54 protein-coding genes (1 of these 54 only partly in view) are annotated in these 57671 nt (G+C 41.6%); 41 read left to right on the plus strand and 13 right to left on the minus strand.

Annotated features, from left to right (window positions below; genetic code table 11):
- Window positions 1–606 carry the 3' portion of a uridine kinase gene (gene udk, locus DVW06_RS06065; protein ID WP_003128539.1) on the plus strand. The gene continues 24 nt to the left of window position 1, outside the view, so the window shows 606 of its 630 coding nt (coding positions 25–630); its start codon lies beyond the left edge, outside the window; the stop codon is at window positions 604–606.
- 270 nt (window positions 607–876) lie between these two features.
- Here the strand turns inward: udk and DVW06_RS06070 are convergent, their stop codons facing one another.
- Genes DVW06_RS06070 through DVW06_RS06080 form a run of 3 tightly spaced genes read right to left on the minus strand, consistent with a single transcriptional unit; the run spans window position 877 to window position 3338 of the window.
- Window positions 877–1347 (minus strand): GNAT family N-acetyltransferase, encoded by a 471-nt coding sequence (locus DVW06_RS06070; protein ID WP_003128541.1) that lies wholly within the window; start codon window positions 1345–1347, stop codon window positions 877–879.
- 2 nt (window positions 1348–1349) lie between these two features.
- On the minus strand, window positions 1350–2660 hold the full coding sequence (locus DVW06_RS06075; RefSeq protein WP_137264504.1) for a sensor histidine kinase: 1311 nt from the start codon (window positions 2658–2660) through the stop codon (window positions 1350–1352).
- A gap of 3 nt (window positions 2661–2663) precedes the next feature.
- On the minus strand, window positions 2664–3338 hold the full coding sequence (locus tag DVW06_RS06080; RefSeq protein ID WP_003128546.1) for a response regulator transcription factor: 675 nt from the start codon (window positions 3336–3338) through the stop codon (window positions 2664–2666).
- A 132-nt stretch (window positions 3339–3470) separates the two neighbouring features.
- Between DVW06_RS06080 and DVW06_RS06085 the strand changes: the two genes are divergently transcribed.
- From DVW06_RS06085 to DVW06_RS06110, 6 genes are all read left to right on the plus strand, one after another.
- Window positions 3471–4193 (plus strand): polyphosphate polymerase domain-containing protein, encoded by a 723-nt coding sequence (locus DVW06_RS06085; RefSeq protein WP_003128547.1) that lies wholly within the window; start codon window positions 3471–3473, stop codon window positions 4191–4193.
- On the plus strand, window positions 4183–4857 hold the full coding sequence (locus tag DVW06_RS06090) for a DUF4956 domain-containing protein (RefSeq protein WP_003128549.1): 675 nt from the start codon (window positions 4183–4185) through the stop codon (window positions 4855–4857). Before DVW06_RS06085 ends, DVW06_RS06090 begins: the two co-directional genes overlap by 11 nt.
- Before the next feature lie 12 nt (window positions 4858–4869).
- A complete protein-coding gene (locus tag DVW06_RS06095) occupies window positions 4870–6699 on the plus strand; it encodes a carbohydrate-binding domain-containing protein (RefSeq protein ID WP_029487300.1) in 1830 nt (609 codons plus the stop codon).
- Window positions 6700–6959: 260 nt separating this feature from the next.
- Window positions 6960–8456 (plus strand): ABC transporter permease, encoded by a 1497-nt coding sequence (locus DVW06_RS06100; RefSeq protein ID WP_137264505.1) that lies wholly within the window; start codon window positions 6960–6962, stop codon window positions 8454–8456.
- Between the two features lie 10 nt (window positions 8457–8466).
- Window positions 8467–9132 (plus strand): ABC transporter ATP-binding protein, encoded by a 666-nt coding sequence (locus DVW06_RS06105; RefSeq protein WP_003128554.1) that lies wholly within the window; start codon window positions 8467–8469, stop codon window positions 9130–9132.
- A gap of 115 nt (window positions 9133–9247) precedes the next feature.
- Window positions 9248–9700, plus strand: a complete 453-nt coding sequence (locus DVW06_RS06110) for a YaiI/YqxD family protein (protein WP_003128555.1) — start codon at window positions 9248–9250, stop codon at window positions 9698–9700.
- Window positions 9701–9727: 27 nt separating this feature from the next.
- Here the strand turns inward: DVW06_RS06110 and DVW06_RS06115 are convergent, their stop codons facing one another.
- Entirely contained in the window at window positions 9728–11461 is a 1734-nt protein-coding gene (locus DVW06_RS06115) for an ABC1 kinase family protein (protein WP_137264506.1), read from the minus strand.
- 180 nt (window positions 11462–11641) lie between these two features.
- Here DVW06_RS06115 and DVW06_RS06120 point away from each other — a divergent pair, with 180 nt between their 5' ends.
- The 8 genes from DVW06_RS06120 to rlmN all read left to right on the plus strand — a co-directional run bounded on the left by DVW06_RS06120 (window position 11642) and on the right by rlmN (window position 19812).
- The gene (locus tag DVW06_RS06120; RefSeq protein WP_003128558.1) at window positions 11642–12697 is read left to right on the plus strand and encodes a D-alanine--D-alanine ligase; all 1056 of its coding nucleotides are present in this window, start codon (window positions 11642–11644) and stop codon (window positions 12695–12697) included.
- Window positions 12698–12783: 86 nt separating this feature from the next.
- Window positions 12784–14133 carry a UDP-N-acetylmuramoyl-tripeptide--D-alanyl-D-alanine ligase gene (locus tag DVW06_RS06125; RefSeq protein ID WP_003128559.1) on the plus strand — a complete coding sequence of 450 codons (1350 nt, stop codon included), beginning with the start codon at window positions 12784–12786 and terminating at the stop codon, window positions 14131–14133.
- A 282-nt stretch (window positions 14134–14415) separates the two neighbouring features.
- Window positions 14416–15924, plus strand: a complete 1509-nt coding sequence (gene cshA / locus DVW06_RS06130) for a degradosome RNA helicase CshA (protein WP_003128560.1) — start codon at window positions 14416–14418, stop codon at window positions 15922–15924.
- A gap of 353 nt (window positions 15925–16277) precedes the next feature.
- Window positions 16278–16634: a holo-ACP synthase gene (acpS, locus tag DVW06_RS06135; RefSeq protein ID WP_003128562.1), complete on the plus strand. Its 357-nt coding sequence runs from the start codon at window positions 16278–16280 to the stop codon at window positions 16632–16634.
- Between the two features lie 53 nt (window positions 16635–16687).
- Entirely contained in the window at window positions 16688–17809 is a 1122-nt protein-coding gene (gene alr, locus DVW06_RS06140) for an alanine racemase (protein WP_003128563.1), read from the plus strand.
- 9 nt (window positions 17810–17818) lie between these two features.
- Window positions 17819–18190 carry a type II toxin-antitoxin system PemK/MazF family toxin gene (locus tag DVW06_RS06145; protein ID WP_003128565.1) on the plus strand — a complete coding sequence of 124 codons (372 nt, stop codon included), beginning with the start codon at window positions 17819–17821 and terminating at the stop codon, window positions 18188–18190.
- Window positions 18187–18486: a hypothetical protein gene (locus DVW06_RS06150; RefSeq protein ID WP_003128567.1), complete on the plus strand. Its 300-nt coding sequence runs from the start codon at window positions 18187–18189 to the stop codon at window positions 18484–18486. Before DVW06_RS06145 ends, DVW06_RS06150 begins: the two co-directional genes overlap by 4 nt.
- Before the next feature lie 261 nt (window positions 18487–18747).
- On the plus strand, window positions 18748–19812 hold the full coding sequence (rlmN, locus tag DVW06_RS06155) for a 23S rRNA (adenine(2503)-C(2))-methyltransferase RlmN (protein WP_005472777.1): 1065 nt from the start codon (window positions 18748–18750) through the stop codon (window positions 19810–19812).
- A gap of 89 nt (window positions 19813–19901) precedes the next feature.
- Here the strand turns inward: rlmN and DVW06_RS17435 are convergent, their stop codons facing one another.
- The gene (locus DVW06_RS17435; protein WP_021149086.1) at window positions 19902–20078 is read right to left on the minus strand and encodes a hypothetical protein; all 177 of its coding nucleotides are present in this window, start codon (window positions 20076–20078) and stop codon (window positions 19902–19904) included.
- Window positions 20079–20150: 72 nt separating this feature from the next.
- Between DVW06_RS17435 and DVW06_RS06160 the strand changes: the two genes are divergently transcribed.
- The 5 genes from DVW06_RS06160 to DVW06_RS06180 all read left to right on the plus strand — a co-directional run bounded on the left by DVW06_RS06160 (window position 20151) and on the right by DVW06_RS06180 (window position 25138).
- Window positions 20151–20834 carry a DUF969 domain-containing protein gene (locus DVW06_RS06160; RefSeq protein WP_003128572.1) on the plus strand — a complete coding sequence of 228 codons (684 nt, stop codon included), beginning with the start codon at window positions 20151–20153 and terminating at the stop codon, window positions 20832–20834.
- Window positions 20835–21755 (plus strand): DUF979 domain-containing protein, encoded by a 921-nt coding sequence (locus DVW06_RS06165; RefSeq protein WP_137264507.1) that lies wholly within the window; start codon window positions 20835–20837, stop codon window positions 21753–21755.
- A 30-nt stretch (window positions 21756–21785) separates the two neighbouring features.
- Window positions 21786–22433: a pyroglutamyl-peptidase I gene (pcp, locus tag DVW06_RS06170; protein WP_003128574.1), complete on the plus strand. Its 648-nt coding sequence runs from the start codon at window positions 21786–21788 to the stop codon at window positions 22431–22433.
- Between the two features lie 237 nt (window positions 22434–22670).
- The gene (locus DVW06_RS06175; protein WP_005472773.1) at window positions 22671–22994 is read left to right on the plus strand and encodes a hypothetical protein; all 324 of its coding nucleotides are present in this window, start codon (window positions 22671–22673) and stop codon (window positions 22992–22994) included.
- Between the two features lie 482 nt (window positions 22995–23476).
- Window positions 23477–25138, plus strand: coding sequence for a peptide ABC transporter substrate-binding protein (locus tag DVW06_RS06180; RefSeq protein WP_003128576.1), 1662 nt, complete (start codon window positions 23477–23479; stop codon window positions 25136–25138).
- Between the two features lie 232 nt (window positions 25139–25370).
- Here DVW06_RS06180 and DVW06_RS06185 read toward each other — a convergent pair whose 3' ends face one another.
- Entirely contained in the window at window positions 25371–25706 is a 336-nt protein-coding gene (locus DVW06_RS06185) for a DUF3899 domain-containing protein (protein WP_003128577.1), read from the minus strand.
- 82 nt (window positions 25707–25788) lie between these two features.
- Here DVW06_RS06185 and opp3b point away from each other — a divergent pair, with 82 nt between their 5' ends.
- The 5 genes from opp3b to DVW06_RS06210 are packed head-to-tail and all read left to right on the plus strand — an operon-like array spanning window position 25789 to window position 30823.
- Window positions 25789–26730, plus strand: coding sequence for an oligopeptide ABC transporter permease (gene opp3b / locus DVW06_RS06190; RefSeq protein ID WP_003128578.1), 942 nt, complete (start codon window positions 25789–25791; stop codon window positions 26728–26730).
- A complete protein-coding gene (gene opp3C, locus DVW06_RS06195) occupies window positions 26730–27767 on the plus strand; it encodes an oligopeptide ABC transporter permease (RefSeq protein ID WP_003128579.1) in 1038 nt (345 codons plus the stop codon). The genes opp3b and opp3C overlap by 1 nt, the downstream gene beginning before the upstream one ends.
- Window positions 27767–28819 (plus strand): ABC transporter ATP-binding protein, encoded by a 1053-nt coding sequence (locus DVW06_RS06200; protein WP_029487296.1) that lies wholly within the window; start codon window positions 27767–27769, stop codon window positions 28817–28819. Before opp3C ends, DVW06_RS06200 begins: the two co-directional genes overlap by 1 nt.
- Before the next feature lie 14 nt (window positions 28820–28833).
- A complete protein-coding gene (locus DVW06_RS06205) occupies window positions 28834–29769 on the plus strand; it encodes an ABC transporter ATP-binding protein (protein ID WP_003128581.1) in 936 nt (311 codons plus the stop codon).
- Between the two features lie 16 nt (window positions 29770–29785).
- Entirely contained in the window at window positions 29786–30823 is a 1038-nt protein-coding gene (locus tag DVW06_RS06210) for an RNA-guided endonuclease TnpB family protein (RefSeq protein WP_003128583.1), read from the plus strand.
- A 198-nt stretch (window positions 30824–31021) separates the two neighbouring features.
- Here the strand turns inward: DVW06_RS06210 and DVW06_RS06215 are convergent, their stop codons facing one another.
- Together DVW06_RS06215 and DVW06_RS06220 are read right to left on the minus strand one after the other, a co-directional pair.
- On the minus strand, window positions 31022–31852 hold the full coding sequence (locus DVW06_RS06215) for an NUDIX domain-containing protein (RefSeq protein ID WP_003128584.1): 831 nt from the start codon (window positions 31850–31852) through the stop codon (window positions 31022–31024).
- Window positions 31853–31897: 45 nt separating this feature from the next.
- A complete protein-coding gene (locus tag DVW06_RS06220) occupies window positions 31898–32188 on the minus strand; it encodes a hypothetical protein (protein ID WP_003128585.1) in 291 nt (96 codons plus the stop codon).
- 163 nt (window positions 32189–32351) lie between these two features.
- Between DVW06_RS06220 and metG the strand changes: the two genes are divergently transcribed.
- The 10 genes from metG (at window position 32352) to DVW06_RS06270 (ending at window position 47405) form a co-directional block, all read left to right on the plus strand.
- Window positions 32352–34358 carry a methionine--tRNA ligase gene (metG, locus tag DVW06_RS06225; RefSeq protein ID WP_003128586.1) on the plus strand — a complete coding sequence of 669 codons (2007 nt, stop codon included), beginning with the start codon at window positions 32352–32354 and terminating at the stop codon, window positions 34356–34358.
- 264 nt (window positions 34359–34622) lie between these two features.
- A complete protein-coding gene (locus DVW06_RS06230) occupies window positions 34623–37301 on the plus strand; it encodes a cation-translocating P-type ATPase (RefSeq protein WP_005472760.1) in 2679 nt (892 codons plus the stop codon).
- A 174-nt stretch (window positions 37302–37475) separates the two neighbouring features.
- Window positions 37476–37904: a hypothetical protein gene (locus DVW06_RS06235; protein ID WP_003128588.1), complete on the plus strand. Its 429-nt coding sequence runs from the start codon at window positions 37476–37478 to the stop codon at window positions 37902–37904.
- A gap of 516 nt (window positions 37905–38420) precedes the next feature.
- Window positions 38421–39929 (plus strand): ribosomal protection-like ABC-F family protein, encoded by a 1509-nt coding sequence (abc-f, locus tag DVW06_RS06240; protein WP_005472757.1) that lies wholly within the window; start codon window positions 38421–38423, stop codon window positions 39927–39929.
- A 469-nt stretch (window positions 39930–40398) separates the two neighbouring features.
- Entirely contained in the window at window positions 40399–41472 is a 1074-nt protein-coding gene (locus DVW06_RS06245; protein ID WP_029487292.1) for an ABC transporter ATP-binding protein, read from the plus strand.
- Window positions 41472–42353: a carbohydrate ABC transporter permease gene (locus tag DVW06_RS06250; RefSeq protein WP_029487291.1), complete on the plus strand. Its 882-nt coding sequence runs from the start codon at window positions 41472–41474 to the stop codon at window positions 42351–42353. The genes DVW06_RS06245 and DVW06_RS06250 overlap by 1 nt, the downstream gene beginning before the upstream one ends.
- 1 nt (window position 42354) lies before the next feature.
- A complete protein-coding gene (locus DVW06_RS06255; protein WP_041119808.1) occupies window positions 42355–43173 on the plus strand; it encodes a carbohydrate ABC transporter permease in 819 nt (272 codons plus the stop codon).
- On the plus strand, window positions 43157–44449 hold the full coding sequence (locus tag DVW06_RS06260) for an MBL fold metallo-hydrolase (protein WP_003128593.1): 1293 nt from the start codon (window positions 43157–43159) through the stop codon (window positions 44447–44449). The genes DVW06_RS06255 and DVW06_RS06260 overlap by 17 nt, the downstream gene beginning before the upstream one ends.
- A 21-nt stretch (window positions 44450–44470) precedes the next feature.
- Window positions 44471–45754, plus strand: a complete 1284-nt coding sequence (locus tag DVW06_RS06265) for an ABC transporter substrate-binding protein (RefSeq protein ID WP_003128595.1) — start codon at window positions 44471–44473, stop codon at window positions 45752–45754.
- Window positions 45755–45857: 103 nt separating this feature from the next.
- The gene (locus DVW06_RS06270) at window positions 45858–47405 is read left to right on the plus strand and encodes a bifunctional metallophosphatase/5'-nucleotidase (RefSeq protein ID WP_003128596.1); all 1548 of its coding nucleotides are present in this window, start codon (window positions 45858–45860) and stop codon (window positions 47403–47405) included.
- A gap of 192 nt (window positions 47406–47597) precedes the next feature.
- Here DVW06_RS06270 and DVW06_RS06275 read toward each other — a convergent pair whose 3' ends face one another.
- Genes DVW06_RS06275 through DVW06_RS06285 form a run of 3 tightly spaced genes read right to left on the minus strand, consistent with a single transcriptional unit; the run spans window position 47598 to window position 49183 of the window.
- Entirely contained in the window at window positions 47598–47759 is a 162-nt protein-coding gene (locus tag DVW06_RS06275; RefSeq protein WP_021149110.1) for a hypothetical protein, read from the minus strand.
- 29 nt (window positions 47760–47788) lie between these two features.
- The gene (locus tag DVW06_RS06280) at window positions 47789–48139 is read right to left on the minus strand and encodes a hypothetical protein (RefSeq protein WP_003128598.1); all 351 of its coding nucleotides are present in this window, start codon (window positions 48137–48139) and stop codon (window positions 47789–47791) included.
- A 21-nt stretch (window positions 48140–48160) separates the two neighbouring features.
- The gene (locus DVW06_RS06285; protein WP_137264508.1) at window positions 48161–49183 is read right to left on the minus strand and encodes a lactonase family protein; all 1023 of its coding nucleotides are present in this window, start codon (window positions 49181–49183) and stop codon (window positions 48161–48163) included.
- Window positions 49184–49301: 118 nt separating this feature from the next.
- Between DVW06_RS06285 and DVW06_RS06290 the strand changes: the two genes are divergently transcribed.
- The 6 genes from DVW06_RS06290 (at window position 49302) to DVW06_RS06310 (ending at window position 55635) form a co-directional block, all read left to right on the plus strand.
- Window positions 49302–49652 carry a PTS glucitol/sorbitol transporter subunit IIA gene (locus tag DVW06_RS06290; protein ID WP_003128600.1) on the plus strand — a complete coding sequence of 117 codons (351 nt, stop codon included), beginning with the start codon at window positions 49302–49304 and terminating at the stop codon, window positions 49650–49652.
- An 11-nt stretch (window positions 49653–49663) separates the two neighbouring features.
- Window positions 49664–50827 (plus strand): AI-2E family transporter, encoded by a 1164-nt coding sequence (locus tag DVW06_RS06295; RefSeq protein WP_003128601.1) that lies wholly within the window; start codon window positions 49664–49666, stop codon window positions 50825–50827.
- A 228-nt stretch (window positions 50828–51055) separates the two neighbouring features.
- Window positions 51056–51481, plus strand: coding sequence for an ROK family protein (locus DVW06_RS17650; protein WP_274543589.1), 426 nt, complete (start codon window positions 51056–51058; stop codon window positions 51479–51481).
- Window positions 51482–51552: 71 nt separating this feature from the next.
- Window positions 51553–51954 carry an ROK family protein gene (locus DVW06_RS17655; protein WP_274543590.1) on the plus strand — a complete coding sequence of 134 codons (402 nt, stop codon included), beginning with the start codon at window positions 51553–51555 and terminating at the stop codon, window positions 51952–51954.
- A gap of 100 nt (window positions 51955–52054) precedes the next feature.
- Entirely contained in the window at window positions 52055–54313 is a 2259-nt protein-coding gene (locus DVW06_RS06305; RefSeq protein WP_029487288.1) for a helix-turn-helix domain-containing protein, read from the plus strand.
- A 29-nt stretch (window positions 54314–54342) separates the two neighbouring features.
- Complete coding sequence (locus DVW06_RS06310) at window positions 54343–55635, plus strand: family 20 glycosylhydrolase (RefSeq protein ID WP_005472742.1); 1293 nt, start codon at window positions 54343–54345, stop codon at window positions 55633–55635.
- Between the two features lie 233 nt (window positions 55636–55868).
- Here DVW06_RS06310 and DVW06_RS06315 read toward each other — a convergent pair whose 3' ends face one another.
- Window positions 55869–57167, minus strand: coding sequence for an alpha-L-fucosidase (locus DVW06_RS06315; RefSeq protein ID WP_003128606.1), 1299 nt, complete (start codon window positions 57165–57167; stop codon window positions 55869–55871).
- Between the two features lie 11 nt (window positions 57168–57178).
- Window positions 57179–57664 carry a hypothetical protein gene (locus tag DVW06_RS06320; RefSeq protein WP_034705265.1) on the minus strand — a complete coding sequence of 162 codons (486 nt, stop codon included), beginning with the start codon at window positions 57662–57664 and terminating at the stop codon, window positions 57179–57181.
- Window positions 57665–57671: the final 7 nt, after the last annotated feature.

The following is a 57671-nucleotide window of genomic DNA, read 5'->3' on the forward strand; positions in this document are numbered from 1 at the left end:
ATTGGTGTGACTGGTGGTTCTGGTAGTGGAAAAACAAGTGTGAGCCGAGCGATTTTCAATCACTTTCCCAATCATTCCATTATGATGCTTGAACAAGACTCTTATTATAAAGATCAAAGCAACTTGAGCTTTGAAGAACGGTTGAACACAAACTATGATCATCCGTTTGCCTTTGATACTGATCTATTGATCGAACATCTGCAGAAACTCCTTGCCTACGAAACGATCGAAAAACCGGTCTATGATTATGTGGCACATACTCGCAGTGAAGCAACGATCATTCAGGAACCAAAAGAAGTGATCATCCTTGAAGGAATCTTGATTTTGGAAGACGAACGTTTGCGAGACTTGATGGATATCAAACTGTATGTAGATACGGATGATGATATTCGAATCATTCGTCGGATCAAACGAGATATGGAAGAACGCGGACGAACGCTGGATTCCGTTATTGAACAATATTTGACAGTAGTCAAGCCTATGTATCATCAATTTATCGAACCTACGAAGCGCTATGCAGATGTCATCGTTCCAGAAGGCGGCGAGAACCACGTAGCGATTGATTTGATCACAACGAAAGTTGCAACATTCTTAACCGAAAGCTGAGCATCTTTTCTTTCGAAAACACTTATTAAAGAATTTTTTTGATAAAGCAGTAGTTTTTCTTTATCAATTATGGTAAAGTATACCTCATGCGACGAGTCGAGATGGTCTAGCTTTGACTGACCAGATTGATAACAGAGGCACAAGGAGCGATCCACCTGCCGGATGCAGGGTGTCGGAATATTCCTTTTGTGGAGATAGGGTATTCTACTAGTAATAGTACTGTGAATAAAAAACAGCTTTGAACATTCATGTTCAAGGCTGTTTTTTTGTCTATTTCTGTAGGGGATAGCGATAGATCATCGATTCTTCTCCCCAAGGATGATAGCCTGTACCCATCAGCTCAAAACCAAATTTTTCATAAAACGAAACAAGATCTGTACATAAATAAAGGGTCGAGAAACCAGCAGTAGCGGCAGATTGCTTGATAGTATCGATCAAAAGCCGAGCACCACCTTGTCTGCGATAGTGAGGATCGACATAGAGGGCGCGCAGCCAAGGCATCAAATCCATTCGGCTGATAAAATCATTCGTGATCAGTCCACCACAGCCAATGATCGAGGGGACAGCAGCGGCTTGGTTATCCACGAGTAGGAACCATTGCGGTAGATCGGTATCAGCAAAACTGTGGGTCAAGCTATCTTCATACACTTTCATGGATGCGGGACTCGCCCATTTTGATTGAAAATAAGCGATCGCTTCCTGTAAATATTCAGGATGTTCTCTTAAATGAATGACTTTCATTTTTATCCCACCTTTGGCAAACGGATTTGAAAAATAACGCCTTTAGGTTGTAGATCACGTACACTGATTTGCCCTTTGTGTTCCTCCACGATTTGTTTGGCGATGGCCAAACCGAGACCATAGCCGCCGGTTTCTTTTGAACGGGAGCGATCTTCCCGATAAAAGCGTTCAAAAATATGTTTCTTGTCTTCATCGCTAATAGATGGACCTGTGTTTCTAACTTCGAGCAGCCAATACTTGTTGGAAATTTCTGACAGCAGTGTGATATTATCTCCTTGACTTGTATATTTCAGGGCATTATCCAATAAAATTACTAATACTTGATGTATTTTTTGGGGGTCGAAGACAGCAGTTGTCGTAGCTAGGTTTTCCAAGACAAATTGTTTATTATTCATTTTGGCAATCTCTTGAAACGGTTTTGCCAGTTCTTGAATGAAAGGAGCGATGGCAATGGTTTCTTTGGCTAACATCTGCTGGTTGGAATCGCTGCGGGCAATCGTCAATAAATCCGCTGTCAATCCAGTCAACCTCCGGGTCTCTGCTAATGCTTGAGCAATACTTTCTGATTCCTCAATGATCGTATGATTGGGCTTAGTGAAGGTGCGCTCTAAACTGTTTTGGATGATCGTCAAAGGCGTCCGTAATTCATGAGAAGCATTTTCGACAAATTCTTGCTGTTTTTTCCACGAAGCGAGGATCGGCCGCATTGTCAATGAAGAAAGGTAGTAGCTGATACCGATTGACAAGATCCAAAAGAAAATCATCGATAAAATCAAAATTGTTTGAAAGTTGTTCATTGCATTATTGATTTGGTTGGTATTGGCCAACACTTGAACATAGGCTACCCCTGATTGGTTCGTAGGCGCGGCAACCGTGATCGAGTGAAACAGCAAAGTCTCCGCTTCATTTTGATCGCTTACGGTCAGTGATTGAATCGTATTTAAATGTTCCGTATCTAATTTGAGTGAAGCTAGCTGAGAGAAACGTCCGCCTAATGATTGTTTGTTTACTATCGTACCGTCTTCTGACCAAAGAATAAATTGGGTGTTGAAACGATTGGTTCCAGGAATCTTTGGCATTGCTGTATTGGGCGGTAAGGCAATGGCTTCGTTTTGATTAGCGTTGTTGATCTCTGCTTGGACCAGACGTGTATCTTGGACGGCTTGTTCAAGGGCAATATCGGTTTCTTGATATGCAGATTGATCAAATAATTCTAGTACAATGATTCCGAGCAATGTAAAGATCAATGCAAAAGCGCTGATATTGATCAAGAACAATTTAAGTCGCTGTTTCTTAGAGAGTTCTTTGTTCATTCGCTAATCTCCTTGCATAATATAGCCTACATTGCGCAGTGTCCGGATCTCTTTATCAATACCAGTATCCCGAAGATGTTTGCGTAAATTGCTGATGTAGACCTCGACTACTGTGATCGTTGTTTCTGAATCAAATCCCCAAATACGGTCAAAAATTTGCTCTTTCGTCAAAATAATGCCTCGGTTTTGCAAAAAATAAACGAGTAATGCAAATTCTTTTCCTTGGATAGGTAATAGCTTTTCGTCAATCGTTACCTCATTAGTAGAGAGATTGCAGGTCAATCCTTTATAGACCACTTGGTTTTCATTAAATAAACCCAATGAACGTTTTAACAAGGCTTTGCAACGCATCAATAATTCTTCCCGATAAAAAGGTTTTGTCAAATAGTCATCGGCGCCTTTTTGAAAGCCAGCGACCTTATCTTCTAATCCATCTTTGGCGGTTAAGATCAAGACTGGTGTCTGAACAGTGTGCTGTCGTAATTTTGCCAATACTTCATAGCCATTCATTTCTGGAAGCATCAAATCTAGAATGATCAAATCATAAATCCCACTTTGGGCTTCATACAGACCTTCACTCCCATCAAAAGCTTGGCTGATTTCACCAATTTCTGCAACGATTTCTTTAATATTTTCTGATAACGTTCTGTCGTCTTCGATCAGTAATAACTTGATCATTCCGTCACCTCTTTCATTATAAGCATAGCATGAGTAACATAAAAAAAACTTAAAAAAGTGATTTTTGCTTAAGCTGTCTTTAAGTTTCAGCGTCTTAAATAGGGACTATAGCAATCAAAGGAGGAAAATACCATGAAATTAAAAAAGGTATTTCAACGAAAAGAAACCAAGTATCTTTTATCGTCTGAGCAGTTTCAGCCGTTTCTGGGTGCGTTGCAGCAGAGGATGAAGATTGATGAATATGGCCAACACACGATTCTATCTCTTTACTATGACACGGATGATTTTCGTTTCATCCGTCATTCGATGGATAAGCCAAAGTATAAAGAGAAATTTCGCATCCGGAGTTATGGTGTTCCATCTCAGGACAGTTTGGTGTTCCTAGAAATCAAGAAGAAAGTCAATGGCATTGTATATAAGCGGCGTGTTCCTCTAAGCTATTCAGATTATCAATCATGGATACGAAGCGGGGAATTTCCTACCACTATTCAACCACTTCAAATTGCCGCCGAAATTCGTTGGCTATTTAAACAAAACCATGACTTAAGTCCGCGCGTTTTGATTGCCTATGACCGCCTTTCGCTTTTTGCATCAGAAGACAGTGAATTTAGAGTGACCTTTGATCAAAACATTCGTTATCGGGAAAACAATCTGACATTGTCTGAAGGGAGTTATGGACAATTGATAGCGCCAGAGATTGGTGTGTTGATGGAAGTCAAAGCAATGGGGGCCTATCCCCTTTGGTTTGTTGAACAATTGAATCAGTATGGTGTGCGCAAAGCTAGTTTTTCCAAGTATACTCAAACCTACCAACGTCATTTGTTTAAAAAGGAGGATATTCAGAATGTTATCTAGTTTGTTAAGTGATACCGCTACTCTTGAATGGGATGGCTTGATTATTTGTATTAGTGCCTCACTGATTCTGGGTCTCTTAGTTGCCGGAGTGCATATGGTAAAGAATGTTTATACAAAAAATTTTGTCATTACGTTGGCAGTACTGCCGGTTCTAGTACAATCAGTGATTATGCTGGTCAATGGGAATTTAGGAACTGGGGTAGCGATTTTGGGCGCATTCAGCTTGATCCGCTTCCGTTCCGTTCCAGGAGGTTCTCGCGAAATCACCAGTGTGTTTTGGTCCATGGGGATCGGCTTAGCTACCGGTATGGGTTATGTCGGTTATGTGGTGGTTTTTTCATTCGTGGTAGCTGCCTTTTTATTGATGCTGTATACCGTACCCTTTGGCGAACGACGTAAGACGAGCGAACGGGAATTGAAAATAACTATTCCAGAAGACTTAGATTATCCCCAACTGTTTGATGACATTTTTGAGAAATTTACTCATACAGCCAAGTTGGATTCGGTACGCACAACAACCATGGGTAGTCTCTACGAGTTACGCTATCACTTAGTATTGAAGGATCAAACACAAGAAAAGGCTTTGATCGATGATGTACGGACGCGTAATGGCAATTTACCTGTTGTACTCGGTAAAGTTGCGGCTAATCGTGATGAATTATAAGGAGGAAGACCAATGAAAAAAATCTACCCATTGTTTTTGGCACTGTTACTGGTAGCTTGTGCGCAGCAATCTGAAACAAATTCTTCAAGTTCTGCCACTGGAACTTCGGAAGCAACGGTTACGAATGGATCTACTTCTTTGGAAGATACAGATTATTATGGAAAGTATGAAGAAGAGGATTTGGATGCTTCTTATGAGTCATCTTCAGCCATAGCGATAAAACTGGCGGGTTCACAAACGGAAGCTGGAGAAGGATTTACAGTTGATGATCAAACAGTAACGATTACTTCGGCAGGGACATATATGGTCAGCGGTTCTTTGACAGATGGTCAGTTGAAAATCAACGTCGACAAAGAAGCCAAAGTTCATTTGATTTTTGCTGGAGTAAGTATCACGAATGCTAACAGTTCAGCAGTTGTTATCGAGCAGGCAGAGAAAGTCATTACGACATTAGCTGCGGATACAACAAATACGTTAACGGATGGAACGAGTTATACCTTTGCAGAAGGAGAAACCGAACCGGATGCTGCTTTTTATAGCAAAGACGATTTGTCGATCAATGGAGAAGGGAAATTGGTCATTGAAGGCAATTATAGCAACGGTATCCGCAGCAAAGACGATTTAGTCTTGGCAAGCGGCACCTATGAAATCACAGCAAAAAACAATGCGATCAAAGGAAAAGATTCGGTGTCGATTCGAGATGGGAATTATACTCTGACGACTTCTGAAGGAGATGGTATCCAAGCCAACAATACCGAAGATGCTACAAAAGGCTATATTGGGATTGATGGGGGTATATTTACGATCCAAAGTGGTCGGGATGGTATCCAAGCTGAGACAAATCTTAGTATTCAATCAGCAGAAATGACCGTTAAGACAGCTGATGGTGCAGATAGTCAAGCGGTCGTCGCTGATGAAAGTTATAAAGGAATGAAAGCAGGTGGATCCATCCTACTAGCAAGTGGTTCCTATACTATCGATAGTGCGGATGATAGTATCCAAGCCAATGATTCAGTCACCATCAATGGCGGGGAGATTTCAGCAGCGACTGGAGATGATGGCATTCATGCAGACAATGGTTTAACCATTAATGATGGGACGATTATTGTCAACAAATCCTATGAAGGCTTAGAAGCAAGCGTCATCACCATTGCTGGTGGAGATATTCAAGTGCTAGCAAGCGATGATGGGGTAAATGCCGGCGGCGGCAGCGACACGACGGACAGCGGACAATTTGGACAAGATAGTTTTGGAGGAGGACCAGGCGGTGGCGATCAAGCAGACGATAGCAAAGAAGTTGTCATCACAGGTGGAACCTTGTCAATTGATGCTGAAGGAGATGGATTGGACAGCAATGGCAATGTCACAATGAGCGGTGGAATCGTGATTGTCAATGGACCGACGCAAGGCGGGAATGGCGCTTTAGATTATAATGGAACCTTTGAAATTACAGGTGGGACCCTCGTCGCTGCAGGAACCACTGATATGGCAATGAATGTGAGTGGCGGAACACAACGATCAGTGGCGATTACTTTCGATCAATCTCAGGCAGCAGACACGTTGATCACCTTGCAAGATACTGAGGGCAATACGTTATTATCCTATGCACCTAGTAAGGATTTTCAACATGTGGTGATTTCAAGTCCAGATTTACAATCAGCAGACTATACACTACTTAGTGGCGGCAGCAATAGTGAAACTTCTGTTTATGGTCTTTATCAAGGAGGAAGTGTGAAGGATGCTTCTGAATTAGGCACATTATCTTTAACAGATACCCTTTCAAATTTGACTCAATCTGGCGCAACTGCCACGACAAACCAAATGGGCGGATTTGGACGCTGATCAATTCTAGTAGCCCTCGTTGGAGGAACCAAAGAAAGAATACTACGAACGATGACCGCTACAACTTAGTTTATTCTTGCTATACATGATTGGTAAAAAGCCATTAAAGTGTAACATTCTGAAAGGATATTCTAGCCCTCCATTTCCGAGATTGAAGCAGACAGTGTCTAAAGATATCGTGGATAGACCATGCCTATTTTAAGGTGTACTTAAGCTAGTAAACATATAGTCAAGCTACGTTTAGTAGAGGAGGATATGAGATGAATTTTATGAAACGCGGCTTACAAAGTTTGTGGGCAAAGAAAGGTCGAAGTTTGCTGCTAATTGCTGTTTTTTCGGCAATTTTGATTTTTGTTTTAGCAGGATTGACAATCCGCAGTGCTGCTTTAGTCGCAACCGAAAACGCACAAAAAAGCGTGGGAGCGACGGTGACGCTGCAAGCCAATCGGGAGTCTCTTCGACAAAACAGCCAAACAGCTTCTTCAGATACTTCAGAGGGGGAGTCGACACCGCCCGATCCAGGCAGTTTCCAGAATACACCGGTAAATCTTAGTGATGCTCAAGCAATTGCAGCGTTAAGTGGGGTAGCATCCTATAGCTTTGAAGCGAGTACATCAGCCGATGCTGTCAGTGGCATTGAAGCTATTTCAAGTGAGGATGACGAAAGTACAGCGACAGAATCTACGGAGGATTCATCTAGAGCAACGAATGGCCAGCCAAGTGGGATGCCTAATATGCAAGGAGGCAGAATGAGCAGCGGCGATTTTCAAATCACTGGTGTTTCCGAAAGTACGAACTATACAAGTTTTTCAGAAGGCACCGCGAAAATTACCGATGGTGAAGCCATCACTGCAGGAGATGAAGGGACGAATCATGTCTTGATCGAATCAGAATTAGCAGAAGCAAATGGGCTTTCAGTTGGCGACAAATTTGTTATTTCTGATAGTGAAGACAATGAAGTCGAAGTAACGATCAAAGGGATCTATGAAACCAGTGAAGTTGGGAACAGTATGAGCCAAATGTTCAATTTTTTGAACCCAGCCAATACATTGTTTGCATCCTATACTCTCGTTAATACATTGGCGGGTAATGAGGATACGTTAGATTCGGCGACTTATACGTTGAGTGATCCTTCAGAAATGGACAGTTTCGTTGCTCAAGCTGAAAAACTGATTGATACCGATACCTACAGTATCCAAACGAATGATCAAATGTATCAGTCGATGTTGACACCATTGAATAATGTTGCAAGTTTTGCCAAAAATATAATTGTGCTAGTTGCGGTTGCCGGTGTCATCATATTGACATTGATCGTAATGTTGTCGATCAGAGAACGCAAATATGAGATCGGCGTTCTGTTATCTTTAGGCGAATCGCGAATAAAAGTCATTTTACAGTTTTTTACCGAGATTGCTATCTGTATGTTCTTTGCATTGGGAATCGCTGCAGATAGTGGCAATGTTGTAGGGAATATCGTGGGCGAGCAGCTGTTGGCTCAACAAACGACAACGGAACAAGCGGACGCAGGGATGAATGGTCCGGAAGGAATGCCAAGTATGGGCAACGGCGGTCCTAATGGCAGAAGCGGGCTATCCGCTTTTACACCCTCGGCAGAAGTACAAGAGTTAGCTATTACGGTTTCATTCCAAGAAATCGGCTTATTGGCATTGTTAGGTGTAGGGATCAGCTTTGGGTCCATTCTATTATCTTCAGCTGGAATTTTGCGCCTCAATCCAAAAAAAATATTGGTTTCCTAGGAGGGATAGCATGACGTTACAAACAGAAAAATTAGGTTATTGGTACCAAACAGAATCTGAAGCCCTTTTTCGAGAAGTAGATTTGACCTTTGATTCTGGAAAAATGTACGCGATCCTTGGTTCCAGCGGTTCTGGTAAAACGACCTTTCTCTCATTAATCACGGGATTGGACACACCAAAAGAAGGGAATATTTATTACGATAACGAACCGTTGAACAAAATTGGATTGCGAGAATACCGTCGTAAAGATGTTTCTATCGTCTTTCAAGCTTATAATTTGTTGCCCTATATGTCGGCACTGGATAATGTGACTACCGCAATGGCGATTGCCAAGTCACAACAAACAGATAAAAAGGCATATGCTTTGGCAAACCTGGCTAAAGTTGGGATAACTGAAGAATTAGCTATGAAGAAAGTTACCCAGCTTTCGGGTGGACAGCAACAACGAGTGGCCATCGTCCGGGCTATATGCTGTGAACATGAGTTGATCGTGGCAGATGAGCCCACCGGTAATTTAGATGAAACGACCTCAAAAGATATCGTTCAACTGTTTCAAGAAATTGCCCATGAACAAAAGAAATGTATCATCTTAGTGACCCATGAACAAGAAGTAGCGAAAGTCTGTGATGTTGTTTATGAACTAAAAGAGCGTCAATTTGTCATGCGGGACTCCTAATAAACTTGTTACTGAAAGACTAAACTCAAGGCTGTATTTTCTCATCAGAGCGGATACAGCCTTGTCTTGCATCTTGCAGCAGAAACTTCTACAATAAAAGGAAGGGGGCGAGACGATGCGATTACTGATCGATGGGGATGGTTCCCCAGTAAAAAACGAAGTCATTGAATTAGGTGCGCAGTTTGCATTGCCAGTTGTGATCGTCACTAGTGTCGATCACTATACGGCCAAAGAATATCCTGATTTTGTTCATTTTGTCTATGTGGATAAGGGGGCCGATCGAGCCGACTATGAGATTGTTAAAGAAATTCAACCGGGCGATTTTTTAGTCACACAAGATTATGGCTTAGCTTCACTTGTATTACCAAAAAAAGCCCGTGTTTTTCATCATAACGGGACAGAATATTTGCCGGAGACTATCGACTTTTTATTAGGGCAACGGTATTTAGGAACACAAATGCGTAAAGCCGGGAAGCGGACCAAAGGACCGAAACCATTCACGAAAGAGGATCGTCAACAATTCAAACAAGTTCTAGAGCAAGAAATTAAAAAGACGATCCAGCAGTAACCATCATTGAGGAGACTGCTGGATCGTTTATTTTTTTCGAAAACGATCATAAAAATATTTTCCGGCAACGGTGACGATGGCCACAAAGGCTATACAATAGCCAAAGATACCCATTTGATGAACAAAGCTGCCCTGTTGGGGACTTGCAACGACTAAAAGAGAGGAACCTAAAATCACTGCTGCTAAGATAATGCCAATCACTAGCCGATTGATCATTTGATCAAAACGGTCCAGCAGCTGTTTTTGATGGCGGATCTCAATATTCAGACGATGCTTGCCAGTAGCTAGTGTGTTGACAGCAGCTAATGTTCGATCAGGGAGTCGACTGAGTGCTCGGAGACTTTTGGCACTGGCTAACAAACTTTTTTTCATTTCTTCTTCAAGATCCAGCTGCTGCAAAAAGTATTTCTGAGCAAATGGCTGTGTCACTTCCATCATCGATAATTGAGGGTCAAGTGCCTCGATTACTCCTTCAAGCGTTCCGAAAGCTTTAATCAGCAGCGTGATGTCACGGTGCATCTGTAGATGATTGTCATGACAGATAGTGATGACTTCAGCTAATACTTTTTGCAAATCAATATCTTTGATCGGCATGTTGTAATAATTTTCAACAAAAGACTGAAGATCTTGATAGAAATCCACTTCATCGAAGTTTCTTTCCCGACGGCAAAGGCGTAGGACAGCTCTACCAACTTGTTGGGTATCTTGAGTGTACAATGCGATCAAGGCATCTGCCAGCCGACTGCGAAGGGTCTGGTCCATATGTCCCATCATTCCGAAATCTAAAAAGATCAAGCGATAAGGCGGCAGTGTCTCCTCATCCTGCCATTTTAAGGAGTAATCAACACCGCCTAAAACACCAACTTTCTTTTTTACATGGAAAGGAGCTGTTTGCTGATCGGGATCCAGTGGTTGCAAGAAGATATTTCCAGGATGAGGGTCTGCATGGAAAAAGCCGTCTTCAAAGACTTGCTTCATAAAGTTCTCTACCAGCAGGGTACCGACCTCTTTCTTGATTTCTTTTACTGTCCGGTTGGGAAAAAATTGTTCATTGTTTTTTCGAGCAAGCAAACAGTTTAGGTTTTCTCCTTCCATATAGTCCATGACGATGACTTTACGTGTACACCACTGAGGATAGACTTTAGGAATCTCGATCTGCTGCCAGTGGTGATTGAAGTGATAAAACTCTTGCGCATTTTTCGTTTCTTGCAGAAAGTTTGTTTCATTATCCAATGAGCGTCGAACTTCATGCAGAACGCTTTTAAGATCCACCACATTCGTTTCTGGAATATAGCGAATCAAAGGAATCGCTTTTTCAAACAAATCGAGATCTACTTGGATAGCGGAAATAATGCCGGGATGCTGTACTTTGACAACAACTTCTTTGCCATTTTTTAGAGTCCCACGGTGAGCTTGACCGATAGATGCCGAAGCTAAGGGCTTTTCTTGCAAAGTTGTAAAAATGGCTGTCAGAGGTTGTTCCCATTCTGCTTCTAACAGCGCCTGGACTTGCGGAAAAGGATCGCTTTTGACATTGTCTTGCAAGTGTTTGAATTCATTGATAAAAGCGTCAGATAATAAGTCGCTACGGACGGAAAGCATTTGTCCGATTTTAATGAAGGTGGGTCCTAATTCTTCAAAGGCTTTGCGTACAGCGAGGGGATCTTGCTGCTTACTTAAATTTTGAATCACTTTGTATTTGAGAAACACTTGAACGATCTGTCTGAGTCTTTTTTTCTTAGATGGTGATTCCTGTTCCATACGGGCACCTCTATTCTTTAAGTTTCGCTAGTCTAATAGTACGAAGAAATCAAGAAACATTCAACTACGGATGATTTCAGTTGTTAAAATCGGCAAGAAATAATGTCGCAGCTTCGTTTTTGTGCTAAAATGTGGAAGAATTAGTTTTGGTAGAAACAATGAATACAGGAGGAATTTCTTTTGAAAATTATTTTATTATATGGCGGACGCAGTGCAGAGCATGATGTATCGCTTCTATCCGCTTTTTCAGTAGTCAATGCTGTATATTATAATTACTACCAAGTACAATTAGTAATGATCACGAGAGATGGCCAGTGGCTAAAAGGCTCTTTATTGACTGAAGCCCCTACATCCAAAGAAGTGTTGAATCTGACGGATTCGGCTTACCAAGGGACGCCGATCCAACCTGGTGAGATCAAGGAAGAGGATGCGATTGTTTTTCCGCTGCTCCACGGACCAAATGGAGAAGATGGAACGATCCAAGGGTTTCTAGAGACCATCGGCATGCCTTATGTAGGCGCAGGGGTTTTAACTAGTGCCTGTGGCATGGATAAGATTATGACCAAATATATCTTGCAGGCGGCGGGGATTCCGCAAGTTCCTTATGTACCCGTTCTTAAAAACTATTGGAAAGAAAATCCTAAAAAAGTATTTGAACAATGTGAAGGCAGTCTTTTGTATCCAATGTTTATCAAACCTGCCAATATGGGTTCAAGTGTTGGGATCACAAAAGCTGAAAATCGGGAAGAATTGCAAAATGCACTTCAAGAAGCCTACCGTTATGATACACGAGCGATCGTAGAACAAGGGATCGAAGCTCGCGAAATCGAAGTCGCTGTTCTTGGAAATGAAGATGTGCGTACAACAATGCCCGGCGAGATCGTTAAAGATGTAGCTTTTTATGATTACAATTCGAAGTATCTTGACAATAAGATTGAGATGCAGATCCCAGCTCAAATTCCTGAGGAGACACAAGCGAAAGCGCAAGAGTTTGCCAAAAAAGCTTATACGATGCTTGGAGGAAGCGGCCTCAGCCGCTGCGACTTTTTCTTGACGAACAAAAACGAATTATTCCTGAATGAATTGAACACGATGCCTGGTTTTACCGAGTTTAGTATGTACCCGCTGTTGTGGGAAAAAACCGGTCTGCCATATGGTGATTTGATTGAGGAATTGATTCAATTAGGAGTCAACCGTTTTAAACAGCGTCAAGCCTTTTTAACCGATGTCGAATAATCACAAATAGGGAAATCAGTTCAACTCAAGGTGAAGCTTGAAAGGACCATGATCTTCCCTGTTTTTAACTTAAGGAGATAAATAAGATGAATCTATCGATAAAAGAAGTTGCCGCTTTATTTGGCGTAGAATGTGCCGATCAGACAATGATCAGCAGTATAGAATTTGACAGCCGCTTGGTCACTACCGATAGTTTGTTTGTGCCGTTGGCCGGAACGAGAGATGGCCATGAGTTTGCTCAACAAGCACAAGAAAAAGGAGCAATCGCTGCTTTTTGGAGCCATCCGACAATCCAGCCGCCAGAAGGACTAATGATCATCGAAGTATCAGACACCCTAGCTGCCTTTCAAAAGCTGGCAAAATTCTATAAAGAAAAACTGGCGCCAAAAGTAATTGCTATTACAGGTAGCAATGGTAAGACTACCACAAAAGATATGGTAGATGCGGTGGTGGCACAGCAGTTCAAAACCTACAAAACACAAGGAAATCACAATAATGAAATTGGTTTGCCACTAACGATTCTGCATGCACCAGCGGATACAGAAGTTCTTGTATTGGAGATGGGGATGGATCATGCGGGGGAAATCGAGGTCTTGTCACACTTGGCTCAGCCAGATGTTGCAGCGATCACATTGATCGGTGAAGCCCATATTGAGAATCTTGGTTCTCGTGAAGGAATCGCGAAAGCCAAGATGGAAATCACTGCCGGCTTAGACCCAGCAGGATTTTTCATGATACCAGCAGACGAGCCTTTATTGACCCCCTACCTTGCAGAGTTGACTCAGCAGGTAGAAACATTTGGTTTGGGTGAAGGCAATCTTAAAGGAACGATCCAAGAAGAAACCCAAGAACAAACAGCTTTTACGGTAGCGGATCAAGTCTATACGATTCCAGTGATCGGCGGCTACAATGTAAAGAATGCCTTGATCGCGATTGGCATCGGTCGTTATTTGGGGATTGAAGAAGAAAAAATCAAAGCAGGATTGGCTGATTTTCAACTGACAAAGAATCGTACACAATGGCTGAAAGCTGCGAATGGCGCCGCTATTTTAAGCGATGTCTATAATGCAAACCCAACAGCGATGGGATTAGTCTTAGACAGTTTCAGAAAATTGCCTCTGACTGGCAGACGGATCGCTGTGCTAGCAGACATGTTGGAGTTAGGTCCTGATTCAGCGAAGATGCATGCCGGGATGGCGGATCATTTAGATGAAAGGTTCGATTTGATCTTTTTGTACGGTAGTGAGATGCAAGCGTTGAAACGTGCATTGGATCAAAGCCGCTTAGCCGATCGAGTCCATTTCTTTAGCAAAGAGGAAAAAGCGGCGCTGATCACACAACTACAAAAAGAACTGCAGCCTACGGATAGCATTGTTTTAAAGGGGAGCAACGGAATGGGCCTGGTTGAGGTAATTGATTCTCTAACAGCAATGTAAAGTAAGCGTGAAATCTTGCTGAAATTTTCATTCTGTGCTATACTTATTTAATGCCGAAAGATGAAGCACAGAATGATTACTGTAAATAAACATTGACGTTTTGAGATAAAATGATGGCTGAGACAGAAAGATTTGTTTTAGCCTTTTATAATGCCTTCGTGAAGCGGTTTTTCGGTAACAAGAGAAAGATAAGAGATGGGACTGCTCTTGTGTTTCTGAAGAAAGTACGCTTCGATTAAAGAAAACAGGCATCATGATGATGACCAAATTAGGAGGATCCATTTGAAATTTAAAGATCTAGAATTATCAAACGAATTATTGACTTCTGTTGAGCGTGCCGGCTTTGAAGAAGCAACACCAATCCAAGAAGCAACAATTCCCCTTGCGTTGCAAGGAAGAGATGTCATCGGTCAAGCTCAGACCGGTACCGGAAAAACAGCAGCATTCGGCTTGCCAATGTTGGAAAAAATCGACCCAGCAAATCACCAACTACAAGGATTAGTGATTGCACCTACTCGGGAATTAGCGATCCAAACCCAAGAAGAACTATATCGTTTAGGAAAAGACAAAAAAATCCGGGTTCAAGCGGTTTACGGTGGTGCGGATATTGGTCGTCAAATCCGTCAACTAAAAGATCGTCCCCATATCGTTGTCGGTACACCAGGACGTATGTTAGACCATATCAACCGCCACACATTGAAACTTGGCACAGTGGAAACACTTGTTTTGGATGAAGCAGACGAAATGTTGAACATGGGCTTCTTGGAAGATATCGAGAAGATCATCAGCCAAGTACCTGAAGAACGTCAAACCTTACTATTTTCAGCAACAATGCCTCCTGCAATCAAGAGCATTGGCGTAAAATTCATGAAAAACCCTGAACATGTTCAAATCAAGGCGAAAGAAATGACGGCTGATTTGATCGATCAATATTATGTTCGTTCAAAAGACTATGAAAAATTCGATATTATGACTCGTTTGTTGGATGTACAAACACCTGAGTTGACGATCGTTTTTGGTCGGACAAAACGTCGTGTCGATGAATTGGCACGAGGACTAGAAGCTCGAGGCTACAAAGCGGAAGGAATCCATGGAGACTTGTCTCAACAAAAACGAATGAGCGTATTACGTTCATTCAAGAGCGGTCATTTAGATATTTTGGTTGCTACAGACGTTGCAGCTCGAGGATTAGATATTTCTGGTGTGACTCACGTCTACAACTATGATATTCCTCAAGATCCAGAGAGTTATGTTCACCGTATCGGACGGACGGGCCGTGCAGGTAAAGGCGGAATCTCCGTAACTTTCGTTACACCAAACGAAATGAGTTATTTGCATGTTATTGAAAATCTAACTAAAAAACGGATGTCACCAATGCGTCCACCAACCGAAAAAGAAGCTTTTAAGGGGCAATTAGGTGCAGCAATTGAACAAGTAGAAGTGAAAATGGATGAAAACGGGTTGGATAAATACCTCCAAGCTGCAGATGATTTATTGGAACGCTACTCAGCACAAGACTTGGCTGCTTTGCTTCTTAAAACAATCGCGAAAGATCCATCTGATCTTGTCCCTGTGAAGATCACACCAGAAAGACCATTACCGCAAGGAAAGAAATCTTTCAATAAAAATGGTCGTCGCAGCAACAACAGCAACAACCGCAACCGTAAAGACAACGGCGGCAACCGCAGCGGCAAAGCTCGAGGAAATTACAGCAAAGACGGCGCTCGCAAAAATAACCGTCGCAGCAATGACAAAAAACGCGGCTTCGTTATCCGCAACAATCAAGACTAGTCCTTAGAGGTCGCTTTCAGCACCTTTTTCGACACAAAATTATCTGAACTTTTTTCGATCAACCTGCCAATGTGTGCCACTGACCAAGAGGCCACTTGGCGTGATCGATCATTGTTCGGATATTTTTTTTGCCCTTTTTGAGAAAAGACGGTATAGTCAAGGAAAACTGGAGAACGAGCCTCTCAAAAATTTCTTAACCATCCATTAAACCCTTTAGTTTTGAGTGGTAATTCCCTTTTTTTTTGGTAGAATGAAACTAAAATAAATGCAGCTGATGTATTAAATAGATAGATATAAAATCGTAATGAACAGTCATGGAATAAAGGTTCTTGCTGAACAGAAAAGGATAGAAAATGATCAAAGGTATCGGGATCGATGCAGTAGAATTAGCCCGCATCAAAGAATTGATTGAAAACAAACCGCAATTTATTCAGCGTATTTTAACTGAGAAGGAATCTGAACTGTTTTTCAAGCTGCCAAAAAAAAGGCAGATTGAATTTCTTGGGGGACGGTATGCTTGTAAAGAAGCTTTTTCGAAAGCTTGGGGAACAGGAATTGGGAAATTGTCTTTTCAAGATATCGAAGTTCTGACCAACGAGGCTGGAGCGCCCGTTGTTACAAAGGCACCTCACCCTCTACATCAGACGTTTGTCAGTATCACTCATACCAATGAGACTGCCTTTGCGCAAATCTTGTTGGAGAATGAATAATGCCAGAGATAGCGATTCGTTAAGGGAATCACTAGAGAAAGAAGGAAAGTGGAATGGTCGTTTCAATCCATAGACCAACGAAAGCCATTATAGATTTAAAGGCAATCAAAGAAAATGTTGAAAATGAAGTGGCGCGTTTGCCAAAGGCAACGGATTTATTTGCTGTGGTCAAAGCAAATGGCTACGGACATGGGGCTATTGAGACAGCAACAGCAGCTCTAGAAGGGGGCGCTTCCGGTTTTTGTGTTGCGACAGTCGATGAAGGTATCGAGTTGCGGGAAGCTGGATTCAGTGAACCAATATTGGTGTTGGGGATCGTTTCTGTGGCAGATATCGGTTTGCTGAGCTACTACAATCTTTCATTTCCAGTAAGTACGAACGAGTGGTTGCAAGAAGCGGCTGCTTTCTTGCAAAAAAATCCTGTCACCAATCCGCTGAAGGTCCATTTGAAAGTTGATACAGGAATGGGGCGAATTGGCTTTATTTCTAATGAAGAGTTACTCTCGGCTGTCAAATGGCTCCAAGAGCAGTCTTTGTTCACATGGGAAGGGGTTTTCACCCATTTTGCGACGGCCGATCAAGCAGATGATACGTATTGGCAAGAACAAAATCAACGGTTTCAAACCGCATTGGCATGTCTGCCTGAATTGCCAAGGTATGTCCATGCCGGCAATAGTGCTACTGCTTTGTGGCACGCAGAAGCCGTAGGGAACATGGTTCGCTATGGCATTGCGATGTATGGATTGAATCCTTCAGGAACGGCATTGCCAGAAACATATCCATTGAAACCAGCCTTGTCTCTTGTTTCTGAATTGGTCCAAGTGAAATTACTTGAAAAAGGAGCCGGAATTGGCTATGGTGAAACATATATCACGCCGCAAGCAGAATGGATCGGTACGGTACCGATTGGTTATGCGGACGGCTGGTTGCGAAAAATGCAAGGATTTTCTTTATTGGTAGCTGGTGAGTATTGTGAAATCGTTGGTCGTGTATGTATGGATCAGCTGATGATCCGTTTACCCCGGTCATTTCCTGCGGGAACAAAAGTCACATTGATCGGCGAAGATAACGGACAGTGCATCACTATGCAAAAGGTAGCGGAACAATTAGAGACGATTCATTATGAAGTGGCATGCACGCTTTCTGCAAGGGTGCCGCGAGAATATAAAAGTTAGGGTGGTCCTATGGTAAAAAGGGGAGACATTTATTTTGCCGATCTGTCACCGGTCGTTGGATCGGAGCAAGGAGGGATTCGGCCAGTATTAGTGATTCAAAATGATTTAGGCAATCATTTTAGTCCAACGGTGATCATTGCCGCGATCACGGCTAAAATGGCTAAGCCAAAACTGCCGACCCATATTGGGATCTCAGCGACTTGTACAGGGATTGGTAAAGATTCAGTGATCTTGATGGAGCAGATTCGGACAATCGACAAAAGTCGACTAAAGGAGAAGGTTTGTCATCTAGATGAATCAATCATGTGTGAAGTCGATGCGGCATTAATGATCAGTGTGGGAGTCGAGACGGCTTATTCCACGTCGTCGATTCATTCATGATGCTAGGATATTTGTTATTAGCGGCAACACTGATACTATTTTTATTTTATACTTATCAACACTTGCGGCGCTTTTTACGGGAAACTAAAAAGAAACAAGAAGACGTTGAAAAAGGGTATTTTTTATTGAGCCATACATATGAAGATCAGGAAAAAGCAAGTTACTATGGTGTCTTTCAGCAAGGAGAAAAGACATTGACATTGGAGATGCCATTGCAGCTTTACCTGCACACAAGCCCACCGCAACGTGGCGAATTAGTCGCGAAAGATGGCAAAGTCATTGAATTCAATACGTGAATACAAAAAACTTTCCATCACTATATGTGATACGTGAGGAAAGTTTTTTGCATTAGCAGGGAAAATTTTAGCAGAAACGATAAATTAGGAAAAAGAGCCCAGTGTCTAGAACAAGATCGTTCAGTCTTTTATCTTTTTTTATATTCTGAGATCAGAGTGTTGCATTCGTAATTCTGCTTTCAACAAGCCTCGGAGATGAGTTGCTTTATACGCAAAATTCAGTTATAGTATGTAGCGACTATTTTGAAAAGAGGAAGCAATGTGAAACCTTCAATTTATGGATTAACCAAAGAGTCCTTATCTTTGTGGATGACTGAGCAAGAAGAAAAGAAATTCCGCACGAATCAAGTGTGGGAATGGTTATATGAGAAACGAGTAGCGACATTTGAAGAAATGACCAATTTGCCTAAATCATTGGTAACTAAGTTAAATGAATCGTTTGTGATCAATCCTTTGAAACAAATCGTCTTACAAGAAGCCAGCGACGGCACAGTCAAATATTTGTTCCAGTTACCCGATAATCATATGATTGAGACCGTCTTAATGCGTCAGGAATATGGTATGTCAGTCTGTGTGACGACACAAGTCGGCTGTAATATCGGCTGTACATTTTGTGCGAGCGGTCTGCTAAAAAAACAACGAGACCTAACTGCTGGAGAAATTGTCGCTCAGATCATGCTGGTGCAACATTATTTCGATGAATTGAATGCTGGAGAACGTGTCTCCCATGTGGTGGTGATGGGAATCGGCGAGCCTTTTGACAATTACGAGAATGTCATGCAGTTTCTGCAGATTATCAATGATCCGAAAGGACTAGCGATTGGTGCGCGCCATATCACTGTTTCAACCAGTGGTTTAGCTCATAAAATCAAAGAGTTTGCTGAAAATGGCTTACAAGTGAACCTTGCGATTTCACTCCATGCTCCAAATAATGAAGTACGAACTTCGATGATGCGGATCAACCGCAGTTTCCCGATTGAAAAACTAATGGAAGCTATTGACTACTATTTGGAAAAAACCAATCGGCGAATCACGTTTGAATACATCATGCTGGATCATGTCAATGATCGACCAGAGCATGCGCGGCAATTGGTCGAATTGCTCAAGAATAAACGCAAGCTTTCTTATGTGAACTTGATTCCTTACAACCCTGTCAGTGAACATGATCAGTATGCTCGCAGTAAGAAAGAAGATGTTTTAGCATTTTATGACATCTTGAAGAAAAATGGTATCAACTGTGTGATTCGTAAAGAACATGGGACGGATATCGATGCAGCTTGCGGTCAGTTGCGCAGCAAACAGATGAAAAAGCAAGTCACTGCCTAGAAACAAATAAGTCTGACCATGAAGGCGGGAAAGTCGCTCATTGAACAGACTTTTATCAAAAAACGGTACAGGAGACCGTTTTTTCAAAATCAGAAAAGTAGGTGAACGGCACTCTTTGTTGACAGACCGCTGAAAAAGGCCAGCTCTGAGACAAAGACGGGTGCGGTTCCTGCTTTTGCTGATTTTTTTATTTCAGAAAAGAACTGTTTTGGATAACAACAAAGGAAAGCGATTTCTCTGGATTTTTTCAAAATTCCGATACTCATGGCTTGAAAAATCGTCTATACTATAAGAATTGATAGAAATAAAAATAACACACATGATGAAAGGATGATTCCATGGAATGGATCAAATTGATTGGTATTTTGGTAATTCTTGTCGGCTTTTTGCTGAAACTCGACACGATCGCCGTTGTTCTGATCGCAGGATTAGCAACCGCATTAGTTTCGGGGATAGATTTTACTGATTTCTTATCAATGTTAGGAAAGGCATTTGTAGACAATCGTCTCGTGACCTTATTCCTACTCACACTACCAATGGTAGGAATCTCAGAACGCTTTGGATTGAAACAACAGGCCGTTGTTTTGATTGAAAAAATCAAAGGATTGACCCCAGGCAAGTTTTTAAGTTTGTATTTGTTTATTCGAGAACTAGCAGGTTTCTTCTCGATTCGGATCCAAGGACACACGCAATTTATTCGTCCAATCGTAAACCCAATGGCGCAAGCCGCAGCGGAGAACAAGTATGGCGAACTAGAAGAAGCAGATCAGGAAAAAATCAAAGCTCGGGCGGCAGCTAATGAGAACTACGGGAACTTTTTTGCCCAAAATACGTTTGTGGCGGCTTCGGGTGTTTTATTGATCACTGGAACGTTAAAATCATTGGGTTATGACGTAGCCGCCAGTGCAATTGCACAGGCTTCAATCCCTATCGCGCTGATCGTTTTAGTCATTGCTACCCTTTCAAATCTGGCTTTCGATCGCAAAATGTCTAAAAAATATGGCGAAAAGGAGGAAAAGTAAATGGAAGCAATCATCAATAATATTTTAGAATTCTTTTATATTTTGATCGGTCTCTTGTCAATCATGACTGCTGTTCGAGTCTTTAAAGATGCGACCCATCCAACACGACTGGGTACAGCAACATTTTGGCTTTTACTTGGTATCGTTTTTGCTTTCGGAAACTTTATTCCTTACATCATTGATGGGATCATCATTATTTGTATGGGCGTATTGACGTTCTTCAAGCAAGTTCGAATTGGTAAAATCGTGGATGTCGATGAACAAAAAGCAGAACAAGCCGCCGAAAGAATCGGCAGTAAGATTTTTATCCCTTGTATCTCACTAGCAGTCATCGCAGTTGCGATTTCCTACACACCTTTAGGCGGACAAGTTGGGATCGGGATCGCTTCTGTTTTGGCGTTGATTTTAGCAATGGTATTGACCTCTGCTAAACCAAAAACAGTGCTGGATGATTCCGATCGTATGTTCCAACAAGTCGGTACTGCTGGTATCTTGCCACAATTACTAGCGGCTCTAGGCGTGATTTTTAATGCTGCTGGTGTTGGAGAAGTGATCTCCCATGGTATTTCAGATGTAGTACCCGAAGGCAATCGTTTGATTGGTGTGATTGCCTATTGTTTAGGCATGGTTTTATTTACAATGATCATGGGAAATGGCTTTGCGGCATTTACTGTCATTACTGCCGGAATCGGTGTCCCATTCGTAATCGCTCAAGGGGGAGATCCCGTTGTAGCAGGAGCACTGGCGATGACTGCCGGTTTTTGCGGAACATTGTTGACACCGATGGCAGCCAATTTCAATGCATTACCCGTCGCATTACTCGAGATGAAAAATTCGAATGCAGTAATCAAAACCCAAGCACCGATTGCCGTGCTGCTAATTGTGATCCATATCGGATTGATGTACTTTTGGGCATTTTAGTGGTAAAAAGGAATAGAAAGGATGATCAATATGAAATGTTTAGTCACAGGATTTGATCCATTTGGCGGAGAAGAAATCAACCCAGCGTTGGAAGCTGTTAAATTATTACCAGAAGAAATCAACGGAGCAAAGATAGTTAAATTAGAGATTCCTACTGTTTTCGGCAAATCAGCTGAAGTTGTACAAACTAAAATTGAAGAGATCCAACCTGATGTTGTTTTGAATATTGGACAAGCAGGCGGACGTTTTGCTATTTCACCTGAGCGAGTGGCGATCAATGTCGATGATGCACGTATTCCAGACAACGAAGGCAATCAACCAGTAGATGAAGCCATCCAGCCTCAAGGTCAACCTGCTTATTTCAGTCAGTTGCCGATCAAAGCAATGGTAGCTGCGATGAAAGAAGCCGGGATTCCTGCTGTTGTTTCAAATACTGCCGGTACATTTGTCTGCAACCACATCATGTATCAAGTACAATACATGATCGATACAAAATACCCAACGCTTAAAGGGGGCTTCATTCATGTCCCATTCGTTCCGGAGCAAGTTGTTGACAAGCCTGGTCAACCGGCTATGAGCTTACAAGATATTGCGAAAGGATTGGAAGCGGCAATCGGTGCGATTGTCGATTATCAAGGAAAAGAAGACATCAAAGCAATCGGGGGCGCCATTCATTAAGCGGCACGAACAGATTGTCAATTAAAACGAATTGATTTAACGATAGATAGATCAGACAACTAGGAATATAACTTGTAAGAGGATAGGTTGCTTGCGAGAATAGGCCGATGTTGTCTGATCTTATTTATTTCAAGTAACGAGCAAGTATGAAGCGCGGAAAGTCATTTATTCGTCTTTTTATCGATTTATTGATAGAATTCATCTAGTGGAACACGCGAAATGCGAAGGGGGCAAATCATGATCATTACTGAATTTGATAGAGAGAATTATATTTTACGTGATCAGCTGATCGACTTAGCCGTTCTAATTTATCCGTCTACCTATCAAAAAGAGCAGCGGACAGCAGAAGAATTACTGCAGCCGAATAAAGTTGTCATTGCAGCTATTGAAGGAGAGCAATTGGTCGGCTTTGTGAGTGCCTTCCAAAAAAGCGACACTATCTGGCAGCAAGAGATCAGCTTAGTTGATCCCCGACATCCAGATGAACAAATAGGTGAGCGTTTGACTGCCTTTTTGCGAGACGAAGTTGTTGCTGCTGGCGGAGAATGGCTAGTTTCTTAAGTCTTCTAGTTGAACATTGCTTGTCAAAACGGACACAGACAGTTATAGTGGCCAAGATGTTTCTTAAAACTAGTCAAGAGTTGGAACATAAGTTGAAACAAATGATATCCGAATGATCAAAAATGAAGGTCGCAAGAATCATCAAGATTAGCGACAAGACACGGCTGTAAAGTGAGTGTCTTTCATTGATTGTTCGGATATATGCTTGTTTTTTGTAACTTATGACACAACTCTTTTTGTTTTTTTTAAAAGAAAAAATGGTCTTTAAAATAAAAATGAGAAGAAGATGAAAGTAGCATATTTATTAGTTTTCTAGTAATATTTAGTAGAAATTCTTCAAAGTTATTGTCTTTTATCGTGTTTTTTAATGCTAAAAATTGTAAAAAAAGATTGCTTTTTTAATAATTATTAATTAAAATCTAATCTAACTTCAGAAAAGAGCGATTATTCTGAAAATTAAATCAATTAAGGAGTAGTTCAGGATGAAAAATAAATGGGCATATGGATTGGTTGCTGTGTGCGGCTTAGTTTTAGCAGGCTGTACCACAGGTGGTTCAAATAATTCAAGCAGCGGATCAGCTGCCAGCAGCGAAAGCAATGCGGAACAGGTATTCAATGTTGTGGTTCAACAAGAAATGCCAAGTGCCGATTTGTCCCTTGCGACAGATACAATCAGTTTCAGTGCGCTAAATAATGTATATGAGGGGTTGTACCGCTTAGACGCTGACAGCAAACCGCAGCCAGCTGGAGCAGCAGAAGAAGCAGAAGTCAGTGAAGATGGATTGACTTATAAGATCAAATTGCGTGATGACGCAAAATGGTCAAATGGCGAACCTGTAACAGCAGCTGATTATGTCTATGGTTGGCAACGAACAGTCAAGCCTGAGACGGCTTCAGAGTATGCCTACTTGTACGCACCAGTAAAAAATGCGGAAGCTATCACAGCCGGAGAGAAAGATCCGTCTGAATTAGGAATCAAAGCAGTTGGCGATCATGAGTTAGAGATCACATTAGAAAAGGCCACTCCTTACTTTGACTACTTGCTGGCATTCCCATCTTTCTTCCCGCAAAGTCAAGCGGTTGTTGAAGAACACGGGGATCAATATGCGGCAACGAGCGACAATGCCGTTTATAATGGACCTTTTGTTCTTACCGGATTTGATGGACCAGGAACCGATACCGAATGGGCATACGAAAAGAATGATCAGTATTGGGATAAAGATACAGTGAAATTAGAAACCATCAATGTGAGTGTTGTTAAAGAATCAGCGACTGCATTGAACTTGTTCCAAGATGGTCAAGCTGATGATGTCATTCTTACAGGGGAACTTGCACAGCAAATGGCCAATGATGAAGCGTTTGTCTCTCAACCAGAAGCAACGACCTATTATTTTGAAGTCAATCAACGCGATGAAAAATCACCATTCCGCAATGAAAATTTACGTAAAGCAATTTCGTATGCCATTGATCGTGACGCTTTAGTGACATCGATTTTAGGGGACGGCTCAATTGCTTCGACAGGTCTAGTACCAGAAGGCATGACCTTTAGCCCATCCGACAATACTGATTTTACTAAATCAGCAGGCAGTGTTTTAGAATATGATGAGGCCAAAGCCAAAGAGCATTGGGAAAAAGCTAAAGAAGAATTGGGAATCGATTCTCTTGAATTTGATATCTTAGCCTCTGATACAGATTCTACGAAGAAAATCATTGAATATGTACAAGATACATTGCAAAAAACATTGGATGGTTTAACAGTAACGTTAAGCCCCGTACCATTCTCTGTTCGTTTGGATCGTTCCAACGCTGGAGACTTTGATATGTTGATGGGTGGTTGGGGAGCTGACTATGCAGATGCTAGCAGTTTTACAGACTTATTCACGACTGGCAACTCATATAACCGTGGTCAATGGAGCAATGAAGAGTATGATGCCTTGATTAAATCTGCAAGTACGACTAACGTCAATGACCCAGAAAAGCGTTGGGAAGATTTAGTCAATGCGGAAAAACTAATCATGAGTGAACAAGGAGTAATCCCAGTTTACCAAAAAGCAGAAGCTCATTTACGTGCACCAAATGTAAAAGGTGTCGTTGCTCATGCAGCAGGCGCACAATACGATTACAAGTGGACATCGATTGAATAACCACTTGAATGCCTAGCGGCTGGGACAGTAACTGGATACAAGATGACGATTATCGATGAATAGCTGGAATAACAGGCATAACAAAAATGGAGAAGCTGCTGCTTCTCCAAAATGCCAAGTGCTTCACTATTTGTCACGTATGGAAATCTTCTCTTGAATACAGTCTCAGCCGGCTTTTTTTTCTAAAGCAGAAAGGCAGTCGACAAAAGACACGAAACGATAGGTTACTAAATTAAAGAGTATTGATTAATAAAAAGAGCAAAGAAAGTAGCAGTAAAAAAATTCCTGGCCATAGCCAAAAGCCGTAGCTTTGTTTACCAACATCGGAGAGTTTAAGGTAATCGGTTTTATTTTTGGAAAAAGCTTTTTTCATTGAATATTGGAAATGATCAAAGAACCCAGAGGCAAAGACCCAAAGAAAACCGCCGATGATCAAGAAGAATAAAGCCCAAAGAAATAGTGCATCCGAGATAGTTGACAGGGTCAATTCCTTTTTGAAAAACAACCAGCTAATGGAAATAAGGGTACATATGAGGGCGATCAGCCCACTACTTTTTTTTATCCGCATAAGTTGACTCCTTTTTAATGATTCGTACTACTTAATTTACATAATTATTGATAAGAAGTCAAAATACCTAGGGGGAAGACGCGTGAACGGTTTTTTGAAATATTTATTGAAACGGATATTCTATATGGTATTGACCTTATGGTTGATTGCCACGATCACATTTTTCTTAATGCAATTTTTACCAGGAACACCTTATACCAATGCAGAAAAACTGAGTCCCGAACAGATTGCCTTATTGAATGAACAAGCAGGTTTAGATAAACCGATGATTACTCAATATGGGCTGTATTTGACGAATTTAGTTAAAGGCGACTTTGGGATTTCATTCCAATTCAAAAATCAACCGGTAGCGAATCTATTATCTGGTCGGATTGGTCCTTCTTTACAATTGGGGCTGCAGGCAATTATTTTTGGGACTTTTTTCGGTATCATTTTAGGGACGATCTCCGCTATGAAACAAAATACATGGATTGATACGACGTCAACGCTAGTAGCGATCTTGGGACGTTCGATTCCGAACTTTGTCTTTGCCGTTTTGCTGCAATACATTTTTGCCATCAAATTAGGTGTCTTGCCAATCGCCAAATGGGAAACTTTTGCAAGCACGATTTTGCCAACGATCGCATTAGCCATGTCGCCACTGGCAGACTCTGCCCGCTTTATTCGAACCGAGATGGTCGAGGTGCTCCACAGTGATTACGTTGAGTTGGCTCGTGCCAAAGGGCTGAGCCGCTGGGAGATCGCCTTCAAGCATGGTTTGCGGAACAGTTTGATCCCGCTGCTTACCTTGTTAGGACCTTTAGCCGTTGGATTGATGACGGGTTCATTGGTTGTTGAGAATATTTTTGCGATTCCGGGGATTGGCGAACAATTCGTAAAATCAATCATGACAAATGATTATCCAACAATCATGGCAGTCACGATTTTGTACTCTGCCATGTTAGTATTTGTGATTTTAGTGGTAGATATTTTGTATGGTATCGTTGATCCGCGTATCCGTGTGTCAGAAGGGAGCCGTGGCTAATGGAAGAGAAAACAATCAATCAAGTAGCTGCCATTGATGCAGCCAAATTTCAGCCGTTACAAAAAAATACCAAAGAAGAACGAGAAGCAATTGCTGCGCCATCGCTGACCTTTTTCCAAGATTCATGGCGCCGTCTGAAGAAAAACAAAGCAGCTGTATTTTCGATCGTACTATTGCTGATCATTATTGCAATCTCGATTATTACGATCTTTGTTTCTCCCCATGACCCTACTGCGCAAAACGTGAAGTTCACGAATCTGCCTCCCAAAATTCCCGGACTCAATCTCCCAGGATTAAATGGGTATGCAATGGTTGGTGGTGAATTGGTTGATAAATATGCTGCTGCCAATGTTCCAGAAGGCACTTACTATCTACTAGGAACCGACGGACTAGGACGGGATCTGTTGAGCCGTTTATTTGTCGGAACGAGAATCTCGCTATTGATTGCCTTTATTGCCGCTTTGCTAGATATCATCTTTGGCGTGACCTATGGATTGATTTCCGGTTTATTAGGGGGACGAGTGGATAATATCATGCAACGTTTCTTAGAGATCCTTTCTGGGATTCCGAATCTAGTGGTGATGATTTTGATGCTGGTCGTCTTCAAACCAGGAATCTTTTCGATCGTAGCTGCGATGGCTATCACCAACTGGATTCCAATGGCTCGGATTGTTCGCGCGCAAACAATGAAATTAAAAGATCAAGAGTTTGTGCTAGCTGCTACGACATTAGGTGAGAGCCGTATGAAGATTGCGATGAAGCATATCTTGCCGAATATTTCGAGTGTGATTATTGTCCAAATGATGTTCAGTATCCCATCAGCGATTTTCTTCGAGGCTTTTCTAAGTTTTATCGGTTTGGGCTTAAAGCCGCCTTCAGCATCGCTAGGGATGTTACTGAGCGACGGGTACAAGACCTTTTTATTCTTGCCTTACCAAATGTGGGTGCCGGCGGTTACGTTGTCGGTCATTATGATCGGATTCAACTTACTTGCTGATGGACTCCGTGATGCCTTCGATCCGAAAATGAAAGAGTGATTGCTATGGAAAAAGTGTTAGAAGTGAAAAATTTAGAGATCTCCTTTGATACCTTTGCAGGGAAAGTCCAAGCGATCCGCGATGTCAGTTTCGAACTATACAAAGGCGAAACACTAGCGATCGTTGGCGAATCCGGTAGTGGGAAATCAGTAACTACCCGCAGTATCATGGGATTATTAGCTAGTAACGCCAATATAGATAATGGAGAGATCCTATTCAATGGAACGGATATTCTCAAGAAATCTGAGAAAGAACTACAAAAGATTCGCGGAAAAGAAATTGCGATGATCTTCCAAGATCCCATGACTTCTCTGGACCCGACGATGCCCATCGGCAAACAAGTGGCCGAATCTTTGATGAAACATAACAAGCTTAGTAAAAAAGAAGGACTCCGACAAGCCTTGGATCTTTTGAATCTGGTAGGAATTCCGAATGCTGAGAAGCGTTTGAAAAATTATCCGCATCAATTTTCAGGGGGACAACGGCAACGGATCGTCATTGCCATCGCATTAATCTGTTATCCACAGATCCTGATTGCTGATGAGCCGACTACGGCACTGGATGTAACGATTCAAGCCCAAATCCTTGAGTTGTTGAAAGATATCCAACAAAAAATCAATTCATCGATCATTTTTATTACCCATGATTTAGGAGTAGTAGCAAATGTGGCAGATCGGGTAGCCGTCATGTATGGCGGCAAAATCGTAGAGGTGGGAACAGCAGAAGAAATATTCTATAATCCACAGCATCCTTACACTTGGGGGCTGTTAGGTTCCATGCCTACCTTGGAGGGGACGGGGGATCGTCTGTATGCGATTCCTGGCTCACCACCAGATTTGTTGGATCCGCCGACTGGGGATGCTTTTTATCCTAGAAATGAGTTTGCTTTGCAGATCGATGCCGAACAGCAACCCCCATTCTTTGATGTTTCACCGACCCATAAAGCAGCTACGTGGCTTTTAGCTCCGCAAGCACCTAAGGTTACCCCTCCGGATGAAATCTTGATTCGTTGGAAAAAATTCCAAGAAAAAACTAGACAGGCATCTGTATAAAGGAGGAGAACCCATTGGAGAAAGTGTTGCTTGAAGTAAAGAACTTAAAACAATATTTTAATGTCGGTCGCAAAGACGAAGTCAAGGCTGTAGATGATATCTCCTTTCAGATCTATGAAGGAGAAACCTTTGGACTAGTAGGAGAATCCGGTAGTGGGAAGTCAACGACTGGTCGAACGGTCATTCGACTGAATCATCCCACGGCAGGAGAAATCTTGTTTGATGGACAAGATGTCATGAAAATCAAAGGCAAAAAAGATTTAGCTGATTTCCGTCGAGAAGTACAAATGGTTTTCCAAGATCCGTATGCATCATTGAATCCTCGAATGAAAGTTCGCGATATCATTGCTGAAGGGATCGATATCAACGGATTGGCAAAAAACGAAAAGGAACGCAACCAGCGCGTAGATGATTTGTTGAAAACTGTTGGTTTAAACCCAAGTCATGGAACTCGCTATCCCCACGAATTTTCCGGAGGACAGCGGCAACGGATTGGGATTGCCCGAGCACTAGCGGTAGATCCCAAGTTCATCATCTGTGATGAACCGATTTCGGCTCTGGATGTTTCGATTCAGGCCCAAATCGTCAATTTGCTGCAAGATTTACAGCAAGAACATAAGCTGACTTATCTATTCATTGCCCATGACCTATCAATGGTCAAACATATCAGCGATCGCATCGGTGTGATGCATAATGGTAAACTTTTGGAAGTAGGTTCTAGTGATGAAATCTATCATTATGGGGTCCATCCGTACACAGAGAGTCTCTTGTCGGCGATTCCACTGCCAGACCCAGATCATGAACGAGAACGGAAGCGCATCAAATACGTCAGCGAACCAACAGATGACAAGCCTCGTGCCATGGAAGAAATCGCAGAGGGGCATTTTATTTATGCTACGAAGGAAGAAGCGGCACAGTATCAGAAAAAATTGGCACAAAAAAAGGGGTAGACCTGTTTAGGAGGAGATGAAACTGAGTGTTTTAAAAGCATACAAATTTCGGATCTATCCTACAGAGGAACAAAAGCAGTTCTTTATCCAAACGTTTGGTTGCGTACGCTTCACCTATAATCAATTGCTAAAAGCAAAGATGGAAGAACTTACTACAAATGCAGAAAAAGAAAAACTAACACCTGCAAAATTAAAAAAAGAGTATCCTTTTTTAAAAGAGACCGACAGTTTGGCACTGGCCAACGCCCAGCGCAATTTGGAACGGGCTTTTCGCAACTATTTTCAAAAGCGAGCAGGCTTTCCTAAACTGAAGACGAAAAAGAATATTTGGCAATCGTATACGACAAACAATCAACAACATACGATCTACTTGGTCGATGATCAGTTGAAATTGCCTAAATTGAAATCATTCGTTGCAGTCAAGCGTCATCGGCCAATCAATGGTCAGATTAAATCGGCGACGATTTCTGCAAGAAACAATACTGAATTTTATATTTCGATTCTTTGCATCGAAGAAATTCAGCCCTTGCCGAAGAACCAACGAAAGATTGCCTTGGTTTATCATCCAGAAGTGTTGGTAGAGGCCAATGCACAGTTACCCTTTATCAGTACCAATGCCATCAAATCTCAACAAAGGCTGGCCCGTGCAGAACGAAAACTAAATGTGAAAGCAAAAGCTGTCAAACGAAAAAAAATGGTGCTTAGTCATGCTCGTAATTATCAAAAACAAAAAGGAAAAGTTTCTCAGCTATATCGAGCGCATCGTGATCAAAAAAAAGAATACATCGATCAAGTAACCTTTCATCTGGTCAAACAATACGATACGATTTTTTTGGAACGGCTGATCGATGAGACTTGTAGATCTACAGGGAATTTTTCAGTCAGCGACTGGCATCAGTTTATTCGTAAAATCACGTACAAAGCAGAGTGGTACGGCAAAGAAGTCCGATTTATTTCTTTGTCGGCCAAAGAGTGTCAAAAAATGACGCAAATGTTGCGTGTAATCGAAAGTGAAACGAACTGGGAGGAGCGCCAGGGATCGCCTAGGGGATAGAAAAAATCTTTGGATTTTTGTTTCTAGGAATTCTGCTCACTAATTATGATTAACCAGCGAAGAGGCTGTGACGTCAGGCAAAACAAAAAATACCCAAACGATACACAAACCCACAGACGCTGGCTTTATGCTCAGCTGAAAGTGATTCGTCTATCGTTTCGGTTCTTGTTTGCTTGTGTTGCAGCCTCTTTGCACGGCCTACATTTTGTCGCCAAGCACATCAGCATTCAATTCATAGATTTTCGAAGGTCGTCCAATACCGACGGGCTTTTCACCGATTTCCGTGAAATATTGAAGCATGGCTTTTTTGAAATTTGAATGGTCAATCAATTTAAAATCGATCCCCAAAAATTTAGCGAAGACTTTACGTGCTTCAGTGATCGTGAAGTTTTCGCCGAGAACCAGCAGTACTTGTGGTTCGTGTTCCATTTTGTTTGCCACTCGTTCAAATGCTTTCAAAATAATCGCGCTATGGTCAAAAGCCAATGTATCCTTACCGACAGATTGTCCCGAGACTAGGTCCAAGATAATCTCAACATCGCCACTAGATAAAAAGATTTGGTTCGCCTTTCTCTCTAATGAAAACCAGCGGACTTGATTGGCATCATCCCCAGCGCTCAAAGGTTCTTCGCCGATAAAAGCGAGATAACTGACCGTAATGACCCAGCCCCGCGGGTCTCGCCCTGGCGTGCTGAAGGTATGGAGTTGTTCGATGTTTTGCTTTGAGATGGTTACGCCGATCTCTTCTTGCGTCTCGCGAATGACACTTTGACCAGTTGACTCATTCGGATTGACGAAACCACCCGGTAAAGCCCAAGAATTTCGAAAGGGATGCCCTTTTCGCTGAATCAGTGCAATCTTCAGTTCTTCTTCTTCTTTGTTGTAACACATCAAGACCATATCGACTGTCACAGAAGGCTTCTCATATTTTGGCTGGTCCTGACTGCGATACCAAGTTAAAAATTCTGCTTCAGAAGCTTCTTTTTCATAATACTCTTTTTCTGCTGTTTTTGAGGTGAATTCTTTCATTCCTGTCTCCTACTCCTGATATGATGAAATAATAATGATGATGGATTAGTTAAAAAAATAGGGAAAAATCAAATTGATAAAAAAGAGTGCTAAATAGAAGAATGCCGCTTTTTGTGTGTGCTTCATGGCTAAATATCCCCACACAGCGATCCATAGCAGGAACCCATAACGAAGCAATGATGTGATGACCACAAAGAAGCTAGCTAGATTTTGCCCATTGAAATAGCCGTAAAAATACAAATAAAAACTAGAAAAAATCAAATGGATGATCGTTAAAACAGCTAAGATCATGAAGCGCTGTTGTTGTTTTTTCAAGCGAAAAACCCTCTCTTTCAAACGTTCATTCCTATTATAGCAAAAAAACAGCTCATAAACCAAAAGGAGCTGATAGTAAAATCATCTCATCAATTTGGGCAAAAGAAAAAAGGAAAAACTCACAGAAAATTATGGTATACTACCTTAGTATACACTTTACAGGTGAAAAGGAGGACGTACGCCCATGGCTGAAAAAGAAACATTTTATATTACGACGCCAATCTATTATCCAAGCGGCAAATTGCATATCGGAAATTCTTATACAACGATAGCTTGCGACGCAGTAGCACGTTATAAACGTCTAATGGGCTTTGATGTGTTTTATTTGACTGGTGTTGATGAACACGGGCAAAAAATCGAAAAAAAAGCGGAAGAACTAGGTGTTGATCCACAAGAATATGTAGATAAAATGGCTGCCGATGTCAAAAAATTGTGGAAAACATTGGACATCAGCTACGATAAATTTATCCGGACAACGGACGACTATCACAAAAAGGCAGTCCAAAAAATCTTTCAACAATTATTGGACCAAGGAGATATTTATCTTGGCGAGTATGAAGGCTGGTACTCTGTCTCTGATGAAGAATACTTCACAGAAACGCAATTGGCAGAAGTTTATCGTGATGAAGAAGGACATGTGATCGGTGGGAAAGCACCAAGCGGCCACGAAGTAGAATTAGTAAAAGAGTCTTCGTACTTCTTCCGCATGAGCAAGTATGCAGATCGTCTGGTGCAATATTATGATGAGCACCCAGAATTTATCCAACCTGAATCCCGTAAGAATGAAATGATCAATAATTTCATCAAGCCAGGTTTAGAAGATTTAGCTGTCTCCAGAACAACTTTCAAGTGGGGGATTCCAGTAACGGCGAGTCCTGAACATGTGGTCTATGTTTGGATCGATGCTTTATCAAACTATATTACAGCACTAGGCTATGGTTCCGATGACGATTCATTGTTCCAAAAATACTGGCCGGCAGATGTTCATATGGTTGGGAAAGAAATCGTTCGTTTCCATACGATCTATTGGCCAATCATGCTGATGGCATTAGATTTGCCATTGCCTAAAAAAATCTTCGGTCATGGTTGGCTGATGATGAAAGACGGCAAAATGTCGAAATCTAAAGGCAATGTCGTTTATCCAGAGATGCTTGTTGAGCGCTATAGCTTGGATGCTTTGCGCTACTACTTGCTGCGGGCAGTGCCTTTTGGCAGTGACGGCGTTTTTACACCAGAAGACTTTGTTTCTCGGGTAAACTATGATCTAGCCAATGACCTGGGTAATCTATTAAACCGCACTATCGCTATGATCAATAAGTATTGTGAAGGAATCGTTCCTAAATATGCCTCAAAAGTAACTCCTTACGATAGTGAGTTGTCGACAACCGCAGCCAACGTCGTAGGTCGCTACCATGAAGCAATGGACAAGATGGAATTCAGTACTGCATTGTCGGAAGTATGGACGTTGATCTCTCGTGCCAACAAATACATCGATGAAACACAACCGTGGGTATTGGCCAAAGATCCTGAGAAAAAAGCAGAATTAGACAGTGTGATGGTCCATCTTGCAGAAAGCTTGCGAATCGTAGCAATCTTGCTGCAACCGATCATGACCGAAACACCGGCAAATATTTTCCATCAGTTAGGCTTAACTTCAGAAGCCATGGACTTGAAAGACTTGCGGTTCGGTGAATTTCCTAGTGATACCAAAGTAGTGGCTAAAGGAACGCCAATCTTCCCTCGTTTGGAATTAGAGACGGAAGTCGCTTATATCCAGAAGAAAATGGCGGAAGGAACGCAAAGCACTGCTGAAACAGTCAAATGGAACCCAGAAGAAACGGTTCTTGCTTCTGAAAAAACAGAGATCAAATACGATGATTTCGACAAGATCGAATTGAAAGTAGCTGAAGTGATCGACTGTCAAAAAGTCAAAGGAGCAGATAAACTGCTTCAATTTCGCTTAGCTGCGGGTGATGATCAAGATCGACAAATCTTGTCAGGAATCGCTGAGTTTTATCCAGAGCCGCAAGATTTGATTGGTAAGAAAGTCGTAATCGTAGCGAATCTGAAACCACGTAAGATGCGGGGGCAAATCAGTCAAGGGATGATCCTTTCCGCGGAAGATACCGAAGGACGATTAAAAATTGTTGAAGCTCCAAAGGGAATGCCTAACGGATCAATCATTGCCTAAGCGAGACAGTATTTAATCATTTCTGTTCTTTTTTCAGAAAATGAAATTGCAACTGAATGAAACATTTTGTATAATGGTCTTTATTGAGATGATCATGAGGGAGTAACTGGCAGCTTATCGTTGCGGCAACATCACCATCCTGAAAGAAATTTCTGGTGTTGCCTTAAATAGTGAGACTCGTGTATGTGTTTTAGTGCATACATGAGTCTATTTTTTTTCATTTCATGTACAATAAAGAAGGAAGAAGAATAAAGGAGGAAAAACATGTCTGAAGAGAATAAAAAAGAGCAACTCTCGCAAGCTTTTTATGCACAAGAAGCTGAGGCTGTTCTGAAAGAGCTGCAAACCGATGCCAACGGTTTGACAAATGACGAAGCCAAAAGTCGTCTGTCACAATATGGCGCCAATGAATTAGAAGAAGGTAAGAAAAAATCGATGGCTCAAAAATTCTTTGAACAATTCAAAGATTTGATGATCATCGTCTTGTTAGCCGCTGCGATCATTTCTGCTGTCGTGTCACATGAAATCGTCGATTCAATCATTATTTTAGCCGTTGTTATTATCAATGCGATCATGGGCGTGGTTCAAGAAGCGAAGGCCGAACAAGCCATCGAAGCGTTGCGGGAAATGTCGACGCCCAATGCCAATGTGTTACGAAATGGGCATACGGTGACGATCAAAAGCGATGAACTGGTTCCCGGAGATATCGTTCTTTTAGAAGCCGGCGATGTGGTACCAGCTGATTTACGCTTATTAGAAGCTAGTTCTCTGAAAATCGAAGAAGCGGCATTAACTGGTGAATCGGTACCCGTAGAAAAAGAATTGACTGTGATCGATGCAACAGATGTTGGGATCGGTGATCGTGTCAATATGGCTTACTCCAACAGTAATGTGACTTATGGACGGGGAAAAGGGGTCGTTGTCAATACAGGGATGGCGACAGAAGTCGGTAAGATCGCTGGTATGTTAGCAAGAGCCGAAGAAACGGAAACGCCGTTGAAACGTAACTTGAATGAACTTGGTAAATTCTTGACGATCGCCATCATCGTGATCGCCGTAATTATGTTCTTTGTTGGTACGATCTTCAATAATACTTCTTGGGTCGACATGTTGCTGACATCAATCTCTCTTGCGGTTGCTGCGATTCCAGAAGGATTGCCAGCGATCGTAACGATCATCTTAGCACTAGGCACGCAAGTCATGGCCAAACGAAACGCTGTTATTCGTAAATTACCGGCAGTAGAAACATTGGGTGCGACAGACATCATCGCATCAGATAAAACAGGTACATTGACACTAAACCAAATGACAGTTGAAAAACTTTATGTCAATGACAAGCAACATGCTGCTTCTGAAGACATTCCATTGGATACAATGGCTCTGAAAGTCATGAACTTCGCGAATGATACTAAGTTCGGTGAGGAAGGCAACTTGATTGGTGATCCTACTGAAACAGCACTTGTTCAATTCGGGATGGATCAAGGCTTCCACGTGAAAGATCAAGTGAGTGCAGAACCTCGTGTAGCGGATCTGCCATTTGATTCGGATCGTAAATTGATGAGTACGATCCATGAACAAGAAGATGGTCGTTACTTAGTTGCAGTGAAAGGCGCGCCAGATGTCTTATTGGGACGTGCGTCAAAAGTCTTGTTGAACGGACAAGAAGTACCAATGACTGAAGAAGAAAAACAAAAAATCTTGTTCAACAATACAGATATGGCCAAACAAGCGCTTCGTGTCTTGGGAATGGCATACAAGTATGTAGATGCAGTACCAGAAAACTTGGAATCAGAAATCGTAGAAAATGATCTAGTCTTTGCTGGTCTTGTAGGGATGATCGACCCTGAACGGGCTGAAGCAGCCGATGCTGTGCGAGTAGCTAAAGAAGCTGGTATTCGTCCAATCATGATCACAGGAGACCACCGAGACACAGCAGAAGCAATCGCTGGACGTCTAGGAATCATCAAGCCTGGTGATGACGCAGCTGTATTGACGGGTGCTGAATTGAACAAAATGAGTGATGAAGAGTTTGCACAAAAAGTGACTCATTACTCGGTTTATGCACGGGTTTCACCTGAACATAAAGTTCGGATCGTGAAAGCATGGCAACATGAAGGCAAAGTCGTCGCTATGACAGGTGATGGTGTCAATGATGCGCCAGCACTGAAACAAGCTGATATCGGTGTTGGTATGGGAATCACTGGGACTGAAGTATCTAAGGGTGCTTCGGATATGGTTCTGGCTGATGACAACTTCGCAACAATCGTTGTGGCTGTTGAAGAAGGACGAAAAGTTTTCTCAAACATCCAAAAAGCGATCCAATATTTGTTAGCGGCTAACTTAGGTGAAGTTTTGACATTGTTCTTAGCTACCTTATGGGGCTGGGATACACTGTTGCCGATCCATCTGTTGTGGATCAACCTTGTAACAGATACTTTCCCTGCAATCGCATTGGGAATGGAGCCAGCTGAAAAAGATTTGATGAAGCATGCCCCTCGTGGCCGGAATTCGAACTTCTTCTCTGGTGGAGTCATGAGCAGTATCATCTATCAAGGGATCTTGGAAGCTGCAACGGTCTTGTTCGTCTACTGGTCAGCAATTCAATGGCCGGTACACGATACCTATGATGCAATCCATGCGGATGCATTGACAATGGCGTTTGCTACACTAGGATTGATGCAGCTGTTCCATGCCTTTAACGTTAAGTCTGTTTACCAATCATTATTCAAAGTGGGACCTTTCCGTAACAAAACCTTTAACTGGGCAATCTTGCTTTCCTTTGCATTGATGATGGTCATCATTGTTGTTCCTGGATTAAATGACATCTTCCGAGTGGCTCATTTAGATCTCTATCAATGGGGAATCGTTCTAGGTGCATCCTTCGCGATCATCCCGATCGTTGAGATCGTTAAAGCTGTCCAACGTGCAATGGGCAAAAAATAAGCAGTCTCTAAATTTATTCCGCAGGCAGAGTATTCTGACTGCGGTTTTTGTTCACACCAATCGTCGTAAATGAATAATAGGGGTGAATGAACAATCTGCTTTTGCCGACCTTTTCATTTTTGGCAATAAACGGTAAAATAAAAGATAGCTAAGAAGAAAGTAGGGGAATGAATCGTGCGACCGAATTTAGGTTTTTATGTACAAACAATCAATGATCTAGTGAAAGAGACAGAGAAAATCGGGGAAACCATGAATCCGAATTATGAAGAGATTCGTCAGGCTCTCGATAAAAAAAAGGAATCTGAACTATCACCAGAGCGTCTGGAAACAATCGAAGCGTCCTTTAAAAAAGGAACGGACAAATATCGTTTGATGCTGGAACAGATCTCTAAATTACGCCCGCCTGCAACGGTCATGGGGATCCACAAGAAATTTGAACGAGCATATACGAAGTATGTTGCTGGCTGTGAAGAAATGATTCTAAGTATTGCTGATGGGGTCGATCGGGAAGCTTTCGATGCGTCAGAGAAAAAACAAGACGAAGCCACTGATGAAATCTCTTTTGCAATTCAGCGGATGACAGCACTCTTGTTAAAAAAATGATAAAGTTCGTTTCTTAAACGAGAGTTATTTAATTTAAATGTTATGTTATTCTTATGTAAAATGATGATGGTGGATGTATAATGAATTAACAACCAACAACCTTTTTATTTTTCATTTTACTCCTTTTGCCATCAGGACTAACCAACCTGATGGTTTTTTTATTTTTATAAATGTTTTTTTACTCAAAATAATAAAATGACTGCAAAAGACATTGTGAATAAATTTACCTAACAGTTTGTTAGTATCGTTTCACTGCTAATCTAAAAACAAGTATCGCCAATTGCGGTTTTTCGCGGTAGATGCTATACTGAAAACAACTTATAAACGAAATGAGGGATCCTCCATTGAAAAACTAACCAATTTGTTGGAAGCTGCATAGAATCATGTTCTCTAGGGAGCAGTGTGCAGATTTTCAGGATTGGTGTGTTTTTCTGGAGGGTCTTTTTGTGTACTTTTCTGGAACCTGACCTGAAAATAGGCGCGGTTTTTGTCTAGAGATAGACAGGAGGTACAAAAATGTCAAATATAAAAATAGAACAATTAAGTTTTGGCTTCGATACTCAGAATCATCTGCTGTTCGATCAAGCTGATTTGGTGATCGATACCCAGTGGAAATTAGGTTTGATCGGTCGAAATGGTCGGGGGAAAACTACTTTACTCAAATTACTGCAAGACCAATTGCCTTATAGCGGGACTATCACCCATCAGCAAGCATTCGTTTACTTTCCTCAACCAGTGGCAGATCCGCAACAACTAACCTATGATACATTACAAGATCTGTGTGACTTTGAGCAATGGCAGATCGAGCGAGAGTTAAATTTGCTTCAGTTGGATCCAGATGTCCTCTGGCGTCCATTTGAGACATTGTCTGGTGGGGAACAAACCAAAGTTTTACTTGCACTACTGTTCATCGATGAGGAACACTTTCCGTTGATCGATGAACCCACCAATCATTTAGACATTACAGCTCGTGCTCATGTAGCTGCTTATCTAAAACGGAAAAAAGGCTTTATCGTCGTCAGCCATGATCGACACTTTGTTGACGAAGTGGTGGATCACATTTTATCAATTGAAAAAAGCCGACTAGTGATTTATCAGGGGAACTTTTCTGTTTACGAAGAACAAAAGCAACGGCAAGATCAGTTTGAACAGGAGCAAAATGTTAAACTGAAAAAAGAGATCGGCCGTTTAAAGCAAACGGCTGCCGAAAAAGCAGAATGGTCACGAGGACGGGAACGAGATAAACTGGGATCACCAACAAAAAAAGGCAGTGGAGCAGTCTATGACACAGGGGCGATTGGTGCTCGGGCAGCCAGAACGATGAAACGATCCAAAGCAATCGTCAAGCGGATGGAAGATCAAGCACAAGTCAAAGAACAGTTGTTGAAAGACATCGAATATATCGATCCCCTTTCTATGAATGTTAAAGCCACGCATCACAAAGTTTTGCTGCGAGTGGAAAATTTGCAATTGACGTATGAGCAACCGTTGTTTGATCCGTTGAATTTTACCATCGAAGCTGGTGACCGGATTGGTATTTTGGGTGCAAATGGTTCTGGCAAATCGAGTTTGGTGGCTGGCCTATTAGGTCATTTTACTGGAACTGTCACCGGCTCTGTTTGGATGCCGCAACACTTGTCCATCAGTCGTGTTCGCCAAAATTACGAGGATAATCGAGGCACCTTGACTGAGTTTGCTGAATTCCACCGATTGGATTATCAAGAATTGTTGAATAATCTGAAGAAATTGGGCGTGGAGCGAAATGTCTTTCAGACCCGAATCGAAGATATGAGTATGGGGCAGCGTAAGCGTGTGGAATTGGCAAAATCGTTGGCAACCCCTGCTGAGCTGTTTATCTGGGATGAACCCTTGAATTATCTGGATGTCTTTAATCAGAATCAGTTAGCTGAAGTGATCCAACTTGTCCAACCGACGATGTTGATCATTGAACATGATCGCCATTTTCTGGATCAAGTGACTACACAACAATTTTTGCTTGGACATACAGATCTAGCGCGTCCATAAATCGAACCGGGATAGGATTTTTTTAAATCTTATCCCGATTTTGTTATTTTAAAGTGGTAGGTTTTTGAGAAAGATACCCTATTTTGATCGTTAGTCTGTTTTTTTGATTTGAGTGGTCTAGATAAAAAATAATAAATGGGGTGCCTGTTTTTTCTTTTTTTATTTATTTTAGCTGGATTTTTTATTTATTTTGCAAGAAAAAAAGCCTTACTGTGCAATATTCTGTCGTTCAACAATCTCATTTTTTTCTCATCGTTCTGCTAGTTAATTAAAATTTCTATCATAATTACCAAAGGGTTTTACAAAAGATTTACAATAACAGTACCGAATAAAAATATTCATTTGTTATCATAAAAATCGAATTTCTTTGAGCGTTTGACAACAGCCTGTAAGAATTCAGCTGTTTTTGTGTTCCTATCTTGCTGGTCGAACAAAAGCGGCAAAGAGAAAAATAATGGAGGTTCTTTTTTTGATAGAAGTAGTTGGGTTGAAGAAGGTCTTTGACAACAAGTTTGAAGCTTTGAAAGCGGTGGATTTTACGATCGAGAAGGGCGATCTTGTTTGTTTACTTGGGCCTAGTGGCTGTGGGAAGTCAACGATTTTGAATTTGATCGCTGGATTGTTGAGTCCGACAGATGGGGATATCCGCTTTAACGGAAATTCCGTGGTGAAAACGGAGCCAAAGGATCGCAATATCGGCTTTGTCTTTCAAAATTATGCCTTGTATCCTCATATGACCGTTTTAGAAAATGTCATGTTTCCACTGACTGTTGGTGATAAAAAAATCAAGAAAAACGAAGCGCAGCAAATTGCTGAAAAATATATGCAGCTGACCAATATTGAAGAATTGAAGGATAAAAAACCTGGTACATTGTCTGGTGGGCAGCAACAGCGGGTTGCCATCACTCGTGCGTTAGTCCAAAATCCTGAAGTACTATTGCTGGATGAACCATTGAGTAATTTAGATGCGCGTTTGCGTTTAAAGATTCGCGAGGAGATTCGTCGCCTAGTCAAAGAAGTTGGGATCACGACGATTTTTGTGACTCATGACCAAGAAGAAGCGTTGTCTATCAGTGACAAAATCATTTTGATGAATGAAGGCGTGATCCAGCAAAATGATGATCCGCAAAATCTTTATTTAGAACCCAATAATTTATTCGTTGCAAAGTTTATCGGAAACCCAATTATCAATATCTTGCCAGTAGAAGTGACAGATGGTGTCATGCATCATCCAGAATTCACGATCCCTACAGAGCGCTTCGTGGATATCCGCTTCAAGAAACCGTTGACAGATGGTCATTATACTTTAGGGATCCGTCCAGAAGATGTGTTAACGACGACCCAAACACCATTATTCAATACCGAGATAAAAAGTGTTGAACTAATTGGTCGTGAACGGATCTTGAACTTTGATCTGGCTGACATCCACGTTAAATCGATCGTTAGCATCGAAGAAATCATTGAAGAAGGAGCACACTTAGCTTTTGACTTCAATTACAAAAAAGCGTTCATCTTTGATGAAAAAGGGGAGCGAGTTTATTGATGTTCAAGAAAAATTATAATCCCGAAAATCAACCCAAAGCTTGGCTGTTCTTATTGCCCTCACTAGTCATTATTTTGCTCTTTAGTGTGTATCCATTATTTCGTTCATTGTTTATGAGTTTTCAAAAAGGATCATTGATCAATCAGCGATATGCCGGATTAGAAAACTACCAAAAAGTGCTGACGGATCCAGTGTTTTTCAAGGCGCTAAAGAATACAGCTTGGTTTGCATTCGCCGTGGTTCCTATTGCATTAGTGATTTCACTAGCGATCGCTTGGATCATCTTTGAAAAGGTGAAACATAAGAGCTTTTTTGAGACGATCTTCTTTATGCCGTATGTCACCAGTACCATCGCCATTGGGATCGTGTTTCGCTATTTCTTTAATGGGTCTTATGGGATCATCAACTACTTGCTGGGCTTAGTGGGGATTCCCGCCGTCAATTGGCTGGATAATGTCAATATGAGTATGCCGACACTGATCATTTTTGGGATTTGGAGCAGTTTGGCCTTCAATATTATTATTCTCTTAGCAGGGATGCGTAACATTGACAAAGAACATTATAAGATCGCAAAAATGTTTGGCGCCAATAACTGGGAGATTTTTCGCAAGATTACTTTTCCGCAGTTGATTCCGACATTTGCCTTCTTGTTGACCGTTAATATCATCAGTGCCTTTAAAGTCTATACACAAGTCTATGCCTTGTTTGGTGGTCAACCCGGTATCGCCAAAAGCGCAACCACAGCTGTCTATTATATTTATGACAAATTCCATATTGCGGGCCGTCCTGGGATCGCAATGGCTGCGACTGTGATTCTCTTTGTTATTATTTTGGCGGTGACCTTTATCCAAAATAAAATTTTAAAGAAAGTAGGGGAATAAGATGAAAAAAGTCGTAACCCTCATCTCTCTGATTTTTTTGGCGCTCTTAGCGATCATCACGATTTTTCCGTTTATTTATATGATTCTCGCGGGACTGATGACTTATAGTGAGGCCACCAGTATTCCGCCTACGATTTTGCCGGAGTCCTTTCAATGGAGCAACTATGCCGAAGTCTTTACCAAAGCACCATTTCTCCGTTACTTTCTGAATACAGTTTTTGTTTCAGCAGTCACGACTATCGCCACATTGATTACTGCTATTCTGGCAGCTTTTGCATTGACTAGTTTGGAATTCAAATTCAAAGGGCTTGTGATTGCTCTAATGATTTCCTTATTGATGGTTCCTTATGAATCAATCATCTTTACCAACTACAACACGATTGCTCAAATGGGGTTGTTGAATACTTACAGTGCGTTGATTATTCCCTTTCTGACGAGTATCTTTTATATTTATTACCTGAATGGCTATTTGAAAAGCATTTCGAATACCTTTTATAAAGCAGCAAAAATCGATGGTGCAAGCGATATGGCTTACATACGGCGGATATTGATCCCAATGTCTAAACCGGCACTAGTGACTGTTGGCATCTTGACCTTTATCTCGAGCTGGAATTCTTTCTTGTGGCCATTGTTAGTCACGAATGAAAAAAAATATCGGTTGTTGAACAATGGGCTAGCGGCCTTCACATCAGAAAGCGGTAGCGATGTTCATTTGCAGATGGCAGCTGCGACATTGACTGTCATTCCGATTTTGATCATTTATTTGATTTTTAGAAAAGAGATTATTAAAGGAGTGGCAAAAGATGGCATCAAAGGCTAAAACAACAGTTACATTTCACAGTGGTATTCTCACGATCGGCGGCACCGTCATCGAAGTGGCATACAAAGATGCCCATATTTTCTTCGATTTTGGTTCGGAGTATCACCCAGAGCAGCCATTACCCGACGAAGCATTACAGACCTTAGTGGATCATCGCTGGGTCCCGCAATTGCGCAATGTCTATGATCCTCGTCTGTCTTATACGTATCATGGATCAGAACAAAAGGACTATCAAGAAACAGCTGTTTTTCTATCTCATGCCCATCTTGATCATTCAAAGATGGTCAATTATTTGGACCCTGCAATCCCTTTGTATACCTTGAAAGAAACCAAAGCGATCCTAAAAGCATTGAATCGCACCGGTGATTTTTTGATTCCTACTCCTCATGAAGCCCCTGCCTTTGTGCGGGAAATGATTGGCTTGGAACCCCACGATGTGATCAAAGTTGGTGAGATCGAAGTAGAGATCGTTCCTGTGGACCACGACGCCTATGGTGCCGCGGCATTGCTGATTCGAACACCGGATCACTTTATTGCCTATACGGGCGATTTGCGGTTGCATGGCTATCATCCAGAGCGGACAAAAGAATTTTGTCAGTTAGCCAAACACACGGATCTATTGATGATGGAAGGAGTCAGTATCAGTTTTCCTGAAAGAGAAAGCGATCCAGATACTATCGAAGTAGCCAGTGAGAAAGAATTGGTAGCGGCTTTTGTCGAGTTGGTCGAAAAAAATCCACAACGGCAAATCACTTTCAACGGCTATCCTGCCAATGTAGAGCGTTTTTTAGCTTTGGTGGATGCTTGTCCTCGAACGATCGTCCTTGAAGCACACCAAGCAGCATTACTGAAAGAAATCTTTGACAGAGAAGTTCCCTATTACACGGTTGAAGGCGGAGCTTCCTTAGCAGAGTTAGATCCTGCGCTAGAAATTGATTATCGTTCTTTATGTGTCGACACTGGCCAGTATGTCTGGCAAGCAGTTGACCATTTTGAAAATTTACAACCAGGCAGTCTGTATATCCATAGCGATGCACAACCTTTGGGGGCTTTTGATCCTGCCTATGAAGAGTTTCTCGCTTTGTTAGCAAAGCTGGAAATTGAGTTTGTACGGCTGCCGGTTTCGGGACACGCAGTTCCTGAGGATCTTGATCAGATTATTGCGTGGATCGAACCAAAAAGATTGGTTCCAATCCATACCTTGAAACCAGAGAAACTGGTGAATCCGTATGGCGAAAGAATATTGCCAGAACGTGGCGAGAAAATAGAACTATAAAAGGATAGAGGAGAGTAAAGAATGAAATCAAAAAAACTAGCATTTGCAGCAGTGGCTGCGGCAACTTTAGTGTTAGGGGCATGCGGCAACAATGGCTCAAATGACAGTGCAAAAGGCAGCGATGAGATCGTTACAGAGGTTCCGAAAGATACTACTGTCACATTCTGGCATGCAATGAATGGTGCACAAGAAGAAGCACTGACGAAACTGACAGATGAGTTTATGGAAGCAAACCCAAATGTGAAAGTAGAACTGCAAAATCAATCTCAGTACTCCGATCTGCAGGCGAAAATCAATTCGACACTACCTTCACCAAAAGATTTGCCAACCATCACACAAGCGTATCCAGGTTGGCTTTGGAATGCAGCTCAAGATGAAATGCTTGTTGATTTAGGCGAGTATATCGATAATGATACGATTGGTTGGGGTGACCAAGAAGAAATTCGCTCTTCATTATTAGAAGGTGCACAAATTGATGGTGTCCAATATGGTATTCCTTTCAACAAATCAACGGAAATGTTATTCTACAATGCAGATCTTTTAAAAGAATATGGTGTAGAAGTACCGACAACATTAGATGAGTTAAAAGAAGCTTCAAAAACAATTTACGAAAAATCAAATGGCAGCGTTGTTGGTGCTGGCTTTGATTCATTGAATAACTACTATGCTATTGGCATGAAAAACAAAGGTGTTGATTTTAACAAGGATTTACAGCTAGACAGCGATGAATCGAAAAAAGTCATCAATTATTATGCGGAAGGTGTGAAAGACGGCTACTTCCGTATTGCTGGATCCGATCAATATCTTTCAGGACCATTCGCAAACGAACAAGTTGCGATGTTCATCGGCTCGATTGCTGGAGAAGGATATGTCAAAAAAGACACCGAAGGCAAATTTGAATATGGTGTCTCTGCCCGCCCAGAAAAAATCAATCTACAACAAGGAACAGACTTATATATGTTCACAAGTGCATCTCCAGAGGAACGTACCGCTGCTTTTGAATACATGAAGTTTTTGACTTCTCCTGAGTCACAATTAGAATGGGCAGTTTCAACAGGATACATGCCAGTTGTTCAATCTGTTTTAGATAGTGATGAATACAAGAACAATCCAGATACGAAAGTTGCTTCTGAGTTAAGTGAAGCAACAAAAGAACTTTTCTCGATCCCAGTAATTGAAAATGCAGACTCAGCTTACAATGAAGTTCGTTCCATCATGGAGAATATTTTGTCGAATACTGACAAAGATACCGATAAATTGATTAAAGATTCCATTCCACAACTTGAGGATGTTTGGAATCAATAGTTCTGCTCGTAAAAGGGCCAGACAATGACCCTATCAACCCGAAAGAGACCGTCAGATATCCCTGCGGTCTCTTTTACATAAATGTTAGAGGAGTAATGAGAAAATGCAAATCACCTTTCTTGAAACCAGCGACATGCACGGCTATGTCTACCCAACTAATTTCGCCGACGACCACGATCTGGCTATTGGGGCAGCGAAAGTCGCAACGAAACTAAAGCAGTTAAAAGCCGAAGCTGATGGTCCTGTTGTAATGATCGAAAATGGCGATTTTATCCAAGGATCCCCACTGAGTTATTATATTGCCAAAAGCCAGCATCCGGTAGCAGAATTGACCAAAGTGATCAATCACATGGCATACGATGTCCATGTTTTAGGAAACCATGAATTTAATTATGGATTAACGTATCTTCAAGAGGCAATCGCTAGTTATCAGTCCCCTGTTTTAGCAGCGAACATCTTAAATGAAGAGGGACAGCCCTATTTCGGCAAAGCCTATACGATCCTTGAAAAAGATGGGATTAAGATTGCGGTGTTGGGATTGGTGACCCAGTATATTCCTCATTGGGAACAACCAGCTACCATCAAGGGGATGCGGTTCGAAAGCATTATCCAAACGGCAAAAAAATATGTGCCTGAGCTAAGAAAACAAGCAGATCTTGTCATCGTCAGCTATCATGGCGGTTTTGAGAAAGATTTGGTAACCGGTGAAGCCACCGAATTGTTGACCGGAGAGAATGAAGGCTATGAGTTACTGCAAGAGGTGCCGGGGATTGACGCTTTCTTTACTGGACACCAACATCGGGAAATCGCCGCCATTGTCAATGGGGTCCCTGTGGTCCAGCCAGGTTATCGGGGCAGCCAAATCGGCCGAATCCAATTAACAATAGAGAAAAAAGAGGGTCAAACAGTGATTACGGATCAACAAGCGACATTGCATTCAGTGGCAGAAGTTTCAGCCGATGAAGCAATTTTGGCAATGATCGAACCAATTGAGACGGAATTGGAAAGCTGGTTGGATCAGCCGCTAGGGAAAGTGAACGGGGATATGCGAATTACTGATCCGATGCAGGCACGGATCGTGGAACATCCATACGTGGAATTTATCAATCGCGTTCAGATGGCTGCCAGCGGAGCGGAAATATCTGGGACAGCGCTCTTCAATAATGAAGGAAAAGGCTTCGGTACAACGATCACGATGCGGGATGTCATCACGAATTATATTTATCCTAATACATTGGCTGTCGTAAAAGTGACCGGAGCAGAGTTGCGTCTTGCGTTGGAACAGACAGCGAATTACTTAGCCGTCGAAGCAGGGAAAATCGTCTTTAATCCAGCCTTTATCGAGCCGAAACCGCAATACTACAATTATGATATGTACGAAGGAATCGACTATACGATTGATATGAACCAGCCAGTTGGCAAACGAATCACACGCTTGTTGTTCCATAATGAGCCTATCACGCCGGAACAGGAGCTGGAAGTTGTCGTAAATCAATACCGAGCGGTAGGCGGTGGGAATTACGCGATGTTTACAGCCGACAAAATTGTACGGGAGATCCAAGTGGATATGACTGAATTGATTGCTGATTATTTGAAACAACACCCAGTACTAGAAGCTGAGACGAATCAGAATTTCAAAATCGTGTACTAAAAAGCCAAAAAGGGCTGTGACATAAGTCATGCAACAAACGAACGATTCCGAGGAGAATGAGACTGTGCTTGCGCTTCAGCAAGTTTCCATCACCAATGTACGATGGATGACACCCAGTTATCCTCGGATCGTCTTGTCTAGTTGCTACTTATGACACAGACCCTTTCTATGTTCTTGTAAAAGAAAATCAGATTAGTTTTCTACATTGCGGACATATTCATCGAAGTAGCGAATCAAATCGGCTTTTACCTGCTGATAGTCTTCTTCGCTATAGTTTTTTTCCTCTAATTTTGCTTGGAAAAAAGGAAGTTCTAACTCTTCTTTTAAGCGCTCAAGCACTTCTTCTTGGTTCATGAGATCACCTTTTCGTCTATTTGGTACCATCATAACAAATTGAATGCGGCTGTCAATGCTTCATACATTTCTTTCATTTTTTCCAAACGACTTTTAAGAGAAACAAAGTCATCGTCATCATGGAAAAGGACTTGTTTCAATTCAAAATAGTAAATCTCAAAAGCATCAAAGAAGCCAGTAACTTCGGATGTTTGCAATTCTTTAAAGGTATCACAACGAATATAGGCTTTTTCTGCAATGGCATAGGTTTCAGCCGTAGTCAATAAGACGAGGGCTTCATTGTAACGGCGGCTAGTGACCAATTCATAAGTTGACTGGCACTTATTATAAATATTTGAAAAATCTTTCAGTAAAAGCTCGATGGGTGTTTTATCAAACATGGGGGAGTCCTCCTGATCGTTTTATTTTTCAAATAAGACACAAACACATTCAGGCGCGTAAACGTCTTTTTGAATAGTAGTGAGTTCACCAGTTTCGGCGTTGCGACGGTACAAAGTCAAGTTGTCGGAATTTTGATTGGCACAAACTAAGAATTTGTTGGTTGGGTCCAAGTCAAAGTCTCGCGGGAAGTCACCTTCCGTTGATAGACGTTGAATGAAATTCAATCCAGCGCCATCTTCAGTTACTTCAAAGACAACGAGAGAGTTGTGTCCACGATTGGATGAATAAACGAAACGTCCATCTTTTGATACTCGGACAGCAGCCCCACTATTAAAGTCGGTGAAATCTTCTGGTAAAGTCGGTACTTTTTGGATTTCTTCAAAGCTGCCGTCAGCTTCATTGTAGCGTAAAACAGTCAAAGAGCTGTCTAGTTCTCCTACCAGATAAGCATATTGGTGGTTAGGATGGAACACTAAATGACGAGGGCCTGTTCCGGCAGCTGCAACATAAACAGCCGCTTCTGTTAATTTTCCTTCAGCAGAAACGTCATACGTATACACACGGTCTGTTCCAAGATCACATACAGCTAAGCGTTGATCCGGCGTTAAGTCTGTGTAGTGTACATGAGGGGTGTCTTGATTTTCGTGAGGACCAACAGGTTCATCATGATAGATGTGATCAGTGGCTTCAATACTGCCGTCCGCCAATATTTTGTAGACGTTTACTTCACCTTTATGATAATTAGCACCATAAACAAGTTGACGAGGTTCATCTACTGCTACATAACACAATGGTGCGCCTTCTTCGGTCACAGTATTCAATAACTCAAATTCAGGCGTATAAGCACCACAACCGCCTGCGCCATCAACTTCGGTCACAGTATAAACTCTTTCTTTTTTACTGCGGGCAAGATACGTTGGGCTCTTTTCTTCCGCACGCAAGGTCAAGTCGACCAATTGTTCTTTTTCTGTATCTAAAGTGATCGAATAGATCCCTTTACTTTCGCGACGCGTATAAGTGCCTAGGTAGATCGTTTGCAACATAAAAAAAGCCTCCTAATAGTTTGATTTCTTATTAATTCTACCATAGAATGCGGAAATGGGCGGATAGAAAAACTTCTTATGTTATAATAAAAAAAGAACATAAAGGGGAGGTTGTTGTATGAAACAAGGAACAATCAAAGCGATTGGGCCACAAGCGATCGATCAAAAAGAAAAAATGCTGATTTTTTTCGGCGACCAAGCAACAGAGATCTTAAGGGAGTATTCAGTGATCCAATCGATTCCAGATTCTCAAGATTTGGTCGTAGAAAACGGCGATACACTTATTTTTGGGGATCAGTCGTACACCGTGACACATGTCGGTCCTATCGCAAATCAAATTTTGCAAACGATCCAGCATGTGACATTTATCTTCGATGAAGTACCCGAAGAGCAACTGACCAGCGCTATCTATTTAGAACCTTTCAATTTGCCGACCCTTGAAGTTGGTATGAAAGTTATCTACAAGTAGGAGGCGGGGAAATGAAGGAAACAGAGAAGCGCCCTTTGTCCTGGTTTTGGAAGTGGTTTTTAAATAATCAAGCAGTCACGAGTTTATTAGTGGTTCTACTCGTCTTATTGATCTTGTTTATGTTTACGAAAGTATCCTATCTATTTGAGCCAATTTGGCAATTTCTGGCGATTGTTGGATTGCCAATCATTTTGGCGGGGATTTTGTATTACTTGATGAATCCTGCGGTTGATTATCTGGAACGAAAGGGAATCAAACGCATCTATAGTATTTTCGGTCTTTTTATTTTGGTCATCGGATTGATCGTCTGGGGCGTTGTGGTGATTGTGCCGAAGATCCAAGAACAGTCCATGAGTTTCGTTGAGAATTTGCCCGGATATTTGGATATCATTGAAAATAAAGTCAATGAGATTTTGTCCGATCCGATTTTCTCACAAGTTCAAGATCAATTGGAAGCATCTAATGAGAAGTTGATTGCATCAATGACCGACATCATTCAAAACTTATCACGGAGCACGATTCAAAATATCGGCAGCTTTTTTGGGGCCGTTGCAACGGTGGTATTGGCTGTCATAACGATGCCGTTTATTCTCTTTTATCTTTTAAAAGATGGACGACAGTTAGCACCTTATTTCGTGAAATTTTTGCCGACAAAAATGCGTAAACCATCATTGACGGTTTTAAAAGAGATGAATGATCAAGTTTCTTCTTATATTCGCGGGCAACTAACAGTCGCATTTGCAGTAGCCATCATGTTTATGGTCGGTTTTAGTTTGATCGGCCTAGATTATGCCATCACATTAGGGATCGCAGCTGGCTTTTTGAACTTGATTCCATACCTAGGCTCTTTTCTAGCGATGGTTCCGGCGGTCTTTTTGGGTATCGTCGGTGGTCCTGTCCTGTTGGTGAAAGTCCTGGTCGTCTTTGTGATCGAACAGACTATTGAAGGGCGATTGATCTCACCACTCGTTTTAGGAAACGAGTTGTCGATCCATCCCGTGACGATTTTATTAGTATTGCTGACTTCGGGTAAACTCTTCGGACTTGTCGGCGTGATTCTGGGGATCCCGGTATATGCTGCGGCAAAAGTGATCATTACCCATATTTTTGAATGGTATACGACCGTATCGAGTTTGTATGAAGAAGAAACGGAAAGCGATGTTCAGCAAGAATAGTTCGAAGAAAATTTTTTGACGAAAGATCTTTGTGAAAATCACACTGACTCACACATTTTTCTAGTTTTTTATCGGAGTATAAAAAAGCTGAATTTAGAAGGCTGGAGCGAATTGCTTCAGCCTTTTTGTTATGTGCGATTTTTGACACATAGTTGCAAGAAAAACATATAGCTTCTGTTTCTAGAGAATGCTTATACTGAAAGCACATACAAGCAAAGGAGCGTTGGAATGAAGATTCTTGCAGTAGATATCGGAGGGACAATGATCAAGACGGGGTTGTTGAATAGTCACGGAGAAAGAATACAATTAGGAAGCTTTCCGATGAATAAAGACTATTCAACTGTGATCGACCGATTGATTTCACATATTGATAATGACTATCCAAAAGACTTTTCCGGAATTGCTATTAGTACGACAGGATTAGTAGATCCAGTGACACAACAGATTGGGATGGATTCACCGCTTTATGAGGGATTTGGTAATCGCATGGTTTCTTTTTTAACGGACTATTATCAAAAACCCGTCATCGCGGAGAATGATGGCAATTGCGCGCTTTTAGCAGAAAAATGGCTGGGAAGAGGAAGAGGCGCTAGCAGTTTTGCTGTCATTGTTTTAGGTACCTCTGTGGGAGGCGGATTGATGGTCGATAACTAGTTGATTCGTGGCAAACACTTTTTAGCTGGCGAGTTTGGTTATATGCTGTTTCCTGAAGTCGAAAAGAAAGATTGGGAAATTTGGAGTATTGCCGGTGCAACAAGAACATTGGTAGAACAAGTTGCAGCCGAAAAAAAGCCCCCTCGATTGATGGGTATAAAGTTGTTGCTTACTACCAGCAAAACGATCCGGCAGTGACGATTTGGGTGGATCGCTTTATTGAAAAGCTAGCCGTGGCCTGCTACAACCTACAATACATTCTTGATCCAGAAATTGTTTTGATTGGAGGCGGAATCAATGAAAGCGACTTTTTACTGCCGCTATTAGAAAAGAAGATTCAGCAGATTGCAGCGCAGATTCCTAGTACAGTTCGATTGCCAAATGTTGCCTGTTGCCAGTTTGGGAATGAGTCCAATTTAATTGGTGCTTGCTACAATTGGTTACTGCAAACTTTTGAAATGAAAACTAGCTAAAACAGTTGCAATTCTAAGATAAAAATGTAATAAAAAAATAGTCTCTATTTTTTTATTATGTAAGCGTTTAAATTGCAGCGAATGAAACAAGGGTCAGGTGATAAAAGTGAAAAAGTTTTACGATCAAAACGGGCAAAACACGTTCAGAGGGATCGCGCGCTCAATCAGTTCCTACTTGCTGGTATTCCTGATCCCCTTTTTAACGGTCTCGTGGATTTGGTATGCGACTTCTGTCAAAAGTATCAATGAACAGGTTGCATTAACGGCAAAGAATCAGTTGATTCAATTGAAATACTCCTTAGAGAACAACTTCCTTCAATTGAACTACCTGACCCAGAAAATGACGGATGACCATCAACTCTCATTAAATTTTTTGACCCATCCCTATTATTCAAAGGAAGGCAAAGCAAGCCTGCAAACCTACAAGATCACGAATGAGTTTGTCGAAGAAGTTTATTTATACTATAAAGAAGAACCGGAGAACTTTTTTTCTTCGATTGGCAAATTATCCGTCGAAGGTTTCTTAGAAAAAGTAATCCCAGATAATGATATGCAGCAAGGACAGCTGATCGATCAGCTAGAGAAAGCTTATCCAACGTTGCTGACTATCGAAGGGGCATCATTGGCACGGCATCATTCCCGATTCTTCTACATTGTGCCGTTACAAAATGATGAACTGACTGTCTATGGAGCAGCTATTTATGAGATCAAAGAAGCTAGCTTAGCAAAAATGCTGGACTTGACCAATAGTGATGGTGCGAGTACGAATTATTTGATCAATGATGAGTTTCAGATTTTAGCTAGCACAAATCATAACGATTTGACAGTTTTTTTGAATGATCCCCAAGAAATGGCTCAGATCACCACTCAGGACACCTTTCAGTTTAATCAGCAAAAGTACCTCGTTCAATCAATTCCCAATGAGGAACTGCATATCTCAGTGGTATCGGTGACCAATCCATCACAAGCATTATCGCTGGTCAATCGCGTTCAAGAACATTTCATTCTTATTTTTATGTGTATTCTATTCGTGGGGATCATTGCTGTTACATTAATGGGGATCAGAAATTATCGACCGATCCGCAAAATCGAACATTTGGTTCGAGAATTCCATAAAGATATGGAGATGTCGGTCAATTCGATGGATGATGTTCATAATACATTGGCTGCTGTTTTAGAAGAACAGCAGGAACTGCATAAAGAAATCCAGATGCAGACGCCGCATGCTCGAGAACAAGTTCTTAGAAAGCTGATGAGCGGTCGTCTGCGTTCGGAACAAGAAGTTGCAAGGCTGATCGAAGCCGTTCATATTCATTTTCCTGCGGACAATTATTTTGTCATCACGATCGATACCAAAACCGTGGCTTCAAAATATAAAGCCGGCGAGAGCTGTTTTCTGATTGACTATATTGAAGAAATCAGCAGCCAAGGGTACACAGCCTACGCCACAGAGATCCTTTCCACTGAAGTGATCGCATTGACTGTGGGATTTGATCACAGATACCAACAGGAAGAGATCGTTCAAGAAGTCGCGGCAAAAATAGCAGCTGCGATTGGACTGCTTCCAGCAATTGGGGTGGGAACCATCGTCAATGAATTGACGGCTATCAATGAATCTTATATTGAAGGATTAGCTGCATTGGATTATCATGTCAGTAACAACCAGCAAATCATTTATTACCTTGAAATTTCCGCAGAAGAACAACGCTCGGCGATCCAGTATCCCGACAGTCAAAAATTAAAACTGATCCAAGCATTGAATCAAGGAAATAGCGATATCGCAATTGAAACGGTGCATTGGTTAATCAAAGACGGGTTAAGTAAACAACGATCTCAGCCGGTCCAAAAGATGTATGGCTATTATTTATTGAATACGGTTGCACAAACTGGAGGCGAATTAGTGGGAGAGGAGATTTTGCTATTTGCAGCCGAACATGCAGATTTTACTAATCTGATGCAGCTAGGAACGGTGTTGCAACAATTGGTCCAGCATATTTGCGAAAAAGTGAGGGATCGACCACAAAATCAAGAATCGGAGTTGAATGAAACGATTTTTGCTTATATCAAAGCAAATTTTCAGTCTTCTCAGCTGTCATTGGAATCTATTGCGGAAGAATTTAAAGTATCTGTCTCTTATATTAGCCGATTTGTGAAAAAAGAAAGTGGCAAAACATTTTCTAAGTATATCCAAGAACTGCGGTTAGAAAAAATCAAACAAGAATTAGTCGAAACCGATCTACCGATCAAAGAAATCATTCGGGACAACGGTTATTATGATGTCTCGAACTATACGCGTAAGTTTCGAACGATCGTTGGTGTAACACCAGGACAATATCGCAAAATCAACCAAAAACGCTGAAAATGCGAAAAATGAAGGGAAATGTGACAATGAAAGAAATGACTCAAAAAGCGAGAGAACTTTATACTTCTATTGGTGTCTCATTAGAAGAGGAACCAAAAATTAAGATCGAACCTGCACTAACGGCAGATTTTATTCTTGATGAGGAACAAAAAACGATCACTGCGAAAGATCCCCAGCAATTATTTTATGGTCTGACAACCTACTATTTGAATCAAGTGACGAAGAAACAACAAAAAAACAGCTACACCGCCCAAATCAAGGAGCGCTGCCTAATGATCGATATTGGCCGCAAATATTTTTCCTTAAAAGAACTAAAAGCACTCGTTCACAGTATGGCTTTTTTTCAGTTCACCCATTTGCAAGTCCATTTTTCAGAAAATGAAGGATTTCGAATCGAGTCTGAACGTTTTCCGGAGATTGTATCAACCGAACATTTAACAAAAACAGAGATCCGAGAACTAATCACATATGCCAAAGGTTACGGTATCGAGATCATTCCTGATTTTGACTCCCCAGGACATCTCAAGCAAGTCTTAGCCACCCATCCCGAATGGTGTTTACCTAACGCGACTGGTGGGGTCGATGCTAGGGCATTGAACATTCTTGACCAAGAAGCTGTCGCTTTCATCCGAGAGATTTACAAAGAATACGCAGAGCTATTTGTAGACAGCCATTATTTCCATATTGGTGCAGATGAATTTGTTGATTTTGACCGTCTAGAAGAGTTTCCGACTTTAGTTGAAGCTGCCAAAGAAGCATATGGACCAGAAGCAAGTGGGATTGAAGTATTCATTGCGTATGTGAATAATTTGGTGGACTATGTGACTGACTTAGGTTTTGTTGTTCGTGTATGGAATGATGGGTTTTATCGCTTGAATCGAAAGGAACAGCTTTCCTTAACGAAAAACTGTGAGATTTCCTATTGGACACGCTGGAATCAAAATATGGCACCAGTCGCTCTTTATTTTGACAAAGGCTATTCTGTGATCAATCACAATGACAATTTCTTTTATTATGTAGTAGGTGAAGCTGCAGGGTATACGTATCCGACCTATGAAAAAATAAGCGATGAGTTTACATTAACGACTTTTGCCAACGGACAGCAAGTGACCCAAGAACAACTAGCACAAACCCCAGCGATCGCATTAGCGATTTGGGCAGATATCCCAGATGCAAAAGAAGGTGCGGCAGTGATCACAGAAGCTTTTTGGCTGCAAGCTATCATTAGCCTAAAAGTTTATGAAGAAACAGATCCAGGGAAAGAAACCTTTAGCCAACTATTTCAGAAATGGCAGTCGTTGTTGACTAAAGAGCAGTAAAGCGAAACGTTCTCTAGGAAAACGTGACTTGTTTTAAAGTGGACGATAAGAAGAGATTCCTAAGAAGAATACATGGAGAGAATACCTAAAGCGAGTATTTAAAGCAAGTACTTAAATAGTAGACGGCAGTCTAGTGAATCTTCGTCGTGGGTTTGCGAGGAAGATTTACTGTCTGCCGTCTATTTGCTAGAGATATTGGCTAGCGCTTTACGGTATTCTTTGTTCTACTCTTTTCACTTCAATGTAATCTCAAGGACTGGAATGAGAACATTAGGTGGCACTACCGGCAGCGTGACGACTAGATCATTAGGAGCAATGACAGCTTCCGTAGAAGTGATGACTTCATTAGGATCAAAGCCACGATAAAAAATTTCAGAGCCATCATGCAAGAAGCGGATAAAGCGAACTTGATCAGCAATTTCCGGCAAATGAATATGTTTGAAGGGATAGCTATATACATGCAAATAGAGTTTCTTGCCATTTTGAGTATAACGACAATCTTTAGGTACCGGGTATTTACTAGGACCACAATCGATGATAGCTTCTTTATGCAGCCGTATCCATGCACCAATCGCCTGCATTCGTTTGACTGCCCGCGGGTCGATCTCTCCTCGGGGATTAGGACCAATGTTCAATAAAAAATTACCCCCTTTTGAAACCGTATCGATCAACATTTTCACCAACATATCACTTGATTTCCATTCCAACGCATCGCGATCATAGCCCCAAGTCCCGTACATTGTCTGACAGGCTTCCCAAAGAACAGGTAAACCGTCTTTTTCCAGTGGTTTTTCTGGTTGAAATTGTTCAGGGGTGGTAATTCCCCGACCAAGTTCCAAGCGATCATTGATCAGCATATCCGGTTGGAGTGTCCGACAGATTTTTTCCAGTCGCGAACTGTCCCAGTCTTCTGCTCCTTTTCCTTTAGACCAGCCCCAATCACGATGACTGTAAGGAAAGTCGAACCACATATAATCGATCCTGCCATACTGAGTCAATAGTTCGGTCACTTGACCAGCAATGAAATCTTGATAAATAAGCATATCCCGTTGAGAATTGGACTCTCGAGCGGCTAAGTCACTTCTTTGAGGATGCAATCCATCAATCGTAAAATGAGGGTGGTACCAGTCAATCAGCGAATGATAGAGTCCGATTTTGATTCCCACATCACGAAACGCAGGCAATAATTCTGCGAGTAAATCTCGCTTAAAGGGTGTATTGGTGACTTTATAATCGGTCCATTCACTATCCCATAGGGCGAACCCTTCATGATGTTTCGTAGTAAAGACTATATATTGAACACCGCAATCTTTAGCTGTTTGGGCCCAAACAGCAGCATCAAATAAATTGGGATTAAATTGGTCGAAATAAGTTTCTCGATAAGTTTCGGGGGCAATTTCTTCGGTGGTCATAAACCATTCGTGGCGTGCACCAATACTAAATAAGCCAAAATGAATGAACAACCCAAACCGATCATGAATAAACCAGCTAGGATCGGGGTAATGATCAGGCCAATTCTGAAATGTTTTCATAGAGATACTCCTTAATCAATGAATTCGGTGTTTGTCATAACCGTTTCTTTAATCTTCCACTGCCCATTCTCGAGCACAAAGGTATGATGGGCTTGGGTAATATGGTCGCGATAGTCATTCTGTCCTTGGTTCACTGTTTTTTGCTGTGCAGCTACCAGCATGGAGTCTGCTTCTTGTTTGACAACTTCAAAAGACAAGAGTTCATGAGTCAAATCATATTTCGCAAAAAAAGCGTGCATTTCCTTTGCCGTAGATTCTCTTGCAGAAGTAACAAGGGTCGCTGTGTAGCCCTCAACGTCTTTCTGGGTGGCTGCCTGCAGGTTTTGCTTTAGTACGGTCAGACACGCTTGTGCTGCAGAAGAATCTGTAACGGCTCCTGTAACTTGCAAACGCGCTACAGTGGTTTCTGCTGAACGAGAAGTTATCTGTTGATAAAAAAATAGACCGCAAATGAAAAGTAAACCAACGAAAAATAAGGGATAACTCTTTTTTTTCATGCAAATC

It is taken from the genome of Enterococcus sp. ARL09-542 (genome assembly GCF_005234805.1).
GTDB classification, from domain to species: Bacteria; Bacillota; Bacilli; order Lactobacillales; family Enterococcaceae; genus Enterococcus_D; species Enterococcus_D gallinarum.

Excerpts from the sequence above, each read along its gene's own strand:
- acpS (WP_003128562.1), top strand. The coding sequence starts at position 16,278 with ATGATCAAAGGTATCGGGATCGATGCAGTAGAATTAGCCCGCATCAAA.
- DVW06_RS06270 (WP_003128596.1), top strand. The coding sequence starts at position 45,858 with ATGCAAATCACCTTTCTTGAAACCAGCGACATGCACGGCTATGTCTAC.
- DVW06_RS17650 (WP_274543589.1), top strand. The coding sequence starts at position 51,056 with ATGAAGATTCTTGCAGTAGATATCGGAGGGACAATGATCAAGACGGGG.
- DVW06_RS06295 (WP_003128601.1), top strand. The coding sequence starts at position 49,664 with ATGAAGGAAACAGAGAAGCGCCCTTTGTCCTGGTTTTGGAAGTGGTTT.
- DVW06_RS06315 (WP_003128606.1), bottom strand. The coding sequence starts at position 57,167 with ATGAAAACATTTCAGAATTGGCCTGATCATTACCCCGATCCTAGCTGG.
- DVW06_RS06115 (WP_137264506.1), bottom strand. The coding sequence starts at position 11,461 with ATGGAACAGGAATCACCATCTAAGAAAAAAAGACTCAGACAGATCGTT.
- abc-f (WP_005472757.1), top strand. The coding sequence starts at position 38,421 with ATGTCAAATATAAAAATAGAACAATTAAGTTTTGGCTTCGATACTCAG.
- DVW06_RS06165 (WP_137264507.1), top strand. The coding sequence starts at position 20,835 with ATGGAAGCAATCATCAATAATATTTTAGAATTCTTTTATATTTTGATC.
- DVW06_RS06080 (WP_003128546.1), bottom strand. The coding sequence starts at position 3,338 with ATGATCAAGTTATTACTGATCGAAGACGACAGAACGTTATCAGAAAAT.
- DVW06_RS06180 (WP_003128576.1), top strand. The coding sequence starts at position 23,477 with ATGAAAAATAAATGGGCATATGGATTGGTTGCTGTGTGCGGCTTAGTT.
- DVW06_RS06260 (WP_003128593.1), top strand. The coding sequence starts at position 43,157 with ATGGCATCAAAGGCTAAAACAACAGTTACATTTCACAGTGGTATTCTC.
- DVW06_RS06255 (WP_041119808.1), top strand. The coding sequence starts at position 42,355 with ATGAAAAAAGTCGTAACCCTCATCTCTCTGATTTTTTTGGCGCTCTTA.
- DVW06_RS06265 (WP_003128595.1), top strand. The coding sequence starts at position 44,471 with ATGAAATCAAAAAAACTAGCATTTGCAGCAGTGGCTGCGGCAACTTTA.
- DVW06_RS06085 (WP_003128547.1), top strand. The coding sequence starts at position 3,471 with ATGAAATTAAAAAAGGTATTTCAACGAAAAGAAACCAAGTATCTTTTA.
- DVW06_RS06285 (WP_137264508.1), bottom strand. The coding sequence starts at position 49,183 with ATGTTGCAAACGATCTACCTAGGCACTTATACGCGTCGCGAAAGTAAA.
- DVW06_RS06095 (WP_029487300.1), top strand. The coding sequence starts at position 4,870 with ATGAAAAAAATCTACCCATTGTTTTTGGCACTGTTACTGGTAGCTTGT.
- alr (WP_003128563.1), top strand. The coding sequence starts at position 16,688 with ATGGTCGTTTCAATCCATAGACCAACGAAAGCCATTATAGATTTAAAG.
- opp3C (WP_003128579.1), top strand. The coding sequence starts at position 26,730 with ATGGAAGAGAAAACAATCAATCAAGTAGCTGCCATTGATGCAGCCAAA.
- DVW06_RS06210 (WP_003128583.1), top strand. The coding sequence starts at position 29,786 with ATGAAACTGAGTGTTTTAAAAGCATACAAATTTCGGATCTATCCTACA.
- DVW06_RS06290 (WP_003128600.1), top strand. The coding sequence starts at position 49,302 with ATGAAACAAGGAACAATCAAAGCGATTGGGCCACAAGCGATCGATCAA.
- DVW06_RS06275 (WP_021149110.1), bottom strand. The coding sequence starts at position 47,759 with ATGAACCAAGAAGAAGTGCTTGAGCGCTTAAAAGAAGAGTTAGAACTT.
- DVW06_RS06145 (WP_003128565.1), top strand. The coding sequence starts at position 17,819 with ATGGTAAAAAGGGGAGACATTTATTTTGCCGATCTGTCACCGGTCGTT.
- DVW06_RS17435 (WP_021149086.1), bottom strand. The coding sequence starts at position 20,078 with ATGAGTATCGGAATTTTGAAAAAATCCAGAGAAATCGCTTTCCTTTGT.
- DVW06_RS06075 (WP_137264504.1), bottom strand. The coding sequence starts at position 2,660 with ATGAACAAAGAACTCTCTAAGAAACAGCGACTTAAATTGTTCTTGATC.
- DVW06_RS06105 (WP_003128554.1), top strand. The coding sequence starts at position 8,467 with ATGACGTTACAAACAGAAAAATTAGGTTATTGGTACCAAACAGAATCT.
- DVW06_RS06110 (WP_003128555.1), top strand. The coding sequence starts at position 9,248 with ATGCGATTACTGATCGATGGGGATGGTTCCCCAGTAAAAAACGAAGTC.
- DVW06_RS06090 (WP_003128549.1), top strand. The coding sequence starts at position 4,183 with ATGTTATCTAGTTTGTTAAGTGATACCGCTACTCTTGAATGGGATGGC.
- DVW06_RS06230 (WP_005472760.1), top strand. The coding sequence starts at position 34,623 with ATGTCTGAAGAGAATAAAAAAGAGCAACTCTCGCAAGCTTTTTATGCA.
- DVW06_RS06310 (WP_005472742.1), top strand. The coding sequence starts at position 54,343 with ATGAAAGAAATGACTCAAAAAGCGAGAGAACTTTATACTTCTATTGGT.
- DVW06_RS06320 (WP_034705265.1), bottom strand. The coding sequence starts at position 57,664 with ATGAAAAAAAAGAGTTATCCCTTATTTTTCGTTGGTTTACTTTTCATT.
- metG (WP_003128586.1), top strand. The coding sequence starts at position 32,352 with ATGGCTGAAAAAGAAACATTTTATATTACGACGCCAATCTATTATCCA.
- DVW06_RS06185 (WP_003128577.1), bottom strand. The coding sequence starts at position 25,706 with ATGCGGATAAAAAAAAGTAGTGGGCTGATCGCCCTCATATGTACCCTT.
- DVW06_RS06215 (WP_003128584.1), bottom strand. The coding sequence starts at position 31,852 with ATGAAAGAATTCACCTCAAAAACAGCAGAAAAAGAGTATTATGAAAAA.
- DVW06_RS06175 (WP_005472773.1), top strand. The coding sequence starts at position 22,671 with ATGATCATTACTGAATTTGATAGAGAGAATTATATTTTACGTGATCAG.
- DVW06_RS06150 (WP_003128567.1), top strand. The coding sequence starts at position 18,187 with ATGATGCTAGGATATTTGTTATTAGCGGCAACACTGATACTATTTTTA.
- DVW06_RS06250 (WP_029487291.1), top strand. The coding sequence starts at position 41,472 with ATGTTCAAGAAAAATTATAATCCCGAAAATCAACCCAAAGCTTGGCTG.
- DVW06_RS06125 (WP_003128559.1), top strand. The coding sequence starts at position 12,784 with ATGAATCTATCGATAAAAGAAGTTGCCGCTTTATTTGGCGTAGAATGT.
- pcp (WP_003128574.1), top strand. The coding sequence starts at position 21,786 with ATGAAATGTTTAGTCACAGGATTTGATCCATTTGGCGGAGAAGAAATC.
- DVW06_RS06280 (WP_003128598.1), bottom strand. The coding sequence starts at position 48,139 with ATGTTTGATAAAACACCCATCGAGCTTTTACTGAAAGATTTTTCAAAT.
- DVW06_RS06100 (WP_137264505.1), top strand. The coding sequence starts at position 6,960 with ATGAATTTTATGAAACGCGGCTTACAAAGTTTGTGGGCAAAGAAAGGT.
- DVW06_RS06160 (WP_003128572.1), top strand. The coding sequence starts at position 20,151 with ATGGAATGGATCAAATTGATTGGTATTTTGGTAATTCTTGTCGGCTTT.
- DVW06_RS06070 (WP_003128541.1), bottom strand. The coding sequence starts at position 1,347 with ATGAAAGTCATTCATTTAAGAGAACATCCTGAATATTTACAGGAAGCG.